Consider the following 57,671-nt stretch of genomic DNA (forward strand, 5'->3'; position numbering starts at 1 on the left):
CTGGATACTGTTGTGGATTATATTATTAAAGAAGCCGCCACGGTTACCAAAACAAACAGGGTAAGTTTCTGGAAATATGATAAAGACTTAATTAGTTGCAAAAACATATTTAGTATTGATAATCAGAATTTAAGCGACAAAAACATATTAGATAAAGAATCATACCCCATTTATTTTGAAACTTTAAAAAACAAGGCTATAATAAATGCGCCAGATGTTTTTAATAAATTAGAAACATCAGAATTTCAAAAGCTTTATTTTACCAAAAATCACATCAAATCAATGCTGGATGTTCCTATATTTTTGAGCGGACAACTGGGCGGTGTCGTTTGTTTTGAAAGCACTCAGGAAAAAAGGGACTGGGATAATGAAGATATCAATTATGCCAGAACAATTGCGGATGTGATTTCGTTGGCTATTTCGTCGCAAAAGCGTCTGGAAGCTGAACGAAGATTAGAATTTAAAAGTCAGTTGCTTTCGGCACTTTCTTTATGCACAGAGAAATTTTTGCTGAGTAAAACCACTCACGAAATGTTTCAGGAAACCTATGAAATAATTGGTAAAGCAGCCAAAGTCGATCATATGTATTACTACGAAAGAGACTTTAATACAAATTGTATCTCCCAAAAATACAAATGGTCAAGAAAAGGAATAGAACATCAAATCACAAAAGTACAACAACTTACAGAAGACAATTTACAGGAAATTTACGAAGCAGCAAAAAATAGAAAAATCTTAAATAAGCTCACACGTAAACTTGGTGATACTTTTTTTAAACAACTATTAATTGATAACCAAATCAAATCCATATTGATTCTGCCTTTGTTTATTAATGATGTTTTTACCGGCTTTATTGGTTTTGATGATTGTACCAACGAAAAAAAATGGTCTGAAGAAGAAATCTATATCTTTCAGGTTCTTGCCAACAACATTTCATCGGCATTGGAGAGAAATCGCAATGAAACCAAAATTCTCGAAAGTGAACAAAAGTTCAAACTGATTGCCAACAATATTCCGGGTACGGTTTATTTATCAAAATTTGATGCCTTGTCGACCAAAATTTTCCTGAATGATGAGATTGCGAATTTAACGGGTTATTCAAAATCAGAATTTATTGAGAATAATTTATCTTTTTTATCCCTTATACATCCTGATGACAAGGACGAAGTAATCAGTAATCAGATTGATAATTTACATAACGGCATTCCTTTGCACAACATATACAGAATTTGCAGAAAAAGCGGCGAATACATCTGGGTAGAAGAATTTGGTGATGTTATTAAAAAAGGAGACGAAATTGAATTTGTTGGCGGAATTTATTTTGATATCACAAACAAAAAAGAAACCGAAGATGCAATAAAAGCCAAACAATTGGCCGAAGCAGCGAACAAATCAAAATCAGACTTTTTGGCCAATATGTCGCATGAAATAAGAACGCCTTTAAACGGTATTATTGGTTTTACACATTTACTGATGAAAACGGAACTTGAAGAAATTCAGGAAAAATACATGACTACGATAAATCAGTCAGCGCATTCTTTGTTAGAAATTATAAACGATATACTTGATTTTTCTAAGATCGAGGCCGGAAAGCTGGAACTTTTTATTGATTTATATGATATCAAAAAAGTGCTTGGACAGGTATTTGATCTAATTGTTTACGAATCGAACCAGAAAAACCTTAAACTGGAATTAAATGTAGATCCTGATGTTCCTAAATACATTTGGACAGATATCGTGAGAATCAAACAAATTTTGATCAATTTGCTCTCAAATGCAGTCAAATTCACCAACGAAGGTTCGATTAAACTAAATGTTTCTGTTCTGGAAAAAAATAAAAGCGGCAATTGTATTATTCGTTTTTCCGTCATAGATACCGGAATTGGAATTCTGGAAAAAAACCAAAAGAAAATTTTTAAAGCTTTTTCTCAGGAAGATAGCTCTACAACGCGCAAGTTTGGAGGAACAGGTTTGGGATTAACAATATCCAATCAGTTATTAGCTTTAATGGATAGTCGATTGCAGCTGGAAAGTAAGATTGACATGGGAAGTAATTTTTATTTTGATTTAAATTTAAAAACCAGCAACCAAAGCATTAATGAAAAATACAATGCAGAACTTAAGAAAATAAATCTGGAATTAAGCTCAAAAAATGCTGGTGCCTATCATAAAAATATCACTTTTTTGATTGTTGAAGACAACAAAGTAAACATGTTATTACTAAAAACCATTATTAAAAATTTGTATGGCACTGCTTATATTTATGAATGCGAAAATGGATACGAAGCCGTTAATCAATTCGAAAGCATAAATCCTGATCTTATTTTTATGGATATTCAGATGCCGGTTATGAATGGTTATGAAACAACAAAAGCGATAAGAAATACGATTACCGGAAAAGATATTCCGATCATTGCAGTAACCGCAGGCGCAGAGAAAGATGAAAGAAATAAATGCTTATCGGCAGGAATGGATGATTATATCTCTAAACCAATTATTAAAGGCACTGTAGAAGAAGCGTTGTCAAAATGGTTAAAATAGTTAAAACTAAATTGTTTCATTTTAACAATAATTCCTAAAAAATCTATAAATTCGTGTAACATAAAAACTCAATAAACTAAAATACAACATAATATGAAGTGGCTAGGCGGTAGACAAAGTGATAATGTAGAAGACAGAAGAGGACTTTCTGGCGGAAAAGTAGCCGTTGGTGGCGGTGTTATTGGTATTATTATTTTATTACTGAATGTTTTTGGTGGCGAAAATGGCCAGACTATAGGAAATGTATTAGAGCAAATGCAAGGCGGCCAGACACAAACCGAATCAGCTGCGCCATTAAGCAAAGAAGATAAAGAACTCGGAGATTTTGTTAGAGTGGTGCTGGCTCGTAATGAGGACACCTGGAGCAAAATTTTCGCAGAACATGACATGACTTACGAAAAACCTAAATTGGTGCTTTTTAGAGGCTCTGTAAACACAGCTTGTGGTGGTGCATCATCTGCATCCGGTCCGTTTTATTGTCCGGGCGATCGCAAAGTATATATGGATTTGGCTTTTTTTGAAGAATTAAAAACCAAATTTGGAGCTGAAGGAGGTGATTTTGCTATTGCTTATGTTATCGCTCATGAAATAGGCCATCATATTCAAACCTTACTGGGAACATCAGAAAAAATGCGTCAGGAACAAGAAGGAAAAAGCGAAGCGCAGGCCAATAAACTTTCTGTAGCGTTAGAATTACAAGCCGATTTTTATGCGGGAGTCTGGGCCCATGACAACCAGCAATATCTTGAAGCAGGAGATATCGAAGAAGCGTTAAGTGCAGCAAATGCAGTTGGCGATGACGCCATTCAAAGTAAAATGCAAGGACATGTTGTTCCGGATTCATTTACGCACGGTACATCAGAACAAAGAATGTACTGGTTTAAGAAAGGTTTTAAAACCGGAGATATCAAACAAGGAAATACTTTCGACGAAATACGATAATTCAATAAACCAAACTATAATAACCAAATGAGCATGACTTAATCGTCATGCTTTTTTGGTTATTATAGACAATACTTTTTTTGTAAACGGTTTGAATTATTTAAAATGATTACAGAAAATGTAATTTAATAACTTGTAACCTTTTTTAAAACCTCGGTCTTATTCTGTTCTACAATAATTTTAGCAACGGTAAGCATATTAGTAAATTCAACAAGCTGTGTTGTTATTTTTTGCTTTCTAAATAATAAGCCTACTGTTGTCATTTTCATCGATTCTATTCTATTTAATATTTTAAGAAAATCAGAATCTTTACTGGCATAAAAAAAAGTCATCATGGTTTGAAGCTCTTTTTTCAATTTTATAAAGTAATTAGAATCTTTGTCCAGTAAAGGCTCATCGAACTTCAACAGGCTTTTTTTTGAGGAGAAAGATAAATCATCAATAGTCCTGCCGATATGATCCGAAGCCTGGTGAGCAAAAACCAAAGCTTCTAATAAGGAGTTTGAAGCCAATCTGTTTTTCCCATGCAAACCTGTTCTGGAACATTCACCTATGGCATAGAGATTCTTTATATTGGTTTGTGATTTTTTATTTACACTAATACCGCCACATTGATAATGAGCAACGGGAACAATAGGAATTAAATCTTTTTCAGGATGTAATCCAATAGTCTTGCAATATGCTGTAATAGACGGAAAATGAGTATAAAATTCATCAAAATCAAGATGTCGGCAATCCAAATAAACATACTGCTTTCCGGACATTTGTATTTCTTTGCTTATGGCTTGCGATACTACATCCCTTGTTGCCAATTCCCCCCGAATATCATCTTTAAAAATAAAACGCTTTTGATCTTCATTAACAATGTGCGCCCCAAAACCTCTTACAGCTTCAGAAATTAAAAAGAACGGATTTTTATTTTCTTCATACAATGCTGTTGGGTGAAACTGTATGTATTGCATATCCTTTATTACAGCTCCGGCGCGGGAAGCTATTGCAATTCCGTCACCAGTTGCAATCTCAGGATTGGTCGTATTCTTAAAAATCTGTCCACATCCTCCTGTACTCAAAACTACCGTTTTAGTACGTACGTATTTTACTTTCTTATTGATTTTATCACAATAAAAAGCGCCTTTACAACGAATCTTTCCGTTACTTTTTTTAGTATCGACATCAATAACCAAATGGTCTTCAAGAACTGTAATGTTCGATAAGTATTTTACAGTTTCAATTAGATTTTTTTCTATTTCTGCTCCGGATATATCTTTATGATGCAAAATACGATGTTGAGAATGTCCGCCTTCCAAACCTAAATTCCATATTCCGGATTTATTTTTATCAAAAGAAACTCCAATATCAATAAGTTCTTTTAATCGCTCAGGAGCCTGATGTATTACCATTTTCACAATTTCTTCATCGCATAAACCTCCACCCGATCTTAAGGTATCTTCTATATGTTGTTCAAAACTATCCTCTATGTAATCCGTAACAACAGCAATACCACCTTGAGCCAATTGGGTATTAGAGTTTTTGACCTTGTCTTTGGTCATAATTGTTATGGATAAATCTGGTCGCTTTTTTGCAATTTTTATCGCAAAAAATAAACCCGCTATTCCGGAACCAATTATAAGTATATCAGTTTTTTTCATGTTGATTGACTTAGATGTTATGACAAATTGAGCATTCTGTTTATAGGTTTTATGGCTTCTAATCGTAATTCTTCATTGATAGTAATTTCCGGACCTTCATTTTTTAGACATAAATAAAGTTTTTCTAAAGTATTTACTTTCATATAAGCGCATTCACTGCAGGCACAAGTATTATCTTCGTGTGATGGCGCCGGAATTATCGTTTTTTGTGGTGCATCTTTTGATAGCTGATGCAGGATTCCAGCTTCTGTTGCTACAATAAAAGTCGTAGCCGCATCATTCTTGATAAAATTGAGCATTCCGGACGTTGATCCAATATAATGGGCTGTTTCGAGAATATGCCTTTCTGATTCAGGATGTGCTACAATTTTAGCAGTGGGATTTGCATTGTAAATTTCGATAAGCTTGTCTAATGAAAAAGCTTCATGAACAATGCACGAGCCATCCCAAAGTAGTAGTTCACGGTTTACAACCTTTTTTAGATACATTCCTAAATTTTTATCAGGAGCAAAAATTATTTCCTGCTCTTTAGGAATTGCTTCTATAATTTTTTTTGCATTTGACGAAGTACAAACCCAATCACTTAAAGCCTTTATTTCGGCCGAAGAATTAATATAAGTTACCACGACATGATTAGGATGAAGCTCTTTTAATTTCCTGAAATTGTGAGGATCACATCCATCAGCAAGAGAACATCCAGCATTGATGTCAGGCAAAAGCACTTTTTTATGCGGATTTATGATTTTTGCCGTTTCAGCCATAAAATATACTCCTGCAAAAACAATGATATCTGCGTTGGCAGAGGCTGCTTTTTTAGATAACTCAAGACTGTCCCCTACAAAGTCAGCAATGTCCTGTATTTCACTATCCTGATAATAATGAGCGAGGATAATCGCATTTTTTTCTTGTTTGAGTCGGTTTATTTCAGTAATTAAGAATGACTTATCCATACGGTTATTTTTTTCTTGATATTCTTAAAAATTATTTTTAAAATACCTGGATTATAGATTGTTTTATTTTTTTGGAGCTTGATTTACGTTGTAAAGATATTATGCCACTTAATTTTATTTCATGATTAAAATCATGAAAAATTACTTTTTAATTTAACATTTTAGAGTACTAAATTATTCCAGTCTTGATAATTTGACCGGTTTTTAAATTTGCAATACTTTAGGGAATTTTAGTAATTATACTTTTTTAGCCTTAATGCTAAATGTCGTAGAAACATTAAAAATCTTATTGTATAATTATTTTAACGCAAAGACCACAAAGGTTTTTCGCAGAGTTCACTAAGATTTAAGTTGTTTAGATAATCTAGGTTCGCAAAGCTTTTTTGAACTTAGTATTTTATAAAAGTTAAGAGTAAAGAACTTAGCATGCTCTGCGGTAGTTTTTTTTACTCTCTTTAAAGGTTTTGAAATTAATCAAGGATAATAGAAAGGAAGAGTAATTTAAGAAATAGATTTTTAAATTATAAGCACAAAAAAAGCCTTGAATTTCTTCAAGGCTTTAAATTTCCGGGTGGCTGACCGGGTTCGAACCGGCGACCCGCGGCACCACAAACCGCTACTCTAACCAACTGAGCTACAACCACCATTTTTCTTTGCGGATGCAAATATACAACAAAGGTTTGCTTCTCCAAAGAAAAAACGTTTGAAAACCGGAGATATCAAGTAAAAAAATGATTTTGATGAAGTAAAATGTTTTACAAGTTAAACCGTAATAACCAATAAATCATGACTTAAACATTGCTCTTCATTTGTGAAAAACAAAAAATAAATCCAAAAAAATTAAATCCAAAATTTCAAAATCTTTAGTTAATGAAATATTCACCATCCTGGAATTTGAAATTTTAAACAAAATTGAAATTTAACTTATAGGCACAAAAAAAGCCTTGAATTTCTTCAAGGCTTTAAATTTCTGGGTGGCTGACCGGGTTCGAACCGGCGACCCTCGGCACCACAAACCAATACTCTAACCAGCTGAGCTACAACCACCATTTTTCTTTGCGGTTGCAAATATACAACAAAGGTTTACTTCTCCAAAGAAAAAAATGAAAAATTTACACCAAAATCATATCAAATCTTCTAAGCTATTGACTGCCAAACACCTTTCAACAGTAAAACCTTCTGCAAAATCTTTACCAACTAACCTTCCTAAGTCCTGCGCACGATAATTTAGGCTTTCAAAAAAGTTTTTACTTGTAATAGGCGTTACAGGTTCGGTAGAATTTGGATCATAAAACTGAGTCTTATAAGCCATAACAGCTTCTATTTTTTTATTTTCGAAACCCGTAATATCAACCACAAAGTCCGGAGTAATATTTTTCCACTGAATATAATGGTATACTACTTTTGGTCTCCAGGCTTCCTGACTTGCGCCATCTATAGCTGTTTCAATTTTCATTAATCCTGATAAAAAGCAAGCATCAGAAACTAATTTGCTTCCTTTTCCATGATCAATATGACGATCATCGATTGCATTGCATAATACAATCTCTGGTTTGTATTTTCGAATCATTTTTATGACTTCAAGCTGATGCTTTTCATCGTTTACAAAAAAACCATCTCGTAAACCTAGATTTTCACGAACCAAAACCCCTAAAATCTTTGCTGCATCTTTTGCTTCCTGATCTCTGGTTTCAGCCGTACCGCGCGTTCCTAATTCACCGCGCGTTAAATCAACAATACCTACTTTTTTTCCAAGGGATATTTCTTTTAAAATTGTTCCTGCACATCCCAGTTCTACATCGTCAGGATGTGCGCCAAAGGCTAATATATCTAATTTCATTGTTTTTGTTTTTAGTCGCAGTTTACAGTCGCAGTATTCAGTCACAGCAAACCTGAAAACTGTGACTGCGACTGTAAACTTATTTTTTTTAAGCTATTCTCAATACTCTCTTCATCGTCATTGATTTATTCACGCTTTCCTCCCATTCTCTTTCAGGAATACTTTCTTTTGTAATTCCGCAGCCCATGTACAAAATGGCCTTATTTTCCTGAATTTGCATGCTACGTAAATTTACAAATAAATCAGAACTAATCTCGTTATTGGCAAAACTGCTGTTTAACTCACCCAGAAAACCGGTATAAAAAGTTCTGTCGTAATTTTCGTTTTCTATGATAAAGGCTTTTGCTTTTTTCTTTGGCAAACCACAAACTGCCGGAGTTGGATGCAAAGTATCTATCACTTCTTCAAGCGTCGAATTATCATTCAAAACTCCTGAAATATCCGTTTTAATGTGCCATATAGATCCCGCTCTAAGACTGTAAGGTTCTGTAACGTTAACCGAAGCAGCAACTTCCCGCAATCTTTTTACAATAAAATCAGTTACGTATTGTTGCTCGTCTTTTTCTTTTTGCTGCCAGAGAATTTCAGTTTCAGCGGTTGCTTTTTGAGTTCCTGCCAAAGCCGTAGTTGCAAAAACATTTCCGTTAGCTTTTAGTAATTGTTCCGGGGTTGCTCCCATCCAAAATCCAATTTTAGGATGAAAAAAGCAATACGAAAAAGTAGTAGGATACAATTCGATCAAATGCTGAAAAGTGGCTACAAAATCAAATTGTGCCAAATCAACCTTTTCGCTTCTGGACAAAACCACTTTTTTGAATTCTTCGTTTTTAATCGCTTCTATTCCTTTCGAAACTAAATCTTCGTATTGAATTTTAGCGGCTGCATCAAAACCTGAATCTTCAACTTCAACAACTTCAAAAGAAAGTTCTTCTTGCTCTGTTGTTATAACTTCAGATTCATTCTCCGGAATCAAAACCAATTGTTTTTCATCAAAAGAAGCAAAAACAAAACCTTTTTCTTTGTAATTAGAGATCGTATGCAAAGCGTCATTTTGCTGTAAAAGTCCAAAAATAGTTCTGGAATTAGGCTTAGAATACATTACAAAAGGCAAGTGCTTTTCGTAATGTTTTTTTATTTTAGAAAAAAAATCATTCATGTTCTATTCTGTTTTCTTTCTTTCTAAAACCATATTTGTCAACTTGCAAAGCGAAATCAGATTCCCGGCTTCATCAGTGATTTTAATTTCCCAAAGATGAATACTTCTTCCTTTATGAATGATTCTCGCCGTCCCGAAAACCCAGCCTTCACGGATGCTTTTTAAGTGATTGGCCGAAATTTCGATTCCGCGTACTTCCTGTTCTTTTGGATTGATGAAAAAAAATGATGCTGCACTGCCTACACTTTCTGCCAAAGCTACAGAAGCTCCTCCGTGCAAAAGTCCCATTGGTTGGTGAACGGAAGGATTTACCGGCATTCTAGCCGTTAAAAAATCCTCACCGGCATCTATATATTCTATTTTTAGCGTTTCCATTAGCGTGTTTTTAGAAAATTCATTGCAACGCACTAAAATCTGCTCTTTTGTATAATTCATTAAAATGGAATTTAAAATCGTAAAATTAAAGAAAAGAAGAGATACAAATTCGAAAATCGAATTCTAAATTAAAAATCAACTTCAAACGTGTAAGTTTTTTGTTATTTTTACAAAAATAATCGATATTAATCTTCGGCTAAAAAAGTAATGTTTTTTTGCCACAGATTACACAGATTATCACAGATTAAAAAAAAATATAAAATCCTTTTTAATCTTTTAAATCAGTGGCAAAAAAGAAAACAAATGCGTCAATACTTTATACTTTTTATTTTTGGAATCCTTATAACTTTCAGTTCTTGTCGCACTGATTTTGACACCGTTGCCAGTTCCGGAAATTTAAAATTTTCAAAAGACACTGTTTATCTGGATACAGTTTTTAAAAATATCGGCTCGGGCACTTACCAACTTAAGGTTTACAATACGAGTAAAGACGATATTTCGATTCCGACGATTCAACTTAAAAATGGTTTAAATTCTAAATACAGGATGACCGTTGACGGAATGAGCGGAAACAATGGCAAGATTTTTAAAGATATAACACTTTTAGCGAAAGACAGTTTGTATATTTTTATAGAAACCACCGCAGATATTACAGATGCAAATCCGACTGATTTTTTGTACACAGATCAAATTTTGTTTGACAGCGGTGCCAACCTTCAACAAGTTGCTTTGGTTACCTTAATTCAGGATGCTGTTTTTTTATATCCAAAACAAAATGCTGACGGAACCAAAGAAAAAATCGTAATAGACGGCAAACCTGTTGATGGTTTTTATTTGGATGAAAATGACGCTGCAAACGGAAACGAATTGCTTTTCACCAATCAGAAGCCCTATGTCGTTTATGGTTTTGCAGGCATTCCTCAAAATAAAACCGTAACATTTCAAGCTGGCGCAAGAGTCTTTTTTCATGCCAATTCAGGACTTTATGTTGATAACAAAGCATCATTACAAGTAAATGGAGCGGTATCTACTACCAATAAATTAGAACAAGAGGTTATTTTTGAAGGAGATCGATTAGAATCTCTTTACGATGACATTCCCGGGCAATGGAACTCGGTTATTTTAGCTAGTGGAAGTAAAAATCATTCAATCAATCATCTTACTTTAAAAAATGCTATTACAGGTTTAAATATAAAGAGTCCTGATAATAGCACTACAATTGACATCAAAAATACCCAAATATACAATTGTGCCGAATACGGAATCTTAGCACAAAACGCATACATTAACGGAGAAAACATCGTCATTAATTATGCTGGCTTAGCGAGTTTATCTTGTGTTTATGGCGGAAATTATGTTTTCACGCATTGTACTTTTAATAACAACTGGCAAAACTCATCACATTTTGCAGTTAACCTCAGCAACAATTTGGCTGGATTAACCCCTGCAGCAAATCCTTTAACGCAGGCGACTTTCAATAATTGTATTATTTACGGATCAAGTACAAACGAATTCAATTTGAATAAAAACACAACTGCAGCATTTATCTACCAACTCAATAATTGCCTGTTGAAGTTCAGCAGCTCAAGTACCAATCCTGATTATCAGTTTAAAACCGACACAGAACACTATAATCACATTATCTTAAATGAAAATCCGAAGTTTTATAATGTTTCACAAAATAAGTTTAATATTGATACTACTTCTCCCGCTTTCGCGAAAGGGAACCAGGCGTATCTAATTCCGTTGGATATTCTGGGGAAAACCAGAACTTCTCCGCCCGATTTAGGCGCATATCAGAGTGCTGTATTTCCTAAATAAGATTTTGCCGCAAAAGCACTAATTTTTTTAAAAGGTAACTTTTTAAACGTACTGTTTGTCATTTCTCGTTCCTAGAAATGACAAACAGTACGTGAAAAACTTTGCGCCTTAGCGTCTTGGTGGCAAGAAAAAAAAAACAACAGTAAGAAAATTTTTCTAAAATTAAAGATCACTTAACGTAGCGTATTTCAAAAAGTAGTAAATTTGATACAATTAATATATTGAGGATATTCAACATCAATTTATTAGCACCAAATCTTAACCACTTTTTATGAAAAAAAACTACTTTTTATTCTTACTGATGTTTACTGCTGTTGGTTTTTCCCAAATTCCAGCCGGTTATTATGATACCGCAACAGGAACAGGCTACACATTAAAAACGCAATTGTATAATATTATAAAAGGCCATACTGACAATGGCTATGGTGGTTTATATACCACTTATGCAACATCGGACATTGATAACTTTTATGAAAATGACGGAACAGTTTTAGACATGTATTCTGAAAATCCTGCCGGAAATGACCCCTACACTTACAGTATTGCTACAACACAAAGATGTGGCAGCTATACAAACGAAGGTGATTGCTACAATAGAGAACATATTATTCCGCAATCTGTATTTGATGAAAAAGCCCCAATGGTTTCTGATGCGCATTTTATTACACCAACGGATGGAAAAGTAAATGGTGTTCGCTCTAATTATCCTCATTCTGTTGTAGTTGCACCAACTGAAACAAGTCTTAATGGAAGCAAATTAGGCCCAAGTACTACCGCTGGTTATTCAGGCCCCGTTTTTGAACCTATTGATGAATTTAAGGGTGATATTGCCCGAATGTATTTTTATTTTGCAACACGATATGAGAATACAGTAGCAGGATATTCGTATCCTATGTTTAACGGAACGGCTAACAAGGTATTCACTCCGGCATTTTTAAGTCAGTTGATTGCGTGGCACAATCAGGATCCAGTAAACGCAAGAGAAATTGCGAGAAACAATGCTATTTATGCGCGCCAAAACAATCGCAATCCATACATCGATCATCCTGAATATGTAGCAGCTGTCTGGACAACCGAAGCAGATGATACTACTCCGCCAAATCCTGCATCAAATTTAACTGTTACAGCAAGCACTACAAGTACGGTTAGCTTAAGCTGGTCAGCCGCTACAGATAATGTTGGAATTGCCAGCTATGCTGTTTATATAAACAATGTTTTTAAACAAAATGAAACAGGAACAACCGCCACCATTAGCGGCTTAACAGCATCGACAACGTATTCATTTTATGTGATTGCAAAAGATACTTCAAACAATTTATCACTGGCAACTACTCCTGTTGACGGAACTACGACTGCAGCTACAGGCGGCGGACCAATCGCTAATGAAATTTTCTTTTCAGAATATGTTGAAGGATCAGGAAACAATAAATTTTTAGAAATTTCAAATTTTACAGGAAGTACAGTAGATTTAACGCAGTATACAATTAAAAAACAAATTAATGGTGCAGGCGCATGGACTTCTACCGCCGGACTGGCACTTACAGGTACACTTGCGCAGGGAGCTTCGTATGTAATAGCTTACAGTCAGGGGCTAACAACCTGCTTTAATCCGGCAAATGCAAATCTGTCAAGCGGTGCTACAGAATTGCAATTTAATGGAAATGATCCTATTGGATTATTCAAAAATGATGTTTTAATTGACATTATTGGTACACTTGGCAATACAGCGAATTTTTCTATTGATGAAACTTTAAGAAGAAAACCAACTATTTCGTCTCCAAATACTACCTTCAATAAAACTGCTGAATGGGATGTATATCCAAAAGACAAATGTGATGGATTAGGAAGTCATTCACTTGCAAATCTTAGTGTTGGAGATTTTGATTTTAATGATGTTTCTCTTTATCCAAATCCTTCAAATGGTCATTTTACTATTCAGCTAAAAGATTCTAATGAAGCATCCAATATCGAAATTGTCTCCATCTTAGGACAAAAGGTATTTACAAAACAAAACAGTACTGCTTCGCTTGTAACGATAAATAATATTCCAAAAGGAATTTACATTGTTCATATTACACAAGGTTCAAAAACCAGCAGTAAAAAAATTATAATCAACTAATAACGAGTGCTTACTAAAAAGTAAAAAGCGGCAATATTTGCCGCTTTTTTTATTTTTTTTACGACAATGACAACAAGTTTACTTCTGCCACGAAGACACAAAGGCACAAATCTATTCTCATTTTTGCTATTGCTACAAACAGTACGATTACTCATTACTTTTACTAATTTTTTGTGCCTTTGTGTCTTTGTGGCAAAAAGTTCAAAAGACTTTGTTTTCAAATTTGCGCTTGCTATTTATTTACACTAAATTTGCACCTCAATACAACAAACTACACAAAACAATGATCCATTTCTTTGAAAACCAAAGCAAAACTGTTTTTGCCGTACAAACGCAAAACGAAATTTCGGCTCAAGACATTTCAAAATTAAACTGGCTTTTTGCCAACTCCAATAAGATCGAAAAATCCGCCTTGACGGATTTTTTTGTTGGTCCCCGCGCCACTATGATCACACCGTGGAGTACAAATGCTGTAGAAATTACTCAAAATATGGGTATTCCGGGCATCATCAGAATTGAAGAATTTCATCCTGCAACGGCTGACTTCACAGATTTTGATCCGATGCTTTTCCAAAAATTTAATCAATTAGATCAGGAAATTTTCACGATTAATGTTCAGCCAGAACCAATTTTGGAAATCGATGATATTGCAACTTACAATAAAGTGGAAGGTTTAGCTTTAAGCCAGGAAGAAGTAGATTACTTAGACAATCTTGCTGTAAAACTGGGAAGAAAGTTAACGGATTCTGAAATCTTTGCTTTTTCACAAGCGAATTCAGAGCACTGTCGTCACAAAATCTTCAACGGAACTTTTGTTATTGATGGCGAAGAAAAAGAAACTTCACTTTTCAAATTAATCAAAAAAACATCACAGGAAAACCCTAACGATATCGTGTCTGCTTACAAAGACAACGTTGCTTTTGTAAAAGGACCAAAATTGCAGCAGTTTGCACCTAAAACAGCTGACAAACCAGATTATTACGAGATAAAGGAATTTGATTCGGTTTTATCTTTAAAAGCAGAAACACACAATTTCCCAACAACAGTTGAGCCTTTCAATGGAGCAGCAACAGGTTCAGGAGGAGAAATTCGTGACCGTTTAGCAGGAGGACAAGGTTCATTGCCATTAGCAGGAACTGCAGTTTACATGACTTCATACTCTCGTTTGAACGACGACAGGAAATGGGAAAATGCAGTTGAAGAAAGAAAATGGTTGTACCAAACTCCAATGGATATTTTGATCAAAGCTTCAAACGGAGCTTCTGATTTTGGAAATAAATTTGGTCAGCCGCTTATTACAGGTTCCGTTTTAACTTTTGAACATTCAGAAAACGACCGTAAAATTGGTTACGACAAAGTAATCATGCAGGCGGGTGGAATTGGTTACGGAAAACTAGATCAGGCAATCAAAAAGAAACCACAAGAAGGCGATAAAATCGTAATCTTAGGTGGAGAAAATTATAGAATCGGAATGGGTGGCGCTGCGGTTTCGTCTGCAGATACAGGAGCTTTTGGTTCAGGAATCGAATTAAATGCGATTCAGCGTTCAAACCCTGAAATGCAAAAACGTGCTGCTAACGCGATTCGCGGATTAGTAGAAAGCGATCACAATCCGATTGTTTCTATTCACGATCACGGAGCTGGAGGACACTTAAACTGTCTTTCTGAATTAGTGGAAGAAACTGGTGGTTTAATCGATTTGGATAAATTACCGGTTGGAGATCCAACGCTGTCTGCAAAAGAAATTATTGGTAACGAATCTCAGGAAAGAATGGGATTGGTTATTGGTCAAAAAGATATTGATACTTTACAAAGAATTGCCGACAGAGAGCGTTCGCCAATGTATCAGGTCGGAGATGTAACAGGAGATCACCGTTTTACTTTTCAATCGCAATCAAATGGTTCAAAACCGATGGATTATGCTTTAGAAGATTTCTTCGGAAGTTCTCCGAAAACGGTTATGACAGATAAAACGATCGATAGAAAATATGCTGCTGTTTCTTATGACAACGCAAATTTTGAATCATATTTAAAAGACGTTTTACGTTTAGAAGCAGTTGCATCAAAAGACTGGTTAACAAATAAAGTGGACCGTTGTGTTGGTGGAAAAGTTGCCAAACAACAATGTGCAGGACCTTTGCAATTGCCTTTGAATAATGTTGGAGTTATGGCACTGGATTATTTAGGAAAAGAAGGAATTGCAACTTCTATTGGCCACGCCCCTATCGCTGCTTTGATTGATCCGGTTGCTGGTAGTAGAAATGCTATTGCAGAATCGTTATCAAACATTGTTTGGGCGCCAATTAAAGATGGATTGAAAGGAATTTCATTATCTGCCAACTGGATGTGGGCTTGTAAAAACGAAGGTGAAGACGCTCGTTTGTACGCTGCTGTTGAAGGTTGTTCAGAATTTGCAATTGAATTGGGAATCAACATTCCGACAGGAAAAGATTCACTTTCGATGAAACAAAAATATCCAAACGACGAAGTAATCGCGCCGGGAACGGTTATTATTTCGGCTGGAGGAAACTGTACGGATATCAGAAAAGTAGTTGAACCTGTTTTACAAAAAGACGGAGATTCAATTTATTATATCAATTTGTCTCAGGATGATTTCAAATTAGGAGGTTCTTCTTTTGCACAAATTAGAAATACAATCGGAAACGAAACTTCTACTATAAAAGATGCTTCTTTCTTCAAAAATGCTTTTAATACGATTCAGGAATTAATCGGCGAAAGCCAAATTTTAGCAGGTCACGATATCGGAAGCGGTGGATTGATTACTACTTTATTAGAATTGTGTTTTGCTGATGTAAACTTGGGAGCAAAAATTGATTTCAGCGCTTTCGCAGAAAAAGATTTATTGAAAATCCTTTTCGCAGAAAACATCGGAATCGTTTTCCAGGCAAAAGAAGATGCAGCTGTTGAAACTAAGTTAAAAGCTAATAACATAGAATTCTTCAAGTTAGGAAAAGCGACAACGACAGAGACTTTAGACCTTGGACTTTGGACTTTAGACATTCCTGCATACAGAGACGTGTGGTTTGAAACTTCTTATTTATTAGATCAAAAACAATCTAAAAACGGAACGGCTAAAGCACGTTTTGAAAACTATAAAAATCAGGCTTTAAATTACACTTTCCCAACTCATTTTACTGGTAAAGCGCCTGTAATTGATGCTTCAAAACCAAGACCAAAAGCGGCTATTATTCGCGAAAAAGGAAGTAATTCTGAGCGTGAAATGGCAAATGCAATGTATTTAGCTGGTTTCGACGTAAAAGACGTTCACATGACAGATTTAATTTCTGGTCGTGAAACTTTGGAAGATATTCAATTTATTGGAGCTGTTGGGGGATTCTCTAACTCTGATGTTTTAGGTTCTGCAAAAGGTTGGGCCGGAGCTTTCTTATATAACGAAAAAGCAAAAACAGCATTGGATAATTTCTTCAAAAGAGAAGATACTTTATCTGTTGGAATCTGTAACGGTTGTCAATTGTTTATGGAATTAGAAGTAATTAATCCAGAGCATGAAGTTCACGGAAAAATGCTTCACAACGATAGCAACAAACACGAAAGTATTTTTACTTCTGTAAAAGTTCAGGAAAACAATTCGGTTATGTTATCGACTTTGGCTGGAACTACTTTAGGAGTTTGGGTTTCTCACGGAGAAGGTAAATTCAATTTACCAATGGGTGAAGAAAACTACAACATTGTTTCTAAATATGCTTACGAAGGATATCCTGCAAACCCAAATGGTTCTCATTATGACGTAGCGATGATGTGTGATAAAACAGGAAGACATTTGGTTACGATGCCTCATATTGAGCGTTCAACTTTCCAATGGAACTGGGCACATTATCCAAAAGACAGAAATGACGAGTTTACACCTTGGCACGAAGCTTTTATCAACGCCAGAAAATGGATTGAGAAAAACTAAAATATTTCTTTTACTAAAAACGCTCGAAATTTATCGAGCGTTTTTTTTTCTTTCACCACAAATTACACAAATTTTCTCAAATTATTAATTTGTAATCTTAAAAAATAGCCACGGATTAAATGATTAAAATGATTTTAAAGTTCTTCATTTGTTTGCCATTAGTACACAACAATTAAAAAATAATTCGCGGAAATTCGTGAAATTCGTGGCAAAAAAATGATTAACAAATTCGCGGCAACTGTTCTCCAACCAAAGGATTGACCACTCTTTTACCTCCAAAAGTACTTTCGATAATTATTTTTGATGGATGTTCATCTGTAACAAAACCAATAGCTGATGCATTTGAATTTACTTTTTGTAAAACAGCAAGTACCTCATCTTTAATTTCAGGAGCTGCAACGCAAACAAAGATTCCTTCATTGGCCACATACAACGGATCTAAACCTAATAATTCGCAGGCACTTTTTACCTGATTTTCTACTTGTATATCTTCCTGAAAAAGTGAAATCCCTAAATTGATCTCAGTTGCTATTTCATGCAAAACAGAAGCTAATCCGCCACGTGTTGCATCTCTTAGAAAATGAATTTTGTCTCCAAATAGTTCTATCAAATCAATAACTATATGATTTAGATTGGTTGTATCGCTCAAAATATCGCTTTCAAACTCTAATCCTTCACGTTCAGACATAATCGCCATTCCGTGTGACGCTATTGGTCCGTTGATGATGATAACATCATTTTCCTGAATATTTTGAGTTTTAATGCTGGCCTTTTCATGAACAATACCAATTCCGGAAGTATTGATATAAATTTGATCGCCTTTTCCTCTTTCGACAACTTTAGTATCTCCGGTAACAATTTGAACATTAGCTTTATCAGCCGCTTCCCTAATCGACTTGATAATTTGAGTAAACTCCTCTAAACCAAAACCCTCTTCTATAATTAGGGCTAATGAAAGATATTTAGGAATTGCTCCACACATCGAAAGATCATTTACCGTTCCGTTTACTGCAAGTTCACCAATATTACCTCCTTTAAAGAACACTGGAGAAACCACATAACTATCTGTGGAGAAAGCCAAATTTCCCTTCATATTTAAAAACGCACCGTCATGACGTACTTCTAAAATATCATTTTTTAAGATTTTAAAAATTACTTCATTAAGCAATTGAGTCATATGTTCACCACCACTACCGTGATGTAAATGAATCACTTCAGTCTTTTTATTCATGTTTTAAAATTAAATCTCCTCGCCCATTTGTTTTAAAACCTCCATAGTCTTTTTGGCTTCAGCCTCATCAATAATGCCGATGGCTGCACCTACATGAACCAAAAGATAGTCGCCCACTTTGGCTTCAGGAACGAGAGCCAAATTGACTTCTTTTATTATACCTTCAAAAGAAACATTTCCAATTCTGAAAGTTTCATCCAATTCTATTGTCACTTTTTCAAGTCGTCCCGGAATTGCTAAGCACATAAGTTATTGTTTTATAGAGTTTGCCAAATAATCGTACCAGGCTTGTAAACCTTCGCCCGAAGTTGCAGAAACTTCAAAAAAGGTCAAATGCGGATTTACTTTTTTTGCGTATTCTTTTAATTTTTGTAAATCAAACTTTAAATAGGGAAGCAAGTCAATTTTGTTGATAATACAAATTTGCGAACCTGAAAACATATCAGGATATTTGAGCGGTTTGTCTTCACCTTCTGTAACGGATATAATTACAATTCGTTTTAATTCGCCTAAATCAAACATGGCCGGGCAAACCAAATTTCCAACATTTTCAATCATTAAAATCGAATCCGCAACAGGTTTTAGTTCTTTGACAGCGCGTGAAATCATTTCGCTGTCCAGATGACATCCTTTTCCGGTATTGATCTGGATTACGGGAACATTTAATTTATGAATTCTGTCGGCATCATTAGTTGTTTGCTGATCTCCTTCGATTACAGAAAAAGCCATCTTATCTTTCAAATCTGCTATTGTTCGTTCTAGTAAAGAGGTTTTTCCAGACCCCGGTGAACTTACTAAATTGACAGAGAAAATATTGAGAGCTTCAAAAAAACCTCTGTTTCTTTCTGCTGTTAATTGATTTTTATACAATATATCTTTCTCTAGCTGTACAATATTTATTTCGTGCGAGTGACTGTGCGAATGATCATTACTATGGTGATGATCGTGGTCATCATGGTCGTGATCGTGATCGTAATGGTGTTCGTGGTGATGATCTTCATGACTATGTTGATCATGATAATGGTAATGACCTGAATGAGAATGAAGTTGTTTGTCTCCTATTTTAGTAAATCTTATTTCGTTTTCATCAGAACTACAGCCGCAAGTGGTACACATAACTATCCTTAATTAATGATTATTTTTTTGATTTTTAATTCTTTCCCTGCAATAATTTCTTTAAAAGGACTATCGCAATTGGGGCAGCTGTCAAAACTTTTATCAATATGAAATTCCGTTTCACATTCTGCACATTTGGCTTTTCCTACTGGTTCTTCAATAAATAATTTAGTATCACTTAGAACGCTTCCCTCAATACATTGTGGCCAAACAAAATAAAAAGAATCCATTTCTACACCGGCTAATTTTCCGATTTCTAAGTAAAGTTCAAGTGCCTTTTTACCATTTATTTTATTTACTTCTTGTTGAACGATCTTCACAATTGAAGTAACTACAGAAAGTTCGTGCATCTTTTTTTTATTTCTAAAAGATTTTTAATCCAGCAAATTACATTTAAATAAACCACGTAAAAACTGACAATTATCACATTTAAATCCTAAACGTTTGAATAGTTTTGTAATCCACGAAATCAAAATTTTGATATAAATAATACATTCTTTTTCAAAATAACTTACAGCATTCTTAAAATACAATGAGTATGGAGGATAAAAACAAAGTCTATGAAACCTACTATAACAGTATCGAAAGACAAGGTTATAGCAGAAGGGATTTTTTAAAATTTGTTGCTTACATAGGAGCTTATATGGGGGTTCAAAGTTCTGCAATTGGTCAAATTACTAAAGCTTTAGAAAACACTCCCCGACTGCCCGTTATTTGGGAACACTTTCAGGAATGTACTTGTTGTAGTGAATCATTTATCCGTTCTGACCATCCTATTGTTGCAGATATCATTTTAGACAAGATTTCATTAGATTATACTTTGACACTTATGGCAGCTTCCGGTCATCAGGCCGAAGCGGCTAAAAAAGCCACTATGGAGAAATACAAAGGAGAATATATTCTTTGTGTTGAAGGTTCAATCCCAATGGGCGCTGACGGAAATTATTGTTGTATTGGAGGAAGAAGTGCCATAGATATCCTTAAAGAATCTGCTGCAGATGCAAAAGCTATAATTGCCTGGGGAAGCTGTGCCACATCTGGTTGCATACAAGCAGCGAAGCCAAATCCTACAGGTGCTGTGCCAATTCATAAAATAATTACAGATAAACCTATTATAAATGTTCCGGGGTGCCCGCCAATAGGCGAAGTTATGGCCGGAATTATTGTGCATATCGTCGCATTCGGAAAATTCCCTGAATTAGATAGTGCAGGTCGTCCAAAAGCCTTTTATTCTAAAAGAGTTCATGATAGCTGTTACAGAAGACCCTATTTTGATGCGGGATTATTTGCAGACAATTTTGATGACGAAAATGCTAAAAAAGGATATTGTTTGTATAAAGTAGGCTGTAAAGGGCCAAGCACATACAATGCCTGTGGCAACATGAAATGGAATGGCGGTGTAAGTTATCCTATTCAGTCCGGACATGGCTGTATTGGCTGTAGTGCCAATGATTTTTGGGACGCAGGAAGTTTTTATTCGAGAGATTCCTCTATAACTCCGGGTAATATCGAAGCAAATGCAGATACGCTGGGTAAAATTGCTCTTGGAGGCGTTGCTGCGGGTATCGGAGTTCATGCCGTTCTATCGAATATATCTAAAAAAGAAGAACTCAATCACAGAATAAATCAGGGAACTGAAAACGAGAAACATCTGGAAGATTTATAATCCATAAAAAAATAAAATGGCAGAAAGAATAGTTGTTGACCCGATTACAAGAATAGAAGGACATTTAAGAGCCGAAGTAGAAATCTCAGATGGTACTATACAAGAGGCTTTTTTATCTTCTACAATGGTAAGAGGTCTGGAAAATATTGTAAAAGACAGAAATCCTAAAGATGTTTGGGCTTTTGTGCAAAGAACTTGCGGTGTATGTACTTCGACTCACGCTACAGCCTCTATCAGATCGGTAGAAGATGCACTTGGGATTGTTGTGCCACCCAATGCCGAGATTGTTAGAAACATTATGCTTGGTGCTTTATACCTGCACGATCATGTTGTTCATTTTTATCACTTACACGCTTTTGACTGGGTTGATGTTATTAGCGGCTTAAATGCTGATCCGGTAAAAACTTCTCAATTGGCACAATCAATCTCAAATTGGCCAAAAAGTTCACCTGGTTACTTCTCTGACCTTCAAACAAGATTGAAAAAATTTGTTGCCAGTGGGCAATTAGGAATTTTTGCCAATGGTTATTGGGGACATCCACAAATGAAATTGCCACCTGAAGCGAACTTAATGGCTACAGCTCATTATCTGGAAGCGCTTGAATGGCAAAAAGAAATCGTGAAAGTTCATGCCATTTTTGGAGGCAAAAATCCACATCCTAACTTTTTGGTTGGCGGAATGGCATGCTCCATAAACCTGGACGATGCAAGCGGATTGAATGCCGAAAGACTGGCTTTTGTAAGACAGCTTCTTGAAGATGGAAAAAAATTCGTAGAACAAGTTTATCTTCCGGATGTACTTACAATTGCAGGTTATTATAAAGATTGGGGAGCGATTGGTGGCTTTCATAATTTTATGACTTTTGGGGATTTTCCAACACAGGGATATAATAATACCAACATGAATACCTTCAAATTTCCGTCAGGCGTGATTTTGAATAAAGATTTAACAAAAGTTCATGATCTAGATCTAAGAGATTTAAAAACCGTAGAAGAATATGTTAACAATTCATGGTATGATTATGAAGGAGATGGAAATGCCGGAAAACATCCTTGGAGCGGAGAAACTAAAATAAACTATACAGGACCAAAACCGCCTTATACGCATTTGAATGTTGATGAAAAATACAGTTTCATAAAAACACCAAGATGGAAAGGTCATGCTATGGAAGTTGGCCCGTTGGCAAGAATGCTGGTAGGATATGCATCCGGAAGAGAAGAATTTAAAGAAATCGTTGATGCTGCCTTATCAAAATTACAAGTTCCTGCCGGGGCTTTATTTTCAACCTTAGGCAGAACAGCGGCCAGAGCTCTGGAATCTCAATTGGTTGCCAATTGGAATCTGGAATTTTTCGATAACCTAATTGAAAATATTAAAAAGGGTGATACCAAAATGGCCAATACAGAAAAATGGGAAACCTCGACCTGGCCAAAAGAATCTCAGGGAGTTGGTCTTGTTGAAGCACCAAGAGGAGCTTTAAGTCACTGGATTGTAATAAAAGATGCCAAAGTAGCGAACTATCAACAAGTCGTTCCTTCGACATGGAATGCGTCTCCAAGAGATCCTAAAGGACAAAGATCGCCTTATGAGAGCAGTTTACTGAATACACCAATCGCAAATCCGGAATTACCATTAGAAATTATCAGAACCATACATTCATTTGATCCTTGTATTGCTTGTGCTGTGCATTTATACGATGAAAAAGGCGATATCATTAAAGAAGTAAACGACATTTCTATTTGCACGATTTAAATTTTCCAGCATGTCTACAAAAACTAATGACTATAAAAGAGCTTATATCTGGCAATTACCCATAAGAATATTTCATTGGGTAAATGCATGGGCGATAACAGGATTGGTTATAACAGGATTTATTATTGGCAATCCGCCGGGAATTATTTCTACGAAGGAAGCAACAGGTCAATTTTGGTTTGGTTACATCCGTGAAATTCATTTTATGTGTGCTTATTTGTTAGTCGCAGTTATGATTTTGAGGGTTTATTTTGCTTTTAAAGGTAATAAATATGCTAATTGGCGTGTATTCTTTCCCTTCAAAAAAGAAGGTTTCAAAAGGATGTGGCACGTCATCAAGTTTGATATTTTTTTACAAAACGAGCATTATAATGGTTCTCCTTCCGGTGCTGTAGGCCATAATAGTGTAGCGGCAGCCTCTTATTTGGCAATGTTCATTATGGGACTTATTATGATCGGGACAGGATTTGCTATGTACGCTCCTACTTCGACCTGGTTTTTTCCTAAAATGTTTGGTTGGGTGACCAATTTAGCCGGAGGGGATTTTAATGTTAGAACCATTCATCATTTTACAACATGGACTTTTATTTTATTTGCCATAATACATATTTATCTGGTATTCTTTCATGACTGGCTGGAAGGTTTGGGGGAAACATCTGCAATGGTAAGCGGTTATAAATTTGTGAGAACAGAAAGAATTAAAAAAGATGCAGATGCAACAAAAGAACCTGTTACAACAGAAATAGTAAATAAAGATTGAGTTTAAAATAAAATACAGAAATAAATGCAAGAAGAAATTATGACAAGAAAACTAGATGCTTTTCATTCTGATGGAAATGAAGTTTTAGTACTTGGAATTGGTAATTATTTGATGGGTGATGAAGGTGTTGGCGTACATTTTATAAACAGAATCGATAAAACCTTATTTCCGGAAGACACCTCTTTTATTGATGGCGGAACAGGCGGTTTCACATTAATCCCCTATATCGAAAATCATAGAAAAGTAATTATTGTTGATGCAACGATGGACAATAAGGAAGAAGGAACCATTACACTTTTGAAACCGCGTTTTTCTGATGACTTCCCTATTTCGTTAAGCGGACATAACTTTGGCTTAAAAGACATGGTTGAGATCTTGTCTATGCTGGATACTATGCCGGAAATTTATTTATACACCATTACCATTTTAAAAATGGAACCCATGTCTATGAAGCTTTCGCCAAAGGTAGATGCTGCCATAGAAAAAGTGACAACACAGATTGTCCAGCAAATAGAAAATTTTAAAATTAATACTTAGTTCCTTGAAACCTTCATTTCAAATAATAATTTCAGGCAGTGTACAAGGCGTTGGCTTTCGGCCTTTTGTATATAATTTGGCCATTAAACTAAATTTAAAAGGTTATGTTTCTAATAATGAATTTGGAGTAGTAATAGTACTGCAGGAAAATGAAAAAACTGCAACTGATTTTTTAAACGAAATAAAAAGAAAACATCCAAAAAATGCAAAAATAAACGGTATTCAAATTTCAGAAGTTGTATTACAAGAAAAATTTGATTCCTTTTTTATAAAACCAACAGAGAAAAACATCTGTATTAATTCGCCTTTGACCCCTGATTTTGCTATATGCAAAAATTGCAAAGAAGAAATTTTAGATCCTCAAAACAGCCGCTTCTACTATCCTTTTATCAGTTGCACATCCTGTGGGCCAAGATATGCTATTGCTAAAAAATTTCCTTTTGAAAGGGAAAATACCAGTATGAATGAATTTAAAATGTGTGATTCCTGTCTTGAAGAATACAACAATCCTGCAGATAGACGTTTTCACTCACAAACCAACTCCTGTCCGGATTGTGGGGTTCAGGTTTCATTTACAGATAATACCGGAGCTATTATTTCAGGTTCGAATAAGGAAATTTTCGAAAACATTTCAGAAAAATTAAGTAAAGGAAAAATCATTGCCGTAAAAAACACTTCGGGTTATTTACTGCTTTGTGATGCTACAAATTCCGAAGCTGTTCAGGAATTACGAAACAGAAAAAAACGTTTGACAAAACCTTTCGCCGTTCTGTTTCCAGATGCAAAACAGATTGAAAATTATTTGTTTTGTCATAAAACAGAGAAGAATTTACTTAAATCTACTCAGGCACCAATTGTAATTTTAACCCTAAAAAAGCAAATCGACTTAGCGATAGATCAAATAGCTCCAAACATGAAAACCATTGGAGTGATGCTTCCCAATTCTGGAGTTTTACATTTAATTTCTAATTTATTTCAAAAACCACTAATAGCTACCAGTGGAAATTTTAACGGGTCATCTATTTTTTCAGATGAAAACGAGGCTGTAAAAACATTGAATCCTATAGCAGATTATTATTTTCATCATGATCTTGAAATTCAAAATTCTCAGGATGACTCGGTAATTAAATTTTCGCGAAAAAATAAGCAAAAAATTATCCTGCGTCATGCAAGAGGTTTTGCTCCCAATATTGATTTTTCTATTTTACAAAACAATCCTGAACAATTACTTTGTTTAGGTGCAACTTTAAAAAACACCATCACTATTACTACCCATAATCAGGTTTACATGAGTGAGTATATTGGTGATTTACTCAATTTTGACACCTACAATAGATTTGAAAGAAAAATAAAAAATTACGAACATTTTTTTGATTTTTCTCCAAAAAAAGTGGTTTGCGACCAGCATCCTAATTATGAAAATAACAACATAATAACCTCATTTGTAAATAAGGATAAAACTGTAGCCACCATAAAAGTTCAGCATCATGAAGCTCACTTTGCAGCTATTTTGAGCGAAAAAAAACTTTGGAAAAGATCTAAAGTACTAGGGGTAGTTTGGGATGGATCCGGATTTGGAAGTGATACGGAAATATTTGGGGGTGAATTTTTTGAATACGATCATAACAGCATAAACAGAATTGGACATTTGGAATATTTTCCCTGGATTTTAGGGGATCAAATGGCTAAAAATCCTAAAATGGCTGCCCTGTCTATAAGTAAAAGCAGTAGCTACTTTCAATCTTTTTTTAATAAAAATGAATTAAAAATTTATTCTAAATATATCAAAAACAGCACGATAAAAACGTCTTCAATGGGAAGATTAATTGATGCAGTTGCTTTTACATTGGGATTTAAGGATTCTATTTTATTTGAAGCGGAAGCCGGAATGTATTTAGAAAACTTAGCCCAGCAAGCTTTTAATAAATCAGAATTAAAATTAAAGGATTATTTAAAAGATGAAAAAATAACGAATTTAATTCCTGCAAAAAAACTTCTTTTACAAGTTGCTAAAGAAGTTCAGCATAACAAAGATTTAGAAATAATCGCTTTAAACTTTCATTTTACGTTGGTGAAATGTATCGAAAAAGTCGCCTGTTTTTCAAAATCAAAAGAAATAGCTTTTAGCGGAGGTGTTTTTCAAAACTCAATACTTATCGATTTAATTATTGATCATCTCAAACCTAAATTCAAATTACATTTTCATGAAACACTTTCACCAAACGACGAAAATATTTCTTTTGGACAACTCAATCATTATTTACATTTAAAAAAATAAGCTATGGATATTCTTGAATTATTAGGGAACATTGGTAAAACAGAAGAAAAAGACAAAATTTCGTACTCAGCTGGCGTTGTAATGGCTTTGAGCCTTAAAGATATTGGCTTTGATGAAATTAAATATGAAGATTATACAGACGGAATGAGATCTGTACTTGAGAAATCTACTGAGAAAATTTCGCCTAAACGTTCTATTGAAATTTTTAATAATTACGTAGCGCTTTTACAGGAAGAATTAAAAGTAAAAAATGCAGCAATTGGAAAAGCTTTTTTAGAAAAAAACGCAAAAAGAGAAGGCATTGTTACGTTGGCAAGCGGTTTACAATATGAAATTTTAGCAGAAGGAAGAGGACAAATCCCCAAAATTACAGATACTATAGATGTTATTTATGAGGGGTATTTACTCAATAAAGATGTTTTTGATTCTACTAAAGAAACCGGGCCTCAAAAAATGCGTATTTTACAAACTTTAACCGGCTGGCAGGAAGCTCTGCAATTAATGCCTGAAGGTTCCCGCTGGAAAATTTATATTCCGCATGATTTAGCATATGGGCATATTGGAGCACCACCGATGATTCAGCCTAATTCGACTTTGATTTTCATAATTGAACTTTTAAATATAGTCTAAAATGAAATATCTGTCTGAATATCGAAATCCTGAATTGGTCAAACATTATATAAACGAAATTCATAGGATAACGACAAAACCATGGAATATCATGGAAATTTGTGGAGGACAGACACATGCACTAGTCAAAAACGGATTACTGGATTTGCTGCCAAAAAACATCAGAATGATTCATGGTCCTGGCTGTCCGGTTTGTGTTACTCCTATTTCATTAATCAATAAAGCGATTGAGTTAATGCATCAGGGTGTCATCATGTGTTCGTTTGGAGATATGATAAGAGTTCCCGGATCATCAAAAAGTTTGTTGCAGGCAAAGGCAGAAGGCGGAGAATTACGTATTTTATATTCTCCTCTTGAAGCTGTAAATATTGCTGCAAAAAATCCAGACCGTGAAGTTGTATTTTTTGCTGTTGGTTTTGAAACTACCGCCCCGAGCAATGCATTAGCGGTGATGCATGCGCAAAAACTGGGTTTGACCAATTTTAGTTTGTTAGTTTCTCATGTTTTGGTTCCACCTGCAATGGAAGCGATTTTATCTGATGAATTTTGCATCATTAACGCGTTTTTAGGAGCAGGACATGTTTGCACAATTGTTGGCTTTGAAGAATATTATCCGATTGCCGAAAAATTTAAAATTCCGATAGTTGTTGCCGGATTTGAACCTGTCGATATCGTTCAGGCTATTTATCATGCCGTACTTCAATTGGAACAAGGAAAATATGAAGTAGAAAATCAATATACAAGATTGGTAAAAGAAGAAGGAAATGTAAAAGCCAAAGAAGTTGTAAATACTATTTTTACAATAGGTAATCAGGAATGGCGAGGTATTGGAACTATAGAAAACAGCGGACTGGTTTTAAGAGAAGCCTATAAAATGTATGATGCCAGCGTAAAGTTTACAATAAAAGCAGGCAACGAAAAAACAGACGAACTTTGTATAGCCGGACAAATTTTAACGGGAAATAAAAAACCCAATCAATGTCCTGAATTTGGTAAAAAATGTAAACCTTCTAATCCTCTTGGCGCACCGATGGTTTCTTCTGAAGGTGCTTGTGCTGCCTATTTTAATTATCAATAAAACTCAAAATGATCGGATTTTTAATTACGGTGTATGCCGGACTCGAACATGCCTTTGAAGCTGATCATTTACTGGCTGTCAATAATCTCGTTACTAATAGAAATAAGATTAAAGATGCACTAAAAGATGGAATTTTTTGGGGAATTGGGCATACCTCGACCATATTTATAGTAGGTATTATTATGATTGGCTTTAAGATTTCGATCAGCGAAAATATTTTTAGTTATCTTGAAGCAGTAGTGGGATTGATGTTAATTATTTTAGGAACCATTCGTTTATTCAAATTATTATACAAAAAACGACATTCACATACCTATTCTCACAGTCATTCACACACACACAGCAACGGACTTACGCATACGCATATGCACACCCATACTTACTTTCACTCCCATCCTATCGTCTCTTTTCAGCACAAACATTATGACACTTCTAAAAATTATAAAGCTGCCTTTGGTGTAGGTTTGGTTCATGGACTGGCCGGAAGCGGATCTTTAGTGATTCTGGTTATTTCGCAAATGAAAACACCTCTGGAAGGTTTGATGTATATTTTAGTTTTTGGTGTGGGATCTATTCTGGGGATGTTTATCGCATCCGGATTATTTAGTATTCCGTTTACCAGGAGCATTCTTAGATCTCAAAAATTACAATATGCATTAGTTATAATTTCTTCTGTAATTTGTATTGTTTTTGGATTTAAAATCATCTACACTAATTTAATTTAGGGCTTAAAACCCTATTCTATCCTAAATCTAAAAGGTTCTAAGACTAATTCAATAATATCTTCGGGTGCCATAAAAGCTCTTTTTTTTTAGTATTTATATAAAAGAATTGATGGTTAAAGAGCTTAATAGTTACTTTTTCCTACTCTTTTTAAATCTGATTTTTAAAGAAAAACTACTCGGAAATAAGTTTTCGACATAGTACTATTTCCGCAGCAATAAAATGTTAAAAAATAAATTCATTCTTGTATTTTCGATTCATTATTCTATAGAAATTTAAAGTATATTCGCCAAAAAAATTATGCCACTGATTTTTTTTGCATCCAAAAACAATTAAACCTACATAGAATGAAATCTTTACATTTATTACTTATTACGTTATTTTTTGTTGCTGCACAATCTCATGCCCAGGTGCATGTAGATCAAATTACATACAATGGTCGTGATCATTATATTACCACTACAATTGGTTATCCTGTTCCCGGAACTTATATTCCTACAGGACAAAAAGCGCCAAGTACAATTTTAAATCCTGACGGTACCGGTGTTATCCAGGCAGACGATTTAAGTAAAACTAAGATCAACTGGGGAATTGAATGTACAGATGAAGGAATTCCGGTTTTTAAGGAAGGTTTCAATAGTGCATCTTATACATTTTGGTACAGAACAAATGATAGCGATGCATGGATTTATTCTCAATTTTCTATTCATTTTGCCAAGAAAAAAATGTTTTTAATGGGAGAAAGAGTAAAAGAATATGTGGATTATAACGTTAAGTAATTTTTCATAAAATTTAGTCCCTGAAATAAACATTTCTCGGTATTTCAAAAAATTACTACAAAAAAGAAAACGTTTTCGTAAATTTTCTATAATACCTATAATTTTTCCCATAAAATTTTATAAAATTAAAAATCATACCTAATTTTTATTTAATTTGCGGTAAAATTCAATATATTAAACATGGTTTCAATCACACGCCTTTTTGATTTTCCCTATTATCAACAAGAAACTTACAACCTTCCAGTTGCCTTAGCAACCAAAAAAAACGGAGTCTGGGAAAAAACTTCTAGCCAGGAATATATTGCAAAAGCAAATGCTATTTCGAGAGCATTATTACGTATAGGCGTTCAAAAAGATGATAAAATTGCTTTAATCACTTCAAACAATCGTACCGAATGGAATATCATGGATATTGGTATTTTGCAAACCGGTGCACAAAACGTCCCTATTTATCCCACAATTGCCGAAGAAGATTACGAATACATATTAAATCATAGCGGAAGTATTTACTGTTTTGTATCTGATGAAGAAGTACTTAACAAAGTAAACGCAATAAAAGCAAATGTCCCACAATTAAAAGAGGTTTATTCTTTTAATGAAATTACAGGATGCAAACACTGGACCGAGTTATTGACACTTGGCGAAGATGAGAGCAATCAGAATGAAGTTGAAGCCAGAAAAGACAGTATTAAAACGGATGATTTAGCTACCATTATTTATACATCAGGAACAACAGGAAGACCTAAAGGTGTAATGCTTTCGCACCAAAATATTGTGTCGAATGTTTTAGACAGTGCGCCAAGAATTCCGTTTGATCCGGGAAAAAGTACTGCTTTGAGTTTCTTGCCTATTTGCCATATTTTTGAAAGAATGATTTTGTATATCTATCAATATTATGGTGTATCTGTTTATTTTGGAGAATCGATTGATAAAATCAGTGATAACTTAAAAGAAGTTCGTCCTACAGTGATTACAGCTGTACCAAGACTTTTAGAAAAAGTATACGATAAAATTTATGCCAAAGGTGGTGAACTAACCGGTATCAAGAAAAAACTATTTTTCTGGGCCATCGATTTAGGTTTAAGATACGAGCCATACGGAGCCAATGGTTTTTGGTATGAATTTCAGTTGAAAATTGCACGAAAACTTATTTTCAGTAAATGGAAAGAAGGTTTAGGAGGAAATTTAGAATTAATGGTTTCCGGAAGTGCTGCTTTACAACCGCGCTTAACGAGAGTTTTTGCTGCTGCCGAAATTCCGGTTATGGAAGGTTACGGTTTATCTGAAACTTCTCCAGTAATTGCTGTAAACGATCAAAGAAACAAAGGTTTCAAGATTGGAACGGTTGGTAAAGTAATTCGCAACGTTGAAGTAAAAATTGCTCAGGATGGAGAAATTCTTTGTAAAGGACCAAATGTAATGTTAGGTTATTTTAAAGATCCTGAAAAAACTGCCGAAGCTTTGCAGGACGGATATTTTCATACAGGAGATATTGGTGAAATTGACAGCGAAGGTTTCCTTAAAATTACAGATCGTAAAAAAGAAATGTTTAAAACTTCGGGCGGAAAATATATTGCTCCTCAATTGATTGAAAATGCGATGAAACAATCTCGTTTTATTGAACAAATCATGGTAATTGGTGACGGAGAAAAAATGCCTGCCGCTTTTATTCAGCCTAATTTTGATTTCGTAAAAGAATGGGCAAGATTACATAAAGTAACTTTAGGAAGCAGCAATGCAGAAATTAGCTCAAATGCCGATGTCATTAAGCGTATCGACGAAGAAGTAGAGAAAATCAATGAGAAATTTGGTCACTGGGAAAAAATCAAACGTTTTGAGCTTACTCCGGATGTTTGGTCTATCGATGGCGGACAATTGACTCCAACATTAAAATTAAAGCGTAAAATTATTAAAGAGATTTACAAAGATCTTTACGCTAAAATATATGGTCAGAATTCATAATCAAAATAATATAACCAAACGAAAACGGCTGTCTCATAAGACAGCCGTTTTTTATTTAGCGAAGATTTCCTTCAATTGACAAATGAGTATCTAACCACTCGAAAACCGGATTGCTTTTTCCGGATAGCTCTTTTGATCTCCTTTTTTAGAGAATAGAGTGGCGAAATTTGAAAAAAGACGTTTTTTTCCAGCATATTCTCCTGACTTTTCATTTTCTGCAAAAGCGGCACTTTTTCTGATCTTTTTCTCTGCTTCAACAGCTGTCTTAGTATTGTAGCTGTTTTCAACTTTTCTTGCATCTTCCATTCTACACGCTTTATTAAAGTTTTTAAACGGACGTGGTTGAAAATCAACCATAACTGCAGCCAGATTTATTGCATCAATATTCGACGGATCTGTTTCTCCTTTCAAGAAGGTTTCAATAGGTCTGAACTTGTCTTTTTGATCTTTAAATTTCTTCTTTTTCGTATAATCAAAATCTATAGAAAATAAATTTCTAAAAACATTTAAGTCTTCCTGACTTACACCATTCTCGAATATAAACCAACAGAAATCACGTAGTTTTCCACGAGATGGACTGTACAAGTAATCAAAGTACTCGCCTTCTTTTTCGATCTCGTATTTTTTTCTAATCTCTTTTTTGTATCTATCTAATGTATTGTTGTTCATGGTATATATTTTTTGTTTTATTTAATTCATTTTTAATTTGCCACTAAAGCACTAATCTTTATTTTTTTAATTGCCGCAAAGGCTCTAAGACACTAAGTTTTTTTACTCTTCACTATTTTGTCTGCTCCTCACAAAGACGCCAGATCTTTAATCCAATTCTTATAAAAAAATCTTTGTGCCTTCGCGCCTTTGTGGCAAAACTTTACTTTTTAAGCATAAAAAAAGCACCCGATTAAAGGTGCTTCATGAGATTTGAGTAAGACATATCTATCCTACTGCCATTCATGCACCTGTATTGTAAAACATCCAGAAACGAATCCTGGGGCTTGTAATGCTACGCTATATGAGTTATATTTAAAATCCATTTTATTTGTTGTATTGTATTTTTAAATCATTATTGTTTGAAATTTTATCTTCAAATTTCTTCGACAAAGATATAGTTGAAAAGATCAATTATCCAAATCATTTTTAATATTTATTTTACTGATTATCAATTGATTAAATCAATAAAAAAGCATAGAAATGGCTGTCCGCATACTTGTGCAGATTCTTATTTTTTATCAATTGACTGTCTATCATCAAATTACTTTTCAAGAGTATAATTCCTTAATTAGTCTTATCATGTAACATTTCATCTATTATTATTTTATTTTTTTTTAGTTAAAAGTTATTTTTTTCATTTCCTGTACTACTAAGTAATCTAAATTATCATCCTGAACGATCCCGATCGTATCGGAAAAGTGTCTTATTTCGACTTTCCTCATTGTGACAAAACAAAAAAAGCGCCCCGAAAAGGACGCTTTAATATATTTATGTTGAGTTTGTAACTACAATTTACACTTCAATTCATTAAAATACATATTACATCCCGAACCTTTAGACGCGATAAATCCCGCTAAACGATCGTTATATTGTCTTACAGACAGATTGCTATATATGTGTTTTGTTTCCATTTCAGGACCAAATGTACAATATATTTTAACATTTATATAGTATTAACACTGAAATATTTATCAGTCAGCCATCAATTTTAACCTAAATTTTCCTTTAAAAAAACCAATAACCCTTAATAATTTCATATTTTTGAGAGTATACGCACACTTTATTTTTTATCAATTCAGTCCTTAAAACAGCATGAAAAAATATTTAAAATACATAGACGGAAATTCTGATAAGTTTTGGCAAATTGAAGTTACAGGATTAGAATATACTGTGACTTATGGCAAAAACGGAACATCGGGAACATCGCAAACCAAAAAATTCGCTACAGACGAAGAATGTCTGAAAGCAGCAGAAAAAATACTGGCCGAAAAAGTAAAAAAAGGATATTCAGAAACTGGTGATGTTACTGTGGCTTCAAAACCAAAAACAGAAAAAAGCGCTAAATCTGATGAAGTTCTCGAAGAGTACGATGCCATTGTAAAATCTAAAAATATAGATTTACTATTGCCTTTCCTTAAGGAAAAATCAAAAGGAAATATTGAAGCGCTAAAAAAGCTAATCAAGAAAAGTAAACGTTATTTTATGACCTATACTGATCTTACAAAAGATCCGGGTTATGTAAAAAAAGACAAACACGATTATGGCTGGGGAACACGCGGCGATAAAAAGCAAAGTGATATTATTACGCTTAGTGCCATCGCTTTATTTGATAAAACCGATATTAATTCCTGGGATGAAGCTTTGAGTTTGTTAAACGAAATAGACGAAAAACCACAGGTTTTGGAGGTTCTATTGTGGGCAAAACCCAACTGGCTGGATACTTTTATTTTAGATAAAGTAAAAAGGCAAGACTGGGTAGGTTTCAACTACCATACACTTCGCAAATTAGAGGAACATCATTTATTGCAGTTCAATCCTGAATTATATGCGCTGACACTGGCTGCAACAAATGAGTGGCGTGCCAAGATGAAGACTAGAAATTTTATTAATACGTCATTGAATGATAAATTAACCTACCAAAGGGATATTCCGGAACTGTTTCATTATGAAACGATTCTGCACAGCAGTTTCTTTAGGGAAAATGACAAACAAAAACACGATGAATTCCAGACTTGGGCGATTATCTACAAATCATTATTAGACGAAAAAAAGATGGATCGTGCGTTTTTTATCGAAAATGCCATCCTGATTCAAACCAAGGAATGGAACAATAACCTGAAATCATTTTTTAGAAAAAGAATCGAGGAGTTTAATGTTACGCCCGATGAACTGATCGTGCTGCAGGAAAATATATTCTCGTATTTACACCATCCTTATCCGCCCATAACGAGCTACGGAATTGAACTGATTAAGAAAATTTACGATCATCCAAAATTCAAAACCAAATCATTTCTCGAATGGCTCGAGCCGCTTATGATGCGAAGCGATTGCAAAGCAGCGATTAAAAATGTTTTGCCAATTCTAGAGAAAATAAATAAATCAAATCCAAAACTTAGCACCACAATAGCATCCATTATTGCCGATGTTTATGTCATTGCCGATTTGGCTTTACAGGAACGTGCTACCAAAATTATCACCAAAATTGCGAACGTAAAAGATAAAGTGCTAAAAGAGAAATTATCCTCATACGTAACGCTAATGCAGGGAAATATAAAATCAGGATTAACGCAATTTTTAGATGAAGATGCTCTGGTTGTTGACTCTGATGCTCTTGAAGAATACACATTCGAACCTCAACAAGAATTATTGCTTACAGAAGAAGTTCAGTTGCCAAAGGATTGGAACGATGTTGTTTTTCAGTTTGGAAATTTCATCAATTCCGAAGAAACGGTAGATTCAGAAATTTTACTCAACATTTATATCTCGCAACGTAATTTGTTTCCGGCAGATTATAGCGCGCAATTACAGCCTTACGAAAAACAATTGCAAAAGCATTATTTTGAAGCAACTCACAAAAATTTCGTGAAGGCATTTTTACAATCTAAAATCGCCAACATCGATAACAAATTCAATAGCAAAGTCAATCATTATTCAAAGATTATTACCACTTTGTTAATGCAGCCTTTACTCGAAAAAGCACAGCAAAAAATAGATTCAAATTCTACTTTGCCTCTTCTCTCTTTTCCGAGTCATAAACCGTATTGGGTTGCGCCAAAAGTTTTATTAGAAAGGGTTATTGCGTATCAAAATACAAAAGAAGAAATTGATTATACCGATTTAGCTATTGCAATTGCCCGTATGCCCAGAGAAAATATCGAGGAAGCCATTCCGTTATTGGATAAAATTGAAGGTGAAATAAAACCGCTTTTAACGTTCTGTCTTGGTGTTGATGAAAAACTGAACTTAGACTCTACATCTTTATTTTCGAAACTATTGGCAACAATGGGAAAAACGACCAAAGAAACAGGGAACTTATCCCTTTGGGCGGTTGCAGCACGAACATTTTATCCAAACGATACTTTCCCTGAATTCGAAAATACTTATCTAAAAGATATTCCGTTTGTGGTGGCTCCTTTTAAACCTCAGGTAGAGTTTAAGGAAAAATGGAACGAATGGACGAATTATCAAACCAAAGAAAAAGAAAGAACGCCATCCTGGTACGAACTAAAATTCGACTTGCCTAATTATTCTAAAATCCCCAATTATTTACTTTACAGTCAGGATGTTTACAAGAGATCAAACACTTGGGATTATAATATCAATTATGCGGGAAATACTTATTTCTGGCACAGCCTTACTCCGCAAAACTCAGATGCACTCGCGTTGACTTTATTGCATAATTGTAATATTGCCGATGGAGCAAAACCGGAATTAAAAGGTTTTCTGGACGTTATCAACAGACCTGAATTTCGATTCTCAGATATTAGCTTGCTTTTATATGCCTGCTGCTTTTTTCAGGAAAAGAAAGATTTACGATTGATGGCATCCGAAGTTTTGATGCATTTAATCGAAAAACAAGCGATAGATATTGAGCTTTTTGCTCAGAAAATAGCGTATTTGACCACCGAAAAATATGGTGTATTTTTAAGATTAGCCGACGGATTAATTGCCCTAAAAGATGTTTCTCCTTTACATAACAATGCTTTATTGAAGTTGCTAAACTCTTTCTTTGCCAATCTTGATTTAAAAGACAAATTGCCAACGAACTTCAAAAAAATAATAGAAAACTATCTGGATATTTTAACGAAAACCAATCAGAAACCATCTGCAGAAGCAATTGTTTTCTTCGAAAAATGGAAAGATAATGCATCGCTTAAATCATTAATTAAGCAAATTTTAAAATAAAGAAAAATGACAGATCTCGAATATAATTATAAAGGAATTTCGACTTATAGTAAAATCAAAGGCATCAACAATCTGGTTCTGGCACATCAAACCGAAATTGAGGAAGTCAATAACATTCCGTGTTTTTTCTGGGGAAGTCTGACTGATCCTTATGTTACCGCAAAATGCTGGACTACGATTGCCAAAGTGGTTCGTTCCAGTTTTGGGCCTATTCCGCCAAGTTTGCGTGATCCTATTGTTTCGGCAGGATCTGAGCAATTGCGTTTTGAAGGTTTTTCGTCTTGCAATGGTGTTTATGTGCGATTGGACATGAAACCCGAAGCAATCGACGGAGAATTTATCGCCAACGGAACTACGAATGTCGATTTTAATGATCCGATGCTGAATGCTTTGAATGCGATTCAGAAAAACGAAAAAGTAACACTTGCCGTGGGTCAGCACGATGTTCAGGTAATGACCAGCAAAGCAAAAGTAACCGAGAAAAAAGTGACTTTACCCATGCGCTGGATCAAAGGCTTAACGAGCGTTCAGTTGTATCTGGCAGATATGGACATTAAGTTTGAACTGAACAAAATTCAGACAATTCAGTTGTTTCAGAGTTTACCAAAAGGAACCGTAAAAGGTGATTTTTTTATTACCAAAAGAGCCGGAAAATTTATGTTTTCGACTTTGGCTACAGCCGATAGTGTTAGAATTGGAGGCGTACAAAGATTGCGTTTGTTAGAAGGAATTCTGGCAATTGTAGACAAAATCTTCATTTACGAATCGGCAGACAAACAAACTTGTGCAATTGTGGCCGAATTTGGAAAAATGCAGCTTTTAATGGCTTTTTCTCCAGATTCGTACCGAGGATTTTCGGGCGAAGGAAATGTACTCGAAACCATGACCGAAAACCTACCTATAGAATGGGTTTACGGATTGAACAGTTTATTAAAATCGAATGAAACGTTTGACCCAACAATGCTTTCTATCGAAAATGATATCGATTTTGGCACGATGGACAATCTGACTTCGAATTTATCCTCGATGGGATTATTGGGTTATGATTTAAGCGAAAAAGCGCATTTCTACCGTCGTCTGCCTTTTAAAACCGAACGCATTTTATCACTCAACCCAAGACTTAAAAATGCCAAAAAACTATTAGCGAACGAAGATATCGAAATCGTCGAACGAAGAGCCGATTATATCGAAGCCAAAGTAAAAGGCTCCGGCGTTGTACACAAAGTCATTATCGACAATAATTCGCAAAGATGTACTTGCGACTGGTTTACGGCTTATCAGGGCAAAAGAGGGATTTGCAAGCATATTTTGGGAGTGAAGATGATGATTTCTTAGAAATTACACTTTTATATATAAAGGAAAATCGCCCTGATGTTTGGGGCGATTTTATACGCAGATTATACGGATTCGCTTTCGCGAAAACGCTGATTTGTGCGGATTTTTTAAATAACTTTTACGATAATAGTTTAATAGTAATTAAGAAAATGGAACAGTAACTAATTTCACATTACTTCAATCCTCTTGATAAAGTTGTAGAGCTTTACGAACGTTTGGTTCAGACTGAAAAAGATAAGGTTGAGTACTTAGAAAAATTGATGAAATTGAAATAATATTCTTGATAACGAGAATTTCTTATATATAAAATGCGCAATGAGAATTGCGCATTTTTTTTTAAATTCTGTTTCTTTTTATTTTTTTGCTATTGCGTATTCCTCGAATTATTATTTAAGTAGTTCAGAGTATTCAAACAAATTTTTTACTCAACAAAATTATTTAACCAAACTCTTATTTCATTTTTTTTATTTGATTTGGCTTCACCTGCAATCTTTTTATCTTGTAAAACTTTAATAAATTCCCAATTAACTTCATTATCTTCTAACATTATTTGAGATTTAGAATGAATGTTATTATATGGTTTTTGCATTAATTTTTTTAAATTTAAAATTTCAATTTTAGTTAATTTATTTGCCATCAAATTTATTAATCTAACTTTAATATTATTCTCAAATTTATGATTCATAATTGTTTCAAGTTTACTAAAAGATAAAATCGAACTATTAGTCTTCGAAATATCCTTAATATCTAATAAAAAAGTAGACACCTCAAACGCTAATTCCTTATTAATTAAATCTTCTTCATAAATTTGGTTTTTAATTATATAAACTTTTAATTCTTCCTTTAAATTAGGATCTTTTAAAACTAAAATTATATCTTCTATGTCCAATTCGTGATTTTTTGTAAAAGCTAAATAATTACTCCAATCTTTGATCAAAAGATTTATTTGTAATCCTGGATGTATTGCTTTAACTGCTTCAAAATTGGATTCAGTAAGAGAGATAAAATTGAATTCAATAAGTTTTTCAACCTTATTTTTATTTATTAAATTATAATCAAAATCTTCTTTAAAAGTAAACTCTTGAGAAAAACGCTTTGCAAAAACCGTATATGAATCAATTGTTAATTTGTCATTGCTAAGTAGTTTTAAAACAAATTCGTCCTGAATATCTTTTTCAATACTAATTTTAATTCTTGTTTCTTTCTCTAATTGCAAATAATTATCTTTTTCATTTAAAAAATCAATTAAAATTTCATTAACAACATCGTCTTTTTGATAATAATATTGATAAACATTTTCCCAATCTGCTACTACTTTATTATTCTTCATTACCAAATCAAAAATATCTAAAGTTCTAAGATCATCGATATTTGGCACTTTATATATTTGTTTTTTAAGAAATATTTCGGCATAATCAATTTTCAAATTTTCATTGTTAAGAATTTTTAAAACATAAACATAATCTTCATTTTGATCATTTTCTAATTGCAAATAAACATTTTTGATATAAGAATTATAATTTTCTGATTCCAAATAATCAATAACTTCATCAAGTCTATTTTCGTAGATATAAGTTAAATTTGATTTGTTAAATTTTCCCAAATCAAATTCATTATCTAACTTTCCCTCAATAAGAGTTCTTAGATTGTTATATGTGATCTCATATCTATTATTTTTATAAATAGTATTAAATATTTTATCAAATTTATCAGAGAAAGGTAATAACTTTTTAAATTTAATATCAAGAACCTCATCAGACAAAATATTTTGAATTCTATCAATATCAATTTGCTCACTAAGGTTATACAAAATATTAATATCATTAGCTATATATGAACTCAATTCTTCATTTTTGTTTAGATATGAAAGAGTTTTATAATCAGCAGTACTTAGTAATATATGGAGAATCTGTTTTATGTCATCTTCAATAAATTTAGGATCTTTTTCTATAGTATGCCAAAACATTTCCCAACTTTTGGCCAACTCGATAACAAATGTTTTACTTTGAATTCCATCATAGATAAAAGAACTCAAGAATTGCCTAACCCTTTTACTATTCCAATTTGCAACTGTATCTAATATGCCTTGAAACTTATCTTGGTAATTTAGTTTAAAAACTGTTATATGACTTACTAGATCATTGTTTAAAATACGATCATTTTTAAAATAATTAATTGGTAGTTCATCAATTATATCATCAAGATTCGTTAATTCATAATTAAAAGACTTCGGCTCATTAATTCTAGAAATAATATTAATTTTAAACTCCTGATCTGTTTCATTCATTCCTCCTTTCTGAAAGATCGAAATATATTCTCTGTAATGTTCATCAATATACCCATTTAACAATAGAAAGATTAATAGAGGATCATTATATAATCTATCACTTTCCAATATTGTAGTTTCCTTATAAAAAACATCAAATTCTTTTTTTAAATCTTCTTTAGATAAATTTCTATTTCCAAGTATTTGTTTTAGAGTCCAACTATATATATCATTCTGTTCATATCTATATTTTTTAATTTCACCTTCCTTTTCAATTATTCGTTGGTTTTTGTTTAATATTAAATCATGTTTTTCTGAATAAGAGTAACCAATATCAGCATCTATATTATTAAGTTTTTTATTTACTGCATAACCTGAACCCGCATTCGTATAATATGTAATTTCCTTATCATAAAATTGATTTAAATTCATACCATTTTCTATTATAAATTTAAAAGTCTTACGTTCAGAATCATACATTAACCCTTTCGCACTTGAATCATTAATATGTTCTTTGATATTATATAAATAAATAGTATTTAAATCCCTAATACCTTGAGTATTTTCCTCTTTTATTTTTTCTGTTTTTTCTTCAATTAAATCTATTTTTTTATTTAAATCCCCAATTGATTTTTCGATTAACTTTTCCTTGTTTAAAAATATTAAATCAATATTACTTTTACTCAAATGTAATCTTGAAAAATCCTTTGGCCTTAGATTTTTATAAATGATTATAGCTAATAGCTTTTCTGGATTTAATTCTTCACTTTCTAATTTTTGTTGTTCTTTATAAATTATAAATTCATTAATAATATTCAGAAGAGTTCTATTGTCAGTTATAAAAGAGGAAACTGTATTAATAAATTCTTTTGTAGGTTTGGTAAATACATTTTCATCCACAAAAATTTTGTCTAATTTTTCATTTAAAACATTTTTCGAATTACTATAATTAACAAATGGTATAGCTGGAATAATTAAATCAAAAAATTTGGTTCTATCTAATTCATCTAAAAATAAATCATCTTTAATAGCATACAAGAATGTAACTTTGCGAGGATTACTAGGATTAATATTGAACAGATATGAGTTAAGAATAAAATTAACTTCTCTTAATGTTCTATATATTTCTGTAGTATTGAATCTATCTAAATCTTCTATAACAACAATATCAATTGATATCTTCTCAAAAAAATATAAAATTTCGTCAATATGTTTATTTAGTAAATCTTTATTTTCAGTTTTATTTCCAAACTCAGCATCTTTTAGACTAATTTTATTTATTCTCAAATTTTTTAACAGCTCAATGAAAATTTGACCTATTATACCCATAGACGCAAGAGATAGAGTAATTAAAACAAAACAACTCAAATTAAAATTATCAGATTGCTTCCAATTATTAGGATTCAGTTGATAACTGTAAAAATTCAATAATAAATATGTTGATATTACAAGTGATAAGAATGCACTAACTTTAATCCAATTTTTTAAATCCCAAACATTTAATTCACTTATTCTACTTATTCTTGATTCCGGTAGTTTTTCCGCCTTTTGACTATATATAATCTGTTGCAAAATATTTAGTTGAATCTGATCTTTAAATGTCGTATAATCATTAGTTTCATTAAATGAAGCAAGTGAAATATTTAAAATTTCAAAATTAGAATATTGAGATTTGAAAGATTTTATTATTGTACTTTTCCCAGATCCATAAACACCCGATAACGCAAGATTCTTAATATCTTGATTGTCGATTGCATTTTTAATGTGCCTAAGATATTTCTGTATTCTTGGATCATCTTTTTTATCTAAAGGAGATAATACTTCCAATTCAATTTCTATCTTTTGATCGGCAGTATTTGCTTCTGAAGAAATTATCTCTTCTTCAATATTCTGGGTCCCATTTTGAATTCTCATAAATACATTTGATTTTTTTTGAAATATAATATCTAAAAACTTTACTTATCTCTTCCCTAAAAGAAATCTAATTCCATTTTTATTTTGATTGATGAAAGAAACTTTGATCAAATATGTGTTAAATTTCGATAATAACTTTACGGATTTCCCCAAGTTATAAATATAAAAGTTAAAATCTTTGCCACCAAATATATACAAACAAAAAGCCTTTAAACCCCGTAAAAACACCTGATTTAAAAGCCAACAAATAAAATCGCTACAACAATACCTAACAGGTTTATAAAACCTGTTAGGAAATACTAAATCCCAAAAAAGTCTTTAGCATTCTTCGTCGTTTCCTCCGCAACAACAATCCCCGAAACTCCTTTAAACTGGGCCACAGTTGCTGCAACAAAAGGCAGAAAAGCAGGTTCGCAACGGCGTTCGTGGTATTTTTTCATGAGATTGTTTGGTGTGTTTTTTGGGAGCATGAATGGCGCATCAGTTTCGATCATCATTCGCTCAAGCGGTACGTATTGAATCACTTCTTTTAAATGATCAAAACGTTTAATGTCGGATATTGCTCCGGTAAAACCAAGATAAAATCCGTTATCGAGATAGGTTTTGGCTTCTTGCAAAGTTCCGGTAAAGCAATGTACAACGGCTTTTGGCAATTGCGGCAAATAGTCTTTTGTAATGTCCATAAACTTTGTAAAAGCAGCTCTCTCGTGCAAAAACAAAGGTTTCTGAACTTCGATCGCCAATTCTAACTGGGCTTTGTAACACGTTTCCTGTACATTTCTGGGCGAAAAATCACGATCAAAATCGAGTCCGCACTCGCCTACCGAAACTACGTGTTTTTGTTTTAATAAATTCCGCAGTTTCGAAATACTCTGCGCATCAAAACTCTTGGCATCATGCGGATGAATTCCTGCTGTCGCATATAATATTCCGGGATATTCTTTTGCTATTCTTGAAGATTCTTCACTGTTTTTTACGCTTGTTCCGGTTAGGATCATTTGCGATACGTCGGCATCTAAAGCGTTTTGTACGACATCGTCTATGTCGTTTTGGAATTGTTTATTGGTTAAATTAATTCCTATGTCTATGTATGTATTCATTTTTGTTGTTTTTTGCCACGAAGGCGCTAAGACAGAAAGTTTTTTTATTTTTTGAGTCTGTGTTAATCTTTATTTCTTTGCCGCTAAGGCGCTAAGTCACAAAGTTTTTACACAAAGTTTGTCATTTCGACGAAGGAGAAATCACACTAGTAATTCCATTCAGGAATTTGCCAATCTTTGTCGAGTCTCGAGTGTGATTTCTCCTTCGTCGAAATGACATAAAATGGGCATAATACCAAGTATCTGCAGTGAAAAAACTTTATCCCTTTGCAACTCTGCCACTCTGAACCTTTGAACCTTCTCTATAAATTTTCATAAAGCCATTTTTGGGCCATTACTATAACTTCTTGTTCAATAGTATTCAGACTAACATCTTTATAATACCAATTGACCTGGCCTGCTATCAAATCATCCCAAGCATCATCAAGAACAGACAGATCGATTATGTCTTTGTCTACATCAAAGTCGCAATAGAGATAGAGCATTCTTTTCAGGTTACCTCTTACATCGTCATGTTTCACTACTTTATTTAGAAAATATCTTATATGACTTTTTTGAGATTCCTCTTTGTTTTTTGTCGTTAGATTCAATTCTGAGAGAACGGCTTCGAGATAAGGCTGAACTTCACCAGAATCAATTGGTTTATAGAAACAAGCCAAATTATAAATAGCTTCACTCTCATAACCGGAATTGATCAATTCGATGGCCCAGTCTTCGATTAGATCGATATTGAGGTATTTATAAAAATGAAAAGCCAGAATGTAATCTGTGAGTATTTCGAAGTCTTTGTTTACTAGTTCCATGTTTGTTTTTTTTTGCCACTAAGGCGCTAGGACGCTAAGTTTTTTATTCTCTTTGTCTGGTTTTTTTTTTGCCACTAAGCACTAAGACGCTAAGTTTTTTGTTCTCTTTGTCTGGATTTAATCTTGCAATCCCGATAGTATCAAGCAGATCCTCAAAGTTTTTGTCTTAGTATCTTAGCAACTTAGAACCTTAGCATATTAGAACCTCAGCACCTTCAAATTAAAAATCCCCATAATATACCTGAAAACAAGGTAATTTCAGATCATTTCTCCAAGTGTCGACAACTTTATTTCTGTCGTCCAGAACGAATTCTATAAAGTATTTATCTTTGATAAACTCGTTGTAGATTTCGGTTTTTATGATCGAATCTTTTCGGCTGTCTTTGGTTTTACGCATGATCAGGTCGTCGTATTCGATTTCGTGTTTTTCCAGGAATCGCAATGTTGGTTCTTTGTATCGGTCTTCTCTTCCTGAAACCAGCAATATTTCATATCCCAATTTCTTGTAATTTCGCAACACATTCGCCACTGGATTATTGATTTCATCTTCATCACATTTACTGGCATCAAAAGGATTTCTTCCGTTCATTAAAGCCAGCGTTCCGTCAAGATCGCAGATTATGGCTTTTGGCAGATTTGGGTTTTGAGCGCAGTATTCCAGATTTTTATTCACTTTTTTTATTGGTTTAAAATCAAACTTTTCTTTTGTTTTTTGCAATTGATGGTACATGTTTTCAATTACCTTTTTTGGCACTTTTCGGTCTCTTTTTTCATTTCTGATAAAAAGCTCTTCTAATGGTAAATCAAATACTTTGAATTCAATATTGGCCATTTCGGCGAAATCATTTATCGGCTGTTTGATATAATCTGACTTTACATTACAAGTATCCAGAATCACATTCCAGCCATTCGAAAGCAAGGTTTTAATCTGTCCGTTTACAATTTTCGAAATCATACTTTCATATGCCGGATCCAAAGTTTCCTGAAATTGAGAAAACCTGATTTCATCACGGCTTATTCTCATGGTTTTAGGTTCGGTTCTCACCTTCCACTCTGCAAAAGTGCTTTTTCCCGATGCCGGACAACCTATAAGTATCGTTAATGTTGGTATCTTTTTCATTGTCTAATCTTTGTTATAATCTTGGATCTAATGTTTTTTCTATTTCTTCGTTATTGATTCGCTTCAAAAGCAACAAACGCATCAGGTAATTTTCTTCATCTAAATCTTTATACGGAATCTGAAGCATTTTTTGATTGATTTCCCAACCGTTTATGGATTGTTCCAGCTTCTTTTTTACATTTCGTTTTTCTAAATAATGATCAAAATCCTGATGAAAATTCACGCCGTAAATCATCGTTAGATAATTGTTGTTTCTCACTTTAAAACAAGGTGGCAGATTTTTTATATAATTCTGAACCGGTTTAATCATGATGCCTTCTTCATTGTCATTCGTTAGTTTTTCAAAAAACGAATAGATTTCTTTTAGCTTTTCTTCTTTATCCGAAACCGTAAATTCTACATGCAAGAAAGCGTCATCGTTTACCAATTCATACGTTAAATTACTGTTTGGCAATGTTTCATCTCCGGAAGCTTTAACTATTTTCAGGATGGTAAAAGGTTTAAAATATATTTCGCCTTCATTTCCAAAAGTCTCAATCTGGTTTTTAAACACATGTAATGATTCTTCCTGTTTGGCTAAATCCGGAATTTTCACACTTCCCAAAGCTTCATACTGACGCACAATATGTGACTTATGTTTGCTGCCGAATTCTTTTCTGCTAAGCGCTTTTTTATCTGAAAGATACGTTGTAAACACTTCCGATTTTTTTACGCTTTCTAACTTTTCAAGTAATCCCGAAGATTTCAAATATTCATTATGCGTTTTTAAGGCATCGTAATATCCTGTAAATTCTTTTTCGATCAATCCGGCTCCCAAAACTTTCCAGGGCAATAATTCTGAAGCAATTAAAATAGTTTCAAAATCAGGAAAAGCAATTACCATTTTAGCATGCAATTCTTTCAGACTTTCAATGGCTTTTTCTACATCAATATGATCCATTTTAAAACCGTTTCGGGAAACAAAATACGTTTCTTCAAGATTTCTTTTCAGGTAAATGGTGCAGTACGAACCCATGTATTTTTTTTGAACCACAAATTCGTTTACGCCTTTGCCTAAATAATAGTTTACAGCTTCTTCAATGCTTTCTATTTCATTTTTAGACGTGCTTTTTGGAGCTGGAGAAATAGTTGGCGAAAAATCATTTATTTTATTAGTACAAAACCAGTCGATTCTGTTTCTTACTTTATAGTCTAACATTTTTTTTACTTTTTTTGAATGATTACAGCACTTGTTGGATAAACTCCTTTTACACAATCTCCTATTCCATAAAAGGTTTTAGGATTTGGAAAAATTTCATTGATCAACGTTACAAATTCTGAGTTTGACAATTCGAAATCGTGATCGTGGTGCCTGAATTCTTCTGTTAGTTCATAATTTATATTAAAATCTTTGTCTGGCGTTGTTACAAATAGCTGCGTAAAGTTTGTATTGTCCCGAATCCAGATCAACAATGCTTTTGCTTCTTCAAGAGAATTGTGCTCAATCACTTCACTCAAAATAATCTGGTTTTCAAAACCTTTAATTTCATCTAAACTTTCTATCCATCGCAAGTTATCTGCATTTTCTATTGCGACGATTTTATCTGCGACATGTTTAAAATCAACCTCATCGTATGCATAATATTCTTTTGTAAATCCTTTTTTAAGCAATAATTTAAAATACTGTAATTCGCCACAGCCAAAATCTAAAACAGGTGCATCAAAATTAATTCTACTGCATATAAACTCTTTTCTGGATTGATGTGTGTCTGTAAAAACAAACTGTACTTCGTTGTCAAAATAAGCTTCTAATTGTGGTTTGAATTTCTCAAACTGCACCGGCGAACGCATGATTCTTTTGATAAATAGATAAAATACAAAATACGGAATGCCTGAAATATTGGTTAACATCGTGATATGTTTTTGAATAAAATGGTCATCGATGTAGGTGTAAACTGCATATCTATTGGTAAAATGAGAGAACAAAGCAATTAACGAAAATTTCTGCAAAGCTTCTCTAACGGTTTTACCTTCAATCTTTAATTCGAAATTATTGCCAATTTTATGCTGCAATGAAATTCCCTCGATGTATTTTGACAAAAGATAGTTTCCGTTTTTGTACCAACCTGAATCAATAAAAAAAGTTTCCACTTCTATGGTACATTTTTCTGTATCAACTTCATTGTAATTTTTCTCTAACCAGGAAATCGTGGTTTCGCCCAAACTTGTGTTTTCTTTATACAAATGATTGAAAAATTCTGTTGACATGTTTAAAGCCAATAAAGGACTGCAGTAACTTTGAAAATCGATTTGATTTCCTTCTTCGGGCAGGTAACTTTTTTTGCCATCTAAAAAAACACAATGATATTCAGAAGCAGAAACTACATTTCCTATCACAATTCCGTCTTTTAATTCTTTTAAATATAAACCTTTATCCGTATTTGGATTTTTATAAAGGATATCTAAAAAGTATTTATTCTCTGATTTAAGTTTTATAATCATTGTGTCTATTTTTATTTGACAAATATAGTTTTGCCACTACGCAGTTATTTTGCGCAGTTAAATTTAAAATTTATTCTTCTTCTCTATTAAACGGTTTTTCAAATGTAGGGCGAATCATTTTCCAGATAATCTCCGAATAATTTTTACTATTCAGCATCGCAAACAAAACTCCCGGATATTGACAAGTCATGAAATACAAAGCAGTTTCTTTGCGTGATTCCAAAACTTTAAAATCTGCCTTACATTGAATTTCTATTAACGAATATTTATTTTCTAAATCCCTTTTGGTTTGTTTTACCCAATCAAAAAATTCATCTGGAACGCGTTCCAAAATTTCTTCCATTGATTGATTCGTTTTCAAATATTCCCAGATATTCAAATTCGAAACCTGAGTGATGATTCGGTGTAAACGAAGGTATTCCTCAAATTTAATTTTTACCCGAAAGTTGTTCGTATATTTAATGATAAAACCTTCTCTATTGGCAATATCCATTTCTTTTAAAGTCAGAATATCTTTGATTCCGTCGTATTTTTCAACTACAGGAAAACCAATATCCTCCAACGGAAATTCTTCTCCGGATTGTGTATCGATAATGGCCAGCAAAACCAGTTCTTCTGCTGCGCCGTAATCTAAAACAATTCGGTTTTCAGGATAAATAATTTCAAACAGATAGGTTTTACTTTGATCCAAAAGCGGCCATGAATTTCTGTATTTTCCGTGCAGCATTTCATTCGCCTTATCCGACTGATCGCTTGCAAAAGAACCGCGGCTTGCCATAAACGGAACTTCATCAATCCAATACAAAATCCCCATCGAACCGTCCATTTTATCGTAAACCTCAAAAGTCGATTCAGGAAGTACTTGATTTTCTATTTCTCCCAAATTAAAAAACTTAGGAAAAGGTTTTGCCACAACATTAAAATTTTCATCTAAAATCAAACCTCTGCACGCTAAAGTTACCTCATTCCAAATTCTCTCAAATTGAGCATTTTGGGTATAATTATAAATATATAAATCATGTTCAGGATGTTTGTTTACCCGCACATAATTTTTTGAAATCATTTCTTTTAAAAGCGTTGTATTCATTAGTTCTTATCTTTAAACAAAGATTCAAATTCAAGTGCGCAGTTATTTTGCGTAGTATTTTTTTTAAGGGACAAAGTTGCAGAGGTTCATAGGGACAAAGGTTTTTACACAGATTTCACATTTTATGTCATTTCGACGCAAGGAGAAATGACAAACTGTACGTTTAATACTTTTATAAAAAACTTTGCAAAGCCCACAGCAGTGCGTCTCCACAAAAAACCTTTGCCCCTTTGCAACTCTGAACCTTTGCCCCTTTTTTTAATCAATTAATAATTGCGTAACTGCCGCAGCATTTATCGCCCATTGTGCATCGTAAACCTCATCGGCATTTTGATCTTCGGTGATAGTTAAACCTTGTGCTTCCGCTTTCAGTTGTAACAAGCTACCAATATTCAATTTGCTGCTTAGTTTTGCCAATAATGCCTGAACTCCTTTAAAATCTAAACCCTGAACAACTTGTCCTCCAAAGGTCATCTCTAACCAAATGATTTCTCTTTTGGCTACATCCAACACTCCAAAAACCAAACCTTTGGCAACATTTTGCGTCACACGAACCTGATGATCTACACAAGACGGATCGTATGCAACTCCGGTTTTCTCAGAGATTTTCATCGGGTGTTTACTGTTCATCCAACCCACAACAAGATTTGGCGTGATACTTCCGTTGCTGAATGCATTACAAGTAAAAGTTACAAATTTTGCTTTGGCTTTCGCCAAATCATCAATGTTGATGTTGATATATTCAGCGGTTCCAATTTTAGCCGGAATACTTCTGATATCACCGCTATGTTTACAACCAACAGTTTCCAATCGGTGGTAAGAACAGATATCGGCTTTATCTTCATAAGCAATATGACAGCTTAAATCCATATCGAGGTGTTGCGCAGGCAAACCTGCACCCCATTGCATAAACAATCGCACTTCGTTTCCTTCAATAGGGAAACGTGTTCCCATTAAAGCAACCGGTAAATCCTGAACATTTTCGCTTCTATCACCAATCGAAACTGGCATATTAAACAATTGCGGATCAATATAGATCGTTTTGTTTTTGTTCGCAATTGCTGCAAATCGTTTTTTCATGGCCAAAACACACAATTCTTCGATCTGGTTTTTCATCGCTTCTAATTGATCATCATCGTACAATTTCAATAAACCGTTTGGTGCAATTCGTTTGTTGGTTCCGCCTAAAGGTTTCACACTTCGCTGCATATTTTTATCAAAATAATTTTGAGCGTACATGTTCAAAGTAAATACCAATCTGGCAGGAACTTTATCTATAATTTCTTCGAAATGAGCAACGGTTTCGTCTGCACCAAACCATAGCATATTCGAGAATAACGAACGTGCAAACAATCCCGGACGTTGTTTTAATAATGCAAATGTTTTATCGGCATCAAATTTTAATCTTGAAGAGTTTACTTTACTTTGCCAAACGTCATATACCTGATTGTAAAACACATCCATTAAAAAAGCTAATTTTTCAAAACCTTTTCTTTTGCTGTACTCCGCCAAACGAAGCGCTCGGATAAAACGAACCCACATTCCTCTTTTTGGGTGCATCATTTCGCACATTGTTTCAACATCCATATCAAGATTATTCAACCAGGATGCAACCATCAAACATTCTTTTCTGGAATATTTAAGTTTCAAATCTTTTTGAGACGCAACTTTCGCCTGCGCACTTGTATCTAAAGGATTATAAAAATGAGTTGCGTTTTTAGATATTCGTTTGATGATGGTTTTTGGCTCAATAATTTGCAACAATCCTGTATTCTTGAACCATAAATATCTTAAGATATCTGTTGGCGATTTAAAATACTGACACGCATTTTCGGCTTTACCTTCTTCAATTAAAACATCGATTACCAACATCAAAGTTTCCTTCATTGCGATATCTACTTTTGGTAATGGCAAGTATTTCAACGCCATTTTTAAACTATCTGCCTGCGTAGCATCTAAAGCGGTTTTAGATTGCAATAATGATTTGTAGAAATCTTCCAATTCCTTTTCTGACCATAAATCCAAAACTTTTAATTTGCTTCCTTGTCCGTAATTTTCGATTTTTCCAAATTCAAACGGAGTTCCGCAAAACGGACAACCATTGTATCTTTCTAAAGGAAAAGTATTGTTTGGGATAATATGTCCGCATTGCAAAGTTGTTCCGTTTTTTGTTTGAAAAAAATTGGCAAAAAAAGTCGCAACGTGATCTATGGCAGATTCTCCGGTTGGAATATTCCATTCTTTAACCAAAGGCGCCCAGTTTTTAGCTGTTCCCAAAACTTCTCTTAAAACTTCTAAAACCTCAACTTTATAATTTGGGTTTACATTGTTTAAAGCATGCAATAATGACTCAGAAAATGTAAATCCAAGTTTTGAAACATTGGCCGCTAAAACTGTGGTTGCTCCTGATAAATTTTTGTTGTCATTCGCAATCATTTCTGATTGAATGAAAATAGCGTTTTGACGCAAACTGATTTTTAATAATGCTGTTGTTTTCATTTTTTTAATTTTTAAAATTTAGATAATCGTGTTTCTGATTTCTACCTAAAAGATTTTGAAGTAAGAAACACTTGACCTGAAATTGGAGTGTAATTGATGAACTGTTTTATCTGATGGGTTTCCCCGAGAAGTAAGTTCATCTTGACCCTCCTTTTTTATTAATGATGATTTTAAAACTTGTTCGGACTCGAACCGAAAGTTACCAATTGTCTGAAGTAAGTTTTAATTGACCATTAATTGTGAAACAGGTGGGATTCGAACCCACGACCCGGACATTAGAAGTGTACGAAGTAAGTTTTGATTGACCTTTGAAGGATAATTTCAAAACTACCTGCTCTAACCGCTGAGCTACTGCTTCATTTTAAATTGAATAAAAAGGTAATGGTAGAAGTGTGTACATTGGAAAGTGTTTTCGAAGTAACTCAAACTTGACCTATTTTATTCTTTTTTATTTGTATGAACGTTTGTTTTTATTTTCTGAACAAAGATTTCTAAACTCTTGCGCAATTATTCTGCGTAGTAAATTTTTTGTTTCCTTTTAAGAAATACTATTTGTTTTATTTCCTGAACAAAGATTTCAGAACTACTGCGCAATTATTTTGCGCAGTAAAAAAAGAATTTTATATTTGAGTAAAAAACAATATGAATTTAGATCGAATCTATTCTGAATTACTCTCAAATATTGGCTTTTCAGCAAATGAAATTCAGAAAAACTGGATGGATTTAGAAAAGGCATATTCCAAAAAATCAAGGCATTATCATAATCTGACACATATTAATGATATGATTAAATGTTATGAAACTTATTTTGATAAACTTCAATTTACCAACGAAGTATTATTTTCTATTTTTTACCACGATTACATTTATAAGAGCAATAAAAAAGACAATGAACTCAAAAGTGCCGAATATGCCTTGTCAATTTTGCCTGAAAATACAACAATAAATAAACAATTGGTTTTTGATGCCATTTGTGCTACGCAACAACATCAGCATAATGAAGTTGAAGATATTAATTGGCTGATCGATTTTGATTTAAAGATTCTCGCCCGAGATTGGGACGATTATCAAATTTACTTTGAACAGATTAGAAAAGAATATAGTATTTATCCTGATTTTCTATACAAACCAGGAAGAGCTAAAGCTTTGAAACATTTTCTGGAGAATGAGTTTATTTTTCAAACCGATGAATTCAGGAAATTGTATGAAGAGAAAGCAAGGAATAATATTGAAAAAGAGATAAGCATTTTATAAAGCAAAAAATAATCTCGCAAAGACGCGAAGTCGCAAAGTTTTATAGCCACAGATTAAAGGATTAAAATGATTTAAAAAAATCTGCAAAATCTGCTTAAATCTACAAAATCTGCGTGAAACAAAATCTTTGAGCCTTCGTGCCTTTGTGGCAAAACAAATCACATGTCACAAAACAAAAATGCCCTAATACGCTACAAAACAATTGATAAATGTCTGCAAAATAAATACCGGCAATGGACTCTAGAGGATTTGATCGAATGCTGTTCTGAAGCTTTATTTGAATATGAAGGCCGCGAAAACCCGATTAGTAAACGAACGATTCAAATGGATATTCAGCTGATGCGCAGTGAAAAACTGGGTTATAATGCACCAATTATTGTTTATGACAAAAAGTATTATAAATACGAAGACGAAGAATTTTCGATAACCGATATTCCGCTGACGGAAACAGATATGAATGTTTTGACCGAAACCGTTTCGATGTTGAAACAGTTTAAAGACTTCTCCTTGTTTAATGATGTATCGGATATTTTACAACGCTTGGAAGATAAAATCTATGCGGAAAAGTCGCATACGAAGCCCGTTATTTATCTGGATAAAAATGACAATTTAAAAGGTCTGCATTATCTGGATGAAGTATATCAGGCCATTATCAAAAAGATTGTTCTGGTGATTACGTACAAATCTTTTAAATCGAGAGAGGAAAATAAATTTCATTTTCATCCTTTTATTTTGAAGGAATTTAATAACAGATGGTTTTTGGTAGGAAAGAAAAAAGGTTCTCAGCCTATTACCAATTTGGCTTTGGATCGAATTATCTCGATTGATTATGATTTTAATCTTCCTTATTTAGAAGAAGATTTTGATGCCGATTTGTTTTATAAAAATGTAATTGGTGTTACGGTTAATACAGGATCACAACCCAGACGAATTGAACTTTGGATTGATCCAGTAAACGCCCCCTATGTTTTGACAAAACCGTTGCATTCTTCGCAGCGACTGATTAAACAAAATGAGGATCAAAGTATTATTGTTCATATATTCCTTACTCCTAACTATGAAATGGAGCGCATTCTGTTAGGTTTTGGTGATGGTATCGAAGTGATCAAACCTGAAAATCTACGAAATCGTATGAAAAAGATCCTTGAAAAGGCAATTTCGCGCTATAGTATTGAAAATAAGACTGAATTAAACGCATGATTTTTTATAAAATGTAGAATTAAATCTTAATTTAAAACCATAAAACGATTTTTACAGCATTAAATTTGTTAAAACCTCAAAAAAGAATAGTATATTTCAATTAAAATTAAACCATAAACCACTCTAAATCAGAGTTATTTTTTTACTAACCAAAAATTTATCATAAATTAATATGCATGCATAGTATTTTTTGATTATATTTGAAATCGATATAGTTACATATGAAAGAGAAAACAATAGATTATATTTTGAGAGCTACTTGGCAAGCTGTATCAAGAATGTACAACGAAGAAGCTGCAAAATACGATGCCACAATGGCGACCGGATTTGCACTTTTGAGTATTGACAAAGAAGAAGGAACTCCGTCTACTGCTTTAGGTCCAAGAATGGGAATGGAAGCTACGAGCCTGACCAGAACATTAAAATCGATGGAAGATAAAGGTTTGATTGTTCGAAAGAAAAACCCAACGGATGGCCGCGGTGTTTTGATCTACCTGACGGAATTTGGAAAAGAAAAAAGAGATTTATCTAAAAATACGGTGCTTAAATTTAATGAAACGGTTAGAAAACATGTTTCGGATGAAAAACTAAAGCATTTTATTGAAGTTTCTGAAATTATCAACGAATTGATTCAGGACAAAAATATATTTAATCAAACAGAAAAAATAGAAAATGAATAATACCACTTCATTCATAGTAATGAAAAGGTTTATCCCAAATTCAAAAAACAAAAACAAATTTTAACGACTTATGAAACGCACAATTAAAAAAGTTGCTGTAATTGGATCCGGAATTATGGGTTCAGGTATAGCTTGTCATTTTGCTAATATTGGTGTTGAAGTTTTACTTCTTGACATCGTACCTCGTGAACTGACAGAAGCTGAAGCTAAAAAAGGATTAACACTTGAAAGTAAAGCCGTTCGCAACCGTGTGGTAAACGAACATTTGGCGAATTCATTAAAATCGAAACCCTCTCCTATTTACAGTCAAAAATTTGCTAGCCGAATTACAACTGGAAATACGACTGATGATATGGCAAAAATTGCCAATGTTGACTGGATTATCGAAGTTGTTGTAGAACGTCTAGATATCAAAAAACTAGTTTTTGAACAAATCGAAAAATTCCGTACTCCGGGAACTTTGGTTACCTCAAACACTTCTGGTATTCCAATTCATTTTATGAGCGAAGGAAGAAGCGAAGATTTTCAACAACACTTCTGCGGAACTCACTTTTTTAACCCTGCGCGTTACTTAAAATTATTTGAAATTATTCCTGGTCCAAAAACTTCTACTGAAGTATTGGATTTCTTAAACGAATACGGATCTAAATTCTTAGGAAAAACTTCGGTTGTTGCTAAAGATACTCCGGCGTTTATTGGAAACAGAATTGGTATTTACGGTATTCAGAGTTTATTCCACCTGGTTAAAGAAATGGGATTAACTATTGAAGAAGTCGATAAATTGACTGGTCCGGTAATTGGTCGTCCAAAATCGGCTACTTTCCGTACGGTTGACGTTGTTGGTTTAGATACTTTAGTACACGTTGCCAACGGTATTTATGAAAACTGCCCAACAGACGAACAACACGAATTGTTTAAACTTCCTGATTTCGTCAACAGAATGATGGAAAATAAATGGTTAGGAAGCAAAACCGGTCAGGGATTTTATAAAAAAGTAGATAAAGATATTTTGTCTTTAGACTTAGATACATTAGAATACCGCGCTGCTAAAAAAGCAAGTTTTGCTACTCTTGAACTGACAAAAACTATTGATAAACCAATCAATCGTTTTAAAGTTTTAGTAAAAGGAAAAGACAAAGCAGGTGAATTCTACCGTAAGAGTTTCGCTGGAATGTTTGCATATGTGTCAAACAGAATTCCTGAAATCTCAGACGAATTATACAAAATTGATGATGCGATGAAAGCTGGTTTTGGATGGGAAAATGGTCCATTCGAAATTTGGGATGCGATTGGTGTTGCTAACGGAATCGAAATCATGAAAGCAGAAGGTTTAGAGCCAGCTGCGTGGGTTACTGAAATGTTGGCTTCTGGAAGCGAAAGTTTCTACTCTGTTAAAGAAGGTGCTTCTTATTTCTATAATATCCCAACAAAATCTCAAGTAAAAGTTCCGGGACAAGATTCATTTATTATTCTAAACAACATCCGCGAAAGCAAAAAAGTTTGGAGTAATAGTGGTGCAATCATTCAGGATCTTGGAGACGGAATCTTAAACTTAGAATTCCAATCTAAAATGAATACTATTGGTGGCGATGTACTTCAGGCTATCAATAAAGCAATCGACTTATCTGAAAAAGAATATCAAGGTTTAGTTATTGGTAACCAGGCAGCAAATTTCTCTGTTGGAGCTAATATCGGAATGATTTTCATGATGGCAGTTGAGCAGGAATATGATGAATTGAACATGGCAATCAAAATGTTTCAGGACACAATGATGCGCGTTCGCTACTCTTCTATTCCGGTTGTAGTAGCTCCTCACGGAATGACTTTTGGTGGTGGATGCGAAATGAGCTTACATGCTGATAAAGTGGTTGCTGCTGCAGAAACGTATATGGGATTGGTTGAATTTGGTGTGGGTGTACTTCCTGGTGGTGGTGGATCTAAAGAAATGGCTTTAAGAGCGTCTGATTTATTCCGTAAAAACGATGTGGAATTGAACGTTCTTCAGGAGTATTTCTTAACCATCGCAATGGCAAAAGTTTCGACTTCTGGTTACGAAGCTTTTGATACAGGTCTTCTTCAACATGGAAAAGATGTTATCGTAGTAAACAAAGATCGTCAGATTGCTGAAGCTAAGAAACATGCTTTGTTAATGGCAGAAGCGGGTTATACACAACCTATCAAAAGAACTGATGTTAAGGTTTTAGGTAAACAAGCATTGGGAATGTTCTTAGTAGGAACAGATCAAATGGAAGCTGGAAAATACATTTCTGAGCACGATAAAAAAATCGCCAACAAACTGGCTTATGTAATGGCTGGTGGTGATTTATCTGAAGCAACTTTAGTATCTGAACAATATTTATTAGATATCGAACGTGAAGCTTTCTTATCTCTTTGTACTGAGCGTAAGACTTTAGAGAGAATTCAGTATATGTTAACTAAAGGAAAACCATTAAGAAACTAGAGACAAGAAACAAGAAGCAAGATAAAGTCTTTTCTCTTGACTCTTTCTTCTTTCATCTAAACAAGAAAAAAAACATGAAAACAGCATATATAGTAAAAGCTTACCGTACTGCGGTAGGAAAAGCACCAAAAGGGGTTTTTAGATTTAAAAGACCTGACGAATTAGCAGCAGAAACTATTCAGTTTATGATGGATGAACTGCCTGATTTCGACAAAAAACGTATCGATGACGTCATGGTAGGAAATGCCATGCCGGAAGCAGAACAAGGACTTAACGTTGGACGTTTGATCTCTTTGATGGGACTAAAAGTAGAAGATGTTCCTGGTGTAACGGTTAACCGCTATTGCGCTTCTGGATTAGAAACTATCGGAATGGCAACTGCTAAAATCCAATCAGGAATGGCAGATTGTATCATTGCTGGTGGAGCTGAAAGTATGAGTTTTATTCCGATGGGAGGTTACAAACCAACTCCGGATTATAAAGTTGCCGCTGCAGGTCACGAAGATTATTACTGGGGAATGGGTTTAACTGCGGAAGCGGTTGCAAATCAATACAAAATCTCAAGAGAAGATCAGGATGAGTTTGCTTACAACTCTCATATGAAAGCTTTGAAAGCACAAGCTGAAGGGAAATTCGACAAACAAATCGTTCCGATTACTGTTGACCAGACTTTCATCAATGAAAATGGAAAAAAAGAAACTAAATCATACGTTGTAAAACAAGACGAAGGTC

At 33.8% G+C, this 57,671-nt stretch carries 40 protein-coding genes, 3 tRNA genes and 1 pseudogene (2 of these 44 cut by a window edge); 23 read left to right on the forward strand and 21 right to left on the reverse strand.

The window, feature by feature from the left end:
* On the forward strand, nt 1–2,541 hold the 3' portion of the coding sequence (locus FLP_RS15890) for a PAS domain S-box protein (RefSeq protein ID WP_065450505.1). 1,512 nt of this gene lie to the left of the window's left edge; only the last 2,541 of its 4,053 coding nucleotides appear in the window; its start codon lies off the left edge, out of view; the stop codon is at nt 2,539–2,541.
* Nucleotides 2,542–2,634: 93 nt separating this feature from the next.
* On the forward strand, nt 2,635–3,483 hold the full coding sequence (gene ypfJ / locus FLP_RS15895; RefSeq protein ID WP_065450506.1) for a KPN_02809 family neutral zinc metallopeptidase: 849 nt from the start codon (nt 2,635–2,637) through the stop codon (nt 3,481–3,483).
* A gap of 125 nt (nt 3,484–3,608) precedes the next feature.
* On the opposite strand, the gene nadB is transcribed toward ypfJ, so the two are convergent.
* The 7 genes from nadB to FLP_RS15930 all read right to left on the reverse strand — a co-directional run bounded on the left by nadB (nt 3,609) and on the right by FLP_RS15930 (nt 9,513).
* Nucleotides 3,609–5,132 carry an L-aspartate oxidase gene (gene nadB / locus FLP_RS15900; protein ID WP_065450507.1) on the reverse strand — a complete coding sequence of 508 codons (1,524 nt, stop codon included), beginning with the start codon at nt 5,130–5,132 and terminating at the stop codon, nt 3,609–3,611.
* A 17-nt stretch (nt 5,133–5,149) separates the two neighbouring features.
* The gene (gene nadA / locus FLP_RS15905; protein WP_065450508.1) at nt 5,150–6,082 is read right to left on the reverse strand and encodes a quinolinate synthase NadA; all 933 of its coding nucleotides are present in this window, start codon (nt 6,080–6,082) and stop codon (nt 5,150–5,152) included.
* 570 nt (nt 6,083–6,652) lie between these two features.
* Nucleotides 6,653–6,726 (reverse strand) — tRNA-His (locus tag FLP_RS15910).
* A 329-nt stretch (nt 6,727–7,055) separates the two neighbouring features.
* Nucleotides 7,056–7,129: transfer RNA gene (locus FLP_RS15915), tRNA-His, on the reverse strand.
* Between the two features lie 76 nt (nt 7,130–7,205).
* Nucleotides 7,206–7,922: a bacillithiol biosynthesis deacetylase BshB1 gene (gene bshB1, locus FLP_RS15920; protein ID WP_065450509.1), complete on the reverse strand. Its 717-nt coding sequence runs from the start codon at nt 7,920–7,922 to the stop codon at nt 7,206–7,208.
* 88 nt (nt 7,923–8,010) lie between these two features.
* Nucleotides 8,011–9,078, reverse strand: coding sequence for a chorismate-binding protein (locus FLP_RS15925; protein ID WP_065450510.1), 1,068 nt, complete (start codon nt 9,076–9,078; stop codon nt 8,011–8,013).
* Between the two features lie 3 nt (nt 9,079–9,081).
* Nucleotides 9,082–9,513, reverse strand: coding sequence for a PaaI family thioesterase (locus FLP_RS15930; RefSeq protein WP_065450511.1), 432 nt, complete (start codon nt 9,511–9,513; stop codon nt 9,082–9,084).
* A 243-nt stretch (nt 9,514–9,756) separates the two neighbouring features.
* Between FLP_RS15930 and FLP_RS15935 the strand changes: the two genes are divergently transcribed.
* The 3 genes from FLP_RS15935 to purL all read left to right on the forward strand — a co-directional run bounded on the left by FLP_RS15935 (nt 9,757) and on the right by purL (nt 17,330).
* On the forward strand, nt 9,757–11,274 hold the full coding sequence (locus FLP_RS15935) for a hypothetical protein (protein ID WP_065450659.1): 1,518 nt from the start codon (nt 9,757–9,759) through the stop codon (nt 11,272–11,274).
* 271 nt (nt 11,275–11,545) lie between these two features.
* The gene (locus FLP_RS15940) at nt 11,546–13,393 is read left to right on the forward strand and encodes an endonuclease (protein ID WP_065450512.1); all 1,848 of its coding nucleotides are present in this window, start codon (nt 11,546–11,548) and stop codon (nt 13,391–13,393) included.
* A 283-nt stretch (nt 13,394–13,676) separates the two neighbouring features.
* Nucleotides 13,677–17,330: a phosphoribosylformylglycinamidine synthase gene (gene purL, locus FLP_RS15950; RefSeq protein ID WP_065450514.1), complete on the forward strand. Its 3,654-nt coding sequence runs from the start codon at nt 13,677–13,679 to the stop codon at nt 17,328–17,330.
* A gap of 220 nt (nt 17,331–17,550) precedes the next feature.
* Here the strand turns inward: purL and hypE are convergent, their stop codons facing one another.
* The 4 genes from hypE to FLP_RS15970 are packed head-to-tail and all read right to left on the reverse strand — an operon-like array spanning nt 17,551 to nt 20,027.
* Complete coding sequence (hypE, locus tag FLP_RS15955; protein WP_065450515.1) at nt 17,551–18,561, reverse strand: hydrogenase expression/formation protein HypE; 1,011 nt, start codon at nt 18,559–18,561, stop codon at nt 17,551–17,553.
* Nucleotides 18,562–18,570: 9 nt separating this feature from the next.
* Nucleotides 18,571–18,807, reverse strand: coding sequence for a HypC/HybG/HupF family hydrogenase formation chaperone (locus FLP_RS15960; RefSeq protein ID WP_065450516.1), 237 nt, complete (start codon nt 18,805–18,807; stop codon nt 18,571–18,573).
* Between the two features lie 3 nt (nt 18,808–18,810).
* Entirely contained in the window at nt 18,811–19,677 is an 867-nt protein-coding gene (gene hypB / locus FLP_RS15965; protein ID WP_065450517.1) for a hydrogenase nickel incorporation protein HypB, read from the reverse strand.
* Between the two features lie 8 nt (nt 19,678–19,685).
* On the reverse strand, nt 19,686–20,027 hold the full coding sequence (locus FLP_RS15970; protein WP_065450518.1) for a hydrogenase maturation nickel metallochaperone HypA/HybF: 342 nt from the start codon (nt 20,025–20,027) through the stop codon (nt 19,686–19,688).
* A 188-nt stretch (nt 20,028–20,215) separates the two neighbouring features.
* Between FLP_RS15970 and FLP_RS15975 the strand changes: the two genes are divergently transcribed.
* The 10 genes from FLP_RS15975 (at nt 20,216) to FLP_RS16020 (ending at nt 31,843) form a co-directional block, all read left to right on the forward strand.
* Nucleotides 20,216–21,343, forward strand: a complete 1,128-nt coding sequence (locus FLP_RS15975) for a hydrogenase small subunit (RefSeq protein ID WP_065450519.1) — start codon at nt 20,216–20,218, stop codon at nt 21,341–21,343.
* A 16-nt stretch (nt 21,344–21,359) separates the two neighbouring features.
* Nucleotides 21,360–23,096 carry a nickel-dependent hydrogenase large subunit gene (locus tag FLP_RS15980; protein WP_065450520.1) on the forward strand — a complete coding sequence of 579 codons (1,737 nt, stop codon included), beginning with the start codon at nt 21,360–21,362 and terminating at the stop codon, nt 23,094–23,096.
* A gap of 10 nt (nt 23,097–23,106) precedes the next feature.
* Complete coding sequence (gene cybH / locus FLP_RS15985) at nt 23,107–23,856, forward strand: Ni/Fe-hydrogenase, b-type cytochrome subunit (protein WP_065450521.1); 750 nt, start codon at nt 23,107–23,109, stop codon at nt 23,854–23,856.
* A gap of 24 nt (nt 23,857–23,880) precedes the next feature.
* Entirely contained in the window at nt 23,881–24,393 is a 513-nt protein-coding gene (locus tag FLP_RS15990) for a HyaD/HybD family hydrogenase maturation endopeptidase (RefSeq protein WP_083195891.1), read from the forward strand.
* 4 nt (nt 24,394–24,397) lie between these two features.
* Nucleotides 24,398–26,671: a carbamoyltransferase HypF gene (gene hypF, locus FLP_RS15995; RefSeq protein ID WP_165606686.1), complete on the forward strand. Its 2,274-nt coding sequence runs from the start codon at nt 24,398–24,400 to the stop codon at nt 26,669–26,671.
* A 3-nt stretch (nt 26,672–26,674) separates the two neighbouring features.
* On the forward strand, nt 26,675–27,301 hold the full coding sequence (locus FLP_RS16000; RefSeq protein WP_065450523.1) for an FKBP-type peptidyl-prolyl cis-trans isomerase: 627 nt from the start codon (nt 26,675–26,677) through the stop codon (nt 27,299–27,301).
* A 1-nt stretch (nt 27,302) separates the two neighbouring features.
* On the forward strand, nt 27,303–28,379 hold the full coding sequence (gene hypD / locus FLP_RS16005) for a hydrogenase formation protein HypD (RefSeq protein ID WP_065450524.1): 1,077 nt from the start codon (nt 27,303–27,305) through the stop codon (nt 28,377–28,379).
* Between the two features lie 8 nt (nt 28,380–28,387).
* Entirely contained in the window at nt 28,388–29,104 is a 717-nt protein-coding gene (locus FLP_RS16010) for a HoxN/HupN/NixA family nickel/cobalt transporter (RefSeq protein ID WP_065450525.1), read from the forward strand.
* 345 nt (nt 29,105–29,449) lie between these two features.
* Complete coding sequence (locus FLP_RS16015; RefSeq protein WP_065450526.1) at nt 29,450–29,881, forward strand: hypothetical protein; 432 nt, start codon at nt 29,450–29,452, stop codon at nt 29,879–29,881.
* 180 nt (nt 29,882–30,061) lie between these two features.
* Complete coding sequence (locus FLP_RS16020; protein ID WP_065450527.1) at nt 30,062–31,843, forward strand: AMP-dependent synthetase/ligase; 1,782 nt, start codon at nt 30,062–30,064, stop codon at nt 31,841–31,843.
* Nucleotides 31,844–31,933: 90 nt separating this feature from the next.
* Here the strand turns inward: FLP_RS16020 and FLP_RS16025 are convergent, their stop codons facing one another.
* Nucleotides 31,934–32,512 (reverse strand): hypothetical protein, encoded by a 579-nt coding sequence (locus FLP_RS16025; RefSeq protein ID WP_065450528.1) that lies wholly within the window; start codon nt 32,510–32,512, stop codon nt 31,934–31,936.
* 1,134 nt (nt 32,513–33,646) lie between these two features.
* Here FLP_RS16025 and FLP_RS16030 point away from each other — a divergent pair.
* The 3 genes and pseudogenes from FLP_RS16030 to FLP_RS25775 form a co-directional block, all read left to right on the forward strand.
* Nucleotides 33,647–36,739: a DUF6493 family protein gene (locus tag FLP_RS16030; protein WP_065450529.1), complete on the forward strand. Its 3,093-nt coding sequence runs from the start codon at nt 33,647–33,649 to the stop codon at nt 36,737–36,739.
* A gap of 6 nt (nt 36,740–36,745) precedes the next feature.
* Entirely contained in the window at nt 36,746–38,074 is a 1,329-nt protein-coding gene (locus FLP_RS16035) for an SWIM zinc finger family protein (RefSeq protein ID WP_065450530.1), read from the forward strand.
* 176 nt (nt 38,075–38,250) lie between these two features.
* Nucleotides 38,251–38,349, forward strand: a pseudogene (locus tag FLP_RS25775) (transcriptional regulator); the annotation flags it as partial.
* A 146-nt stretch (nt 38,350–38,495) separates the two neighbouring features.
* On the opposite strand, the gene FLP_RS16040 reads toward FLP_RS25775, so the two are convergent.
* The 9 genes from FLP_RS16040 to FLP_RS25545 form a co-directional block, all read right to left on the reverse strand.
* On the reverse strand, nt 38,496–42,254 hold the full coding sequence (locus FLP_RS16040) for a YobI family P-loop NTPase (protein WP_065450531.1): 3,759 nt from the start codon (nt 42,252–42,254) through the stop codon (nt 38,496–38,498).
* Between the two features lie 299 nt (nt 42,255–42,553).
* On the reverse strand, nt 42,554–43,354 hold the full coding sequence (locus tag FLP_RS16045; RefSeq protein WP_065450532.1) for a TatD family hydrolase: 801 nt from the start codon (nt 43,352–43,354) through the stop codon (nt 42,554–42,556).
* A gap of 302 nt (nt 43,355–43,656) precedes the next feature.
* Complete coding sequence (locus FLP_RS16050) at nt 43,657–44,157, reverse strand: hypothetical protein (protein WP_065450533.1); 501 nt, start codon at nt 44,155–44,157, stop codon at nt 43,657–43,659.
* Nucleotides 44,158–44,377: 220 nt separating this feature from the next.
* The gene (locus FLP_RS16055; protein ID WP_065450534.1) at nt 44,378–45,277 is read right to left on the reverse strand and encodes a phosphatase domain-containing protein; all 900 of its coding nucleotides are present in this window, start codon (nt 45,275–45,277) and stop codon (nt 44,378–44,380) included.
* 13 nt (nt 45,278–45,290) lie between these two features.
* The gene (locus FLP_RS16060; protein WP_065450535.1) at nt 45,291–46,475 is read right to left on the reverse strand and encodes a DNA ligase-like domain-containing protein; all 1,185 of its coding nucleotides are present in this window, start codon (nt 46,473–46,475) and stop codon (nt 45,291–45,293) included.
* Between the two features lie 5 nt (nt 46,476–46,480).
* Entirely contained in the window at nt 46,481–47,758 is a 1,278-nt protein-coding gene (locus FLP_RS16065) for a class I SAM-dependent methyltransferase (protein ID WP_065450536.1), read from the reverse strand.
* Nucleotides 47,759–47,828: 70 nt separating this feature from the next.
* The gene (locus FLP_RS16070) at nt 47,829–48,845 is read right to left on the reverse strand and encodes an RNA ligase (protein WP_065450537.1); all 1,017 of its coding nucleotides are present in this window, start codon (nt 48,843–48,845) and stop codon (nt 47,829–47,831) included.
* Nucleotides 48,846–49,103: 258 nt separating this feature from the next.
* Nucleotides 49,104–51,344 carry a hypothetical protein gene (locus FLP_RS16075; RefSeq protein WP_065450538.1) on the reverse strand — a complete coding sequence of 747 codons (2,241 nt, stop codon included), beginning with the start codon at nt 51,342–51,344 and terminating at the stop codon, nt 49,104–49,106.
* A gap of 240 nt (nt 51,345–51,584) precedes the next feature.
* Nucleotides 51,585–51,702, reverse strand: a tRNA-OTHER gene (locus FLP_RS25545).
* A gap of 284 nt (nt 51,703–51,986) precedes the next feature.
* Between FLP_RS25545 and FLP_RS16080 the strand changes: the two genes are divergently transcribed.
* The 5 genes from FLP_RS16080 to FLP_RS16100 form a co-directional block, all read left to right on the forward strand.
* The gene (locus FLP_RS16080) at nt 51,987–52,598 is read left to right on the forward strand and encodes an HD domain-containing protein (protein WP_065450539.1); all 612 of its coding nucleotides are present in this window, start codon (nt 51,987–51,989) and stop codon (nt 52,596–52,598) included.
* A gap of 162 nt (nt 52,599–52,760) precedes the next feature.
* Nucleotides 52,761–53,798, forward strand: coding sequence for a helix-turn-helix transcriptional regulator (locus FLP_RS16085; protein ID WP_065450540.1), 1,038 nt, complete (start codon nt 52,761–52,763; stop codon nt 53,796–53,798).
* A gap of 221 nt (nt 53,799–54,019) precedes the next feature.
* A complete protein-coding gene (locus tag FLP_RS16090; RefSeq protein ID WP_065450541.1) occupies nt 54,020–54,478 on the forward strand; it encodes a MarR family winged helix-turn-helix transcriptional regulator in 459 nt (152 codons plus the stop codon).
* 70 nt (nt 54,479–54,548) lie between these two features.
* Nucleotides 54,549–56,939, forward strand: a complete 2,391-nt coding sequence (locus FLP_RS16095; RefSeq protein WP_065450542.1) for a 3-hydroxyacyl-CoA dehydrogenase/enoyl-CoA hydratase family protein — start codon at nt 54,549–54,551, stop codon at nt 56,937–56,939.
* A 74-nt stretch (nt 56,940–57,013) separates the two neighbouring features.
* Nucleotides 57,014–57,671, forward strand: partial view of a thiolase family protein gene (locus FLP_RS16100; protein WP_065450543.1) — the 5' portion only. The gene runs 524 nt beyond the window's last position; 658 of the gene's 1,182 nt are visible here — the first part of the coding sequence; the start codon lies at nt 57,014–57,016; its stop codon lies beyond the right edge, outside the window.

It is taken from the genome of Flavobacterium piscis (assembly GCF_001686925.1).
GTDB classification, from domain to species: Bacteria; Bacteroidota; Bacteroidia; order Flavobacteriales; family Flavobacteriaceae; genus Flavobacterium; species Flavobacterium piscis.

Coding starts and splice junctions, on each gene's coding strand:
- FLP_RS16075 (WP_065450538.1), bottom strand. CDS start 51,344: ATGAAAACAACAGCATTATTAAAAATCAGTTTGCGTCAAAACGCTATT.
- FLP_RS15925 (WP_065450510.1), bottom strand. CDS start 9,078: ATGAATGATTTTTTTTCTAAAATAAAAAAACATTACGAAAAGCACTTG.
- hypE (WP_065450515.1), bottom strand. CDS start 18,561: ATGAATAAAAAGACTGAAGTGATTCATTTACATCACGGTAGTGGTGGT.
- FLP_RS16025 (WP_065450528.1), bottom strand. CDS start 32,512: ATGAACAACAATACATTAGATAGATACAAAAAAGAGATTAGAAAAAAA.
- FLP_RS15975 (WP_065450519.1), top strand. CDS start 20,216: ATGGAGGATAAAAACAAAGTCTATGAAACCTACTATAACAGTATCGAA.
- FLP_RS16085 (WP_065450540.1), top strand. CDS start 52,761: ATGTCACAAAACAAAAATGCCCTAATACGCTACAAAACAATTGATAAA.
- FLP_RS15970 (WP_065450518.1), bottom strand. CDS start 20,027: ATGCACGAACTTTCTGTAGTTACTTCAATTGTGAAGATCGTTCAACAA.
- FLP_RS15935 (WP_065450659.1), top strand. CDS start 9,757: ATGCGTCAATACTTTATACTTTTTATTTTTGGAATCCTTATAACTTTC.
- FLP_RS16090 (WP_065450541.1), top strand. CDS start 54,020: ATGAAAGAGAAAACAATAGATTATATTTTGAGAGCTACTTGGCAAGCT.
- FLP_RS16050 (WP_065450533.1), bottom strand. CDS start 44,157: ATGGAACTAGTAAACAAAGACTTCGAAATACTCACAGATTACATTCTG.
- FLP_RS16010 (WP_065450525.1), top strand. CDS start 28,388: ATGATCGGATTTTTAATTACGGTGTATGCCGGACTCGAACATGCCTTT.
- purL (WP_065450514.1), top strand. CDS start 13,677: ATGATCCATTTCTTTGAAAACCAAAGCAAAACTGTTTTTGCCGTACAA.
- ypfJ (WP_065450506.1), top strand. CDS start 2,635: ATGAAGTGGCTAGGCGGTAGACAAAGTGATAATGTAGAAGACAGAAGA.
- FLP_RS16095 (WP_065450542.1), top strand. CDS start 54,549: ATGAAACGCACAATTAAAAAAGTTGCTGTAATTGGATCCGGAATTATG.
- FLP_RS15960 (WP_065450516.1), bottom strand. CDS start 18,807: ATGTGCTTAGCAATTCCGGGACGACTTGAAAAAGTGACAATAGAATTG.
- hypD (WP_065450524.1), top strand. CDS start 27,303: ATGAAATATCTGTCTGAATATCGAAATCCTGAATTGGTCAAACATTAT.
- nadA (WP_065450508.1), bottom strand. CDS start 6,082: ATGGATAAGTCATTCTTAATTACTGAAATAAACCGACTCAAACAAGAA.
- FLP_RS16035 (WP_065450530.1), top strand. CDS start 36,746: ATGACAGATCTCGAATATAATTATAAAGGAATTTCGACTTATAGTAAA.
- FLP_RS16065 (WP_065450536.1), bottom strand. CDS start 47,758: ATGATTATAAAACTTAAATCAGAGAATAAATACTTTTTAGATATCCTT.
- FLP_RS16060 (WP_065450535.1), bottom strand. CDS start 46,475: ATGTTAGACTATAAAGTAAGAAACAGAATCGACTGGTTTTGTACTAAT.
- FLP_RS15980 (WP_065450520.1), top strand. CDS start 21,360: ATGGCAGAAAGAATAGTTGTTGACCCGATTACAAGAATAGAAGGACAT.
- FLP_RS16040 (WP_065450531.1), bottom strand. CDS start 42,254: ATGAGAATTCAAAATGGGACCCAGAATATTGAAGAAGAGATAATTTCT.
- FLP_RS16055 (WP_065450534.1), bottom strand. CDS start 45,277: ATGAAAAAGATACCAACATTAACGATACTTATAGGTTGTCCGGCATCG.
- FLP_RS15930 (WP_065450511.1), bottom strand. CDS start 9,513: ATGAATTATACAAAAGAGCAGATTTTAGTGCGTTGCAATGAATTTTCT.
- FLP_RS16045 (WP_065450532.1), bottom strand. CDS start 43,354: ATGAATACATACATAGACATAGGAATTAATTTAACCAATAAACAATTC.
- FLP_RS16020 (WP_065450527.1), top strand. CDS start 30,062: ATGGTTTCAATCACACGCCTTTTTGATTTTCCCTATTATCAACAAGAA.
- FLP_RS16080 (WP_065450539.1), top strand. CDS start 51,987: ATGAATTTAGATCGAATCTATTCTGAATTACTCTCAAATATTGGCTTT.
- FLP_RS15940 (WP_065450512.1), top strand. CDS start 11,546: ATGAAAAAAAACTACTTTTTATTCTTACTGATGTTTACTGCTGTTGGT.
- hypB (WP_065450517.1), bottom strand. CDS start 19,677: ATGTGTACCACTTGCGGCTGTAGTTCTGATGAAAACGAAATAAGATTT.
- FLP_RS15990 (WP_083195891.1), top strand. CDS start 23,881: ATGCAAGAAGAAATTATGACAAGAAAACTAGATGCTTTTCATTCTGAT.
- FLP_RS16070 (WP_065450537.1), bottom strand. CDS start 48,845: ATGAATACAACGCTTTTAAAAGAAATGATTTCAAAAAATTATGTGCGG.
- FLP_RS16000 (WP_065450523.1), top strand. CDS start 26,675: ATGGATATTCTTGAATTATTAGGGAACATTGGTAAAACAGAAGAAAAA.
- nadB (WP_065450507.1), bottom strand. CDS start 5,132: ATGAAAAAAACTGATATACTTATAATTGGTTCCGGAATAGCGGGTTTA.
- cybH (WP_065450521.1), top strand. CDS start 23,107: ATGTCTACAAAAACTAATGACTATAAAAGAGCTTATATCTGGCAATTA.
- FLP_RS16030 (WP_065450529.1), top strand. CDS start 33,647: ATGAAAAAATATTTAAAATACATAGACGGAAATTCTGATAAGTTTTGG.
- FLP_RS16015 (WP_065450526.1), top strand. CDS start 29,450: ATGAAATCTTTACATTTATTACTTATTACGTTATTTTTTGTTGCTGCA.
- bshB1 (WP_065450509.1), bottom strand. CDS start 7,922: ATGAAATTAGATATATTAGCCTTTGGCGCACATCCTGACGATGTAGAA.